The sequence below is a fragment of the Agathobacter ruminis genome (assembly GCF_002735305.1).
GTDB classification, from domain to species: domain Bacteria; phylum Bacillota; class Clostridia; order Lachnospirales; family Lachnospiraceae; genus Roseburia; species Roseburia ruminis.
Genome location: NZ_PDYG01000123.1, coordinates 1 through 57,671 on the forward strand (window position 1 = coordinate 1; position 57,671 = coordinate 57,671).

50 protein-coding genes, 6 tRNA genes and 3 other annotated features (1 of these 59 running past the window's edge) are annotated in these 57,671 nt (G+C 44.2%); of the genes, 55 read left to right on the top strand and 1 reads right to left on the bottom strand.

Annotated elements, in window-relative coordinates:
• Positions 1-214 precede the first annotated feature (214 nt).
• From CSX02_RS11155 to CSX02_RS11420, 54 genes are all read left to right on the top strand, one after another.
• Positions 215-287, top strand: a tRNA-Thr gene (locus CSX02_RS11155).
• Positions 288-399: 112 nt separating this feature from the next.
• Positions 400-471: transfer RNA gene (locus tag CSX02_RS11160), tRNA-Glu, on the top strand.
• 28 nt (positions 472-499) lie between these two features.
• A tRNA-Ile gene (locus CSX02_RS11165) sits at positions 500-573 on the top strand.
• Between the two features lie 15 nt (positions 574-588).
• Positions 589-662, top strand: a tRNA-Asp gene (locus tag CSX02_RS11170).
• 103 nt (positions 663-765) lie between these two features.
• Positions 766-839: transfer RNA gene (locus CSX02_RS11175), tRNA-Met, on the top strand.
• Positions 840-844: 5 nt separating this feature from the next.
• Positions 845-917, top strand: a tRNA-Phe gene (locus CSX02_RS11180).
• A gap of 59 nt (positions 918-976) precedes the next feature.
• Positions 977-1,702, top strand: a complete 726-nt coding sequence (locus CSX02_RS11185; protein WP_099386734.1) for a YesL family protein — start codon at positions 977-979, stop codon at positions 1,700-1,702.
• Between the two features lie 200 nt (positions 1,703-1,902).
• Positions 1,903-3,207 carry a flagellar filament capping protein FliD gene (gene fliD, locus CSX02_RS11190; protein WP_099386735.1) on the top strand — a complete coding sequence of 435 codons (1,305 nt, stop codon included), beginning with the start codon at positions 1,903-1,905 and terminating at the stop codon, positions 3,205-3,207.
• Positions 3,208-3,418: 211 nt separating this feature from the next.
• Positions 3,419-3,568, top strand: a complete 150-nt coding sequence (gene rpmG, locus CSX02_RS11195; protein ID WP_031542419.1) for a 50S ribosomal protein L33 — start codon at positions 3,419-3,421, stop codon at positions 3,566-3,568.
• Between the two features lie 26 nt (positions 3,569-3,594).
• Positions 3,595-3,804 carry a preprotein translocase subunit SecE gene (gene secE / locus CSX02_RS11200; protein WP_031542420.1) on the top strand — a complete coding sequence of 70 codons (210 nt, stop codon included), beginning with the start codon at positions 3,595-3,597 and terminating at the stop codon, positions 3,802-3,804.
• Positions 3,805-3,822: 18 nt separating this feature from the next.
• Positions 3,823-4,341, top strand: a complete 519-nt coding sequence (gene nusG, locus CSX02_RS11205; RefSeq protein ID WP_031542422.1) for a transcription termination/antitermination protein NusG — start codon at positions 3,823-3,825, stop codon at positions 4,339-4,341.
• A gap of 13 nt (positions 4,342-4,354) precedes the next feature.
• On the top strand, positions 4,355-4,780 hold the full coding sequence (rplK, locus tag CSX02_RS11210) for a 50S ribosomal protein L11 (protein ID WP_031542424.1): 426 nt from the start codon (positions 4,355-4,357) through the stop codon (positions 4,778-4,780).
• Between the two features lie 67 nt (positions 4,781-4,847).
• Positions 4,848-5,543 (top strand): 50S ribosomal protein L1, encoded by a 696-nt coding sequence (rplA, locus tag CSX02_RS11215; RefSeq protein ID WP_031542429.1) that lies wholly within the window; start codon positions 4,848-4,850, stop codon positions 5,541-5,543.
• A gap of 69 nt (positions 5,544-5,612) precedes the next feature.
• Positions 5,613-5,757 (top strand) — a sequence feature (ribosomal protein L10 leader region).
• Positions 5,758-5,801: 44 nt separating this feature from the next.
• Positions 5,802-6,362, top strand: coding sequence for a 50S ribosomal protein L10 (rplJ, locus tag CSX02_RS11220; protein ID WP_099386736.1), 561 nt, complete (start codon positions 5,802-5,804; stop codon positions 6,360-6,362).
• Positions 6,363-6,409: 47 nt separating this feature from the next.
• Complete coding sequence (gene rplL, locus CSX02_RS11225; RefSeq protein ID WP_099386737.1) at positions 6,410-6,787, top strand: 50S ribosomal protein L7/L12; 378 nt, start codon at positions 6,410-6,412, stop codon at positions 6,785-6,787.
• A gap of 278 nt (positions 6,788-7,065) precedes the next feature.
• A complete protein-coding gene (rpoB, locus tag CSX02_RS11230; protein ID WP_031542437.1) occupies positions 7,066-11,145 on the top strand; it encodes a DNA-directed RNA polymerase subunit beta in 4,080 nt (1,359 codons plus the stop codon).
• A gap of 18 nt (positions 11,146-11,163) precedes the next feature.
• Positions 11,164-15,090, top strand: a complete 3,927-nt coding sequence (gene rpoC / locus CSX02_RS11235) for a DNA-directed RNA polymerase subunit beta' (RefSeq protein ID WP_099386738.1) — start codon at positions 11,164-11,166, stop codon at positions 15,088-15,090.
• Between the two features lie 138 nt (positions 15,091-15,228).
• Positions 15,229-15,648 (top strand): 30S ribosomal protein S12, encoded by a 420-nt coding sequence (gene rpsL, locus CSX02_RS11240; RefSeq protein ID WP_031542440.1) that lies wholly within the window; start codon positions 15,229-15,231, stop codon positions 15,646-15,648.
• 152 nt (positions 15,649-15,800) lie between these two features.
• Complete coding sequence (gene rpsG / locus CSX02_RS11245) at positions 15,801-16,271, top strand: 30S ribosomal protein S7 (protein ID WP_031542442.1); 471 nt, start codon at positions 15,801-15,803, stop codon at positions 16,269-16,271.
• A gap of 21 nt (positions 16,272-16,292) precedes the next feature.
• A complete protein-coding gene (fusA, locus tag CSX02_RS11250; protein ID WP_031542444.1) occupies positions 16,293-18,410 on the top strand; it encodes an elongation factor G in 2,118 nt (705 codons plus the stop codon).
• Between the two features lie 120 nt (positions 18,411-18,530).
• Positions 18,531-19,718: an elongation factor Tu gene (gene tuf, locus CSX02_RS11255; protein ID WP_031542447.1), complete on the top strand. Its 1,188-nt coding sequence runs from the start codon at positions 18,531-18,533 to the stop codon at positions 19,716-19,718.
• 392 nt (positions 19,719-20,110) lie between these two features.
• Positions 20,111-20,518, top strand: coding sequence for a hypothetical protein (locus CSX02_RS11260; protein ID WP_099386739.1), 408 nt, complete (start codon positions 20,111-20,113; stop codon positions 20,516-20,518).
• A 54-nt stretch (positions 20,519-20,572) separates the two neighbouring features.
• Positions 20,573-21,397 (top strand): hypothetical protein, encoded by an 825-nt coding sequence (locus CSX02_RS11265; RefSeq protein ID WP_031544040.1) that lies wholly within the window; start codon positions 20,573-20,575, stop codon positions 21,395-21,397.
• 70 nt (positions 21,398-21,467) lie between these two features.
• Entirely contained in the window at positions 21,468-22,076 is a 609-nt protein-coding gene (locus CSX02_RS11270; protein WP_143248187.1) for a hypothetical protein, read from the top strand.
• A 487-nt stretch (positions 22,077-22,563) separates the two neighbouring features.
• On the top strand, positions 22,564-22,782 hold the full coding sequence (locus tag CSX02_RS13425) for a hypothetical protein (protein WP_143248188.1): 219 nt from the start codon (positions 22,564-22,566) through the stop codon (positions 22,780-22,782).
• 22 nt (positions 22,783-22,804) lie between these two features.
• On the top strand, positions 22,805-23,452 hold the full coding sequence (locus CSX02_RS11280; RefSeq protein ID WP_099386742.1) for an ABC transporter ATP-binding protein: 648 nt from the start codon (positions 22,805-22,807) through the stop codon (positions 23,450-23,452).
• Between the two features lie 5 nt (positions 23,453-23,457).
• Complete coding sequence (locus CSX02_RS11285; RefSeq protein WP_099386743.1) at positions 23,458-24,153, top strand: hypothetical protein; 696 nt, start codon at positions 23,458-23,460, stop codon at positions 24,151-24,153.
• Positions 24,154-24,235: 82 nt separating this feature from the next.
• Entirely contained in the window at positions 24,236-24,562 is a 327-nt protein-coding gene (locus tag CSX02_RS11290; protein WP_031544047.1) for a hypothetical protein, read from the top strand.
• A gap of 61 nt (positions 24,563-24,623) precedes the next feature.
• Positions 24,624-24,796, top strand: a binding site (T-box leader).
• Between the two features lie 70 nt (positions 24,797-24,866).
• Positions 24,867-26,594, top strand: coding sequence for a proline--tRNA ligase (locus tag CSX02_RS11295; RefSeq protein WP_099386744.1), 1,728 nt, complete (start codon positions 24,867-24,869; stop codon positions 26,592-26,594).
• A 19-nt stretch (positions 26,595-26,613) separates the two neighbouring features.
• Positions 26,614-27,282, top strand: coding sequence for a class I SAM-dependent methyltransferase (locus tag CSX02_RS11300; RefSeq protein ID WP_099386745.1), 669 nt, complete (start codon positions 26,614-26,616; stop codon positions 27,280-27,282).
• 6 nt (positions 27,283-27,288) lie between these two features.
• Positions 27,289-27,903, top strand: coding sequence for a manganese efflux pump MntP (locus CSX02_RS11305; RefSeq protein ID WP_099386746.1), 615 nt, complete (start codon positions 27,289-27,291; stop codon positions 27,901-27,903).
• A gap of 183 nt (positions 27,904-28,086) precedes the next feature.
• Entirely contained in the window at positions 28,087-29,082 is a 996-nt protein-coding gene (gene mreB / locus CSX02_RS11310) for a rod shape-determining protein (RefSeq protein ID WP_031544051.1), read from the top strand.
• A gap of 251 nt (positions 29,083-29,333) precedes the next feature.
• A complete protein-coding gene (flgM, locus tag CSX02_RS11315) occupies positions 29,334-29,627 on the top strand; it encodes a flagellar biosynthesis anti-sigma factor FlgM (RefSeq protein WP_031544053.1) in 294 nt (97 codons plus the stop codon).
• Between the two features lie 17 nt (positions 29,628-29,644).
• Complete coding sequence (locus CSX02_RS11320) at positions 29,645-30,157, top strand: flagellar protein FlgN (protein ID WP_031544054.1); 513 nt, start codon at positions 29,645-29,647, stop codon at positions 30,155-30,157.
• Positions 30,158-30,176: 19 nt separating this feature from the next.
• Positions 30,177-32,003, top strand: a complete 1,827-nt coding sequence (locus tag CSX02_RS11325; protein WP_099386802.1) for a flagellar hook-associated protein FlgK — start codon at positions 30,177-30,179, stop codon at positions 32,001-32,003.
• 62 nt (positions 32,004-32,065) lie between these two features.
• A complete protein-coding gene (flgK, locus tag CSX02_RS11330) occupies positions 32,066-33,919 on the top strand; it encodes a flagellar hook-associated protein FlgK (RefSeq protein WP_099386747.1) in 1,854 nt (617 codons plus the stop codon).
• A 23-nt stretch (positions 33,920-33,942) separates the two neighbouring features.
• Positions 33,943-35,439 (top strand): flagellar hook-associated protein FlgL, encoded by a 1,497-nt coding sequence (flgL, locus tag CSX02_RS11335; protein WP_031544058.1) that lies wholly within the window; start codon positions 33,943-33,945, stop codon positions 35,437-35,439.
• A gap of 40 nt (positions 35,440-35,479) precedes the next feature.
• On the top strand, positions 35,480-35,947 hold the full coding sequence (locus CSX02_RS11340) for a flagellar assembly protein FliW (RefSeq protein ID WP_031544059.1): 468 nt from the start codon (positions 35,480-35,482) through the stop codon (positions 35,945-35,947).
• Between the two features lies 1 nt (position 35,948).
• A complete protein-coding gene (gene csrA, locus CSX02_RS11345; protein ID WP_031544060.1) occupies positions 35,949-36,170 on the top strand; it encodes a carbon storage regulator CsrA in 222 nt (73 codons plus the stop codon).
• A gap of 157 nt (positions 36,171-36,327) precedes the next feature.
• Positions 36,328-36,756, top strand: a complete 429-nt coding sequence (locus CSX02_RS11350) for a flagellar protein FlaG (RefSeq protein WP_031544062.1) — start codon at positions 36,328-36,330, stop codon at positions 36,754-36,756.
• A gap of 16 nt (positions 36,757-36,772) precedes the next feature.
• The gene (fliD, locus tag CSX02_RS11355) at positions 36,773-38,344 is read left to right on the top strand and encodes a flagellar filament capping protein FliD (RefSeq protein WP_031544063.1); all 1,572 of its coding nucleotides are present in this window, start codon (positions 36,773-36,775) and stop codon (positions 38,342-38,344) included.
• Between the two features lie 29 nt (positions 38,345-38,373).
• Positions 38,374-38,766 (top strand): flagellar export chaperone FliS, encoded by a 393-nt coding sequence (gene fliS, locus CSX02_RS11360; protein WP_031544064.1) that lies wholly within the window; start codon positions 38,374-38,376, stop codon positions 38,764-38,766.
• Positions 38,744-39,241: a flagellar export chaperone FlgN gene (flgN, locus tag CSX02_RS11365; RefSeq protein ID WP_099386748.1), complete on the top strand. Its 498-nt coding sequence runs from the start codon at positions 38,744-38,746 to the stop codon at positions 39,239-39,241. The genes fliS and flgN overlap by 23 nt, the downstream gene beginning before the upstream one ends.
• A gap of 276 nt (positions 39,242-39,517) precedes the next feature.
• The gene (locus tag CSX02_RS11370; RefSeq protein WP_099386749.1) at positions 39,518-40,906 is read left to right on the top strand and encodes a flagellin N-terminal helical domain-containing protein; all 1,389 of its coding nucleotides are present in this window, start codon (positions 39,518-39,520) and stop codon (positions 40,904-40,906) included.
• Between the two features lie 439 nt (positions 40,907-41,345).
• Positions 41,346-42,755 (top strand): flagellin N-terminal helical domain-containing protein, encoded by a 1,410-nt coding sequence (locus tag CSX02_RS11375; protein WP_099386750.1) that lies wholly within the window; start codon positions 41,346-41,348, stop codon positions 42,753-42,755.
• 129 nt (positions 42,756-42,884) lie between these two features.
• Complete coding sequence (locus CSX02_RS11380) at positions 42,885-44,588, top strand: hypothetical protein (RefSeq protein ID WP_099386751.1); 1,704 nt, start codon at positions 42,885-42,887, stop codon at positions 44,586-44,588.
• A gap of 276 nt (positions 44,589-44,864) precedes the next feature.
• Entirely contained in the window at positions 44,865-46,292 is a 1,428-nt protein-coding gene (locus CSX02_RS11385) for a flagellin N-terminal helical domain-containing protein (protein ID WP_099386752.1), read from the top strand.
• Positions 46,293-46,431: 139 nt separating this feature from the next.
• Complete coding sequence (locus CSX02_RS11390; RefSeq protein ID WP_031544070.1) at positions 46,432-46,869, top strand: GatB/YqeY domain-containing protein; 438 nt, start codon at positions 46,432-46,434, stop codon at positions 46,867-46,869.
• A gap of 23 nt (positions 46,870-46,892) precedes the next feature.
• Positions 46,893-48,941, top strand: coding sequence for a glycosyltransferase (locus tag CSX02_RS11395; RefSeq protein WP_099386753.1), 2,049 nt, complete (start codon positions 46,893-46,895; stop codon positions 48,939-48,941).
• Positions 48,938-50,281, top strand: a complete 1,344-nt coding sequence (locus CSX02_RS11400; RefSeq protein WP_099386754.1) for a CDP-glycerol glycerophosphotransferase family protein — start codon at positions 48,938-48,940, stop codon at positions 50,279-50,281. The genes CSX02_RS11395 and CSX02_RS11400 overlap by 4 nt, the downstream gene beginning before the upstream one ends.
• A gap of 18 nt (positions 50,282-50,299) precedes the next feature.
• Positions 50,300-50,962, top strand: a complete 663-nt coding sequence (locus CSX02_RS11405; protein ID WP_099386755.1) for a ribulose-phosphate 3-epimerase — start codon at positions 50,300-50,302, stop codon at positions 50,960-50,962.
• A 55-nt stretch (positions 50,963-51,017) separates the two neighbouring features.
• Positions 51,018-51,280: a binding site (T-box leader), on the top strand.
• Between the two features lie 41 nt (positions 51,281-51,321).
• Positions 51,322-52,296 carry an aldolase catalytic domain-containing protein gene (locus CSX02_RS11410; protein WP_099386756.1) on the top strand — a complete coding sequence of 325 codons (975 nt, stop codon included), beginning with the start codon at positions 51,322-51,324 and terminating at the stop codon, positions 52,294-52,296.
• Positions 52,297-52,333: 37 nt separating this feature from the next.
• A complete protein-coding gene (gene tyrS, locus CSX02_RS11415) occupies positions 52,334-53,557 on the top strand; it encodes a tyrosine--tRNA ligase (protein ID WP_031544076.1) in 1,224 nt (407 codons plus the stop codon).
• Positions 53,558-54,132: 575 nt separating this feature from the next.
• Positions 54,133-55,572 carry a citrate/2-methylcitrate synthase gene (locus CSX02_RS11420; RefSeq protein WP_099386803.1) on the top strand — a complete coding sequence of 480 codons (1,440 nt, stop codon included), beginning with the start codon at positions 54,133-54,135 and terminating at the stop codon, positions 55,570-55,572.
• A gap of 43 nt (positions 55,573-55,615) precedes the next feature.
• Here the strand turns inward: CSX02_RS11420 and CSX02_RS11425 are convergent, their stop codons facing one another.
• Positions 55,616-56,053: a PH domain-containing protein gene (locus CSX02_RS11425; protein ID WP_099386757.1), complete on the bottom strand. Its 438-nt coding sequence runs from the start codon at positions 56,051-56,053 to the stop codon at positions 55,616-55,618.
• 186 nt (positions 56,054-56,239) lie between these two features.
• Between CSX02_RS11425 and CSX02_RS11430 the strand changes: the two genes are divergently transcribed.
• On the top strand, positions 56,240-57,671 hold the 5' portion of the coding sequence (locus CSX02_RS11430) for a polysaccharide deacetylase family protein (RefSeq protein WP_099386758.1). Its footprint extends 374 nt past the window's final position; 1,432 of the gene's 1,806 nt are visible here — the first part of the coding sequence; it begins with the start codon at positions 56,240-56,242; its stop codon lies beyond the right edge, outside the window.

A 57,671-nucleotide genomic window follows, 5' to 3' on the forward strand; every position in this document is an offset into this window, starting at 1 on the left:
CTGGGAGAGCATCTGCCTTACAAGCAGAGGGTCACAGGTTCGAGCCCTGTAGGTCCCATTAAGTTGATGCCGATGTGGCTCAATTTAAGTGGTATTGCTGATTACAAATCAGCACATAGTAGTACGCCGATGTGGCTCAATTCACGATAATTGATGAGTGAAACGAGTCAATTATAGGCAGAGTTGCTGATTACAAATCAGCGTACAATATTATGCCGATGTGGCTCAATTGGCAGAGCAGCTGATTTGTAATCAGCAGGTTATCGGTTCGAGTCCGATCATCGGCTTTACAATTAAATAAATTAATTGTTATGGGCAGATTCCCGAGTGGCCAAAGGGGACAGACTGTAAATCTGCTGCACATTGCTTCGGTTTTACTCGTAAGAGTAATCAATATATGGCTCCATGGTCAAGCGGTTAAGACATCGCCCTTTCACGGCGGTAACACGGGTTCGATTCCCGTTGGAGTCATTTATTTTTTTGAGTAGTCGGCAAATTCGGACCATTAGCTCAGTTGGTTAGAGCACCCGGCTCATAACCGGTCGGTCCTGGGTTCGAGTCCCCGATGGTCCATTCAAAAAAGCATATGGCCTAGTGGCTCAGTTGGTTAGAGCGCCGCCCTGTCACGGCGGAGGTCACGGGTTCGAGTCCCGTCTGGGTCGTTTCAATTAAAAAGCTCTGGGATCTTAGCTCAGCTGGGAGAGCATCTGCCTTACAAGCAGAGGGTCACAGGTTCGTCTTTCTTTTGAAAGCAAAAATAAATATCGCGGGATGGAGCAGTCTGGAAGCTCGTCGGGCTCATAACCCGAAGGTCATAGGTTCAAATCCTATTCCCGCAACTCGTGCCTAGTTAGCTCAGTTGGTAGAGCGGAGGACTGAAAATCCTTATGTCTCTGGTTCGATTCCGGAACTAGGCACTTTCATTAAGCAGTACATTGCGTACTGCTTTTTTTTGAAAAATATAAGAGGTAGATTTATGGATCAGATTTTTAATGCCGACAACCGTTTTTTCAGAGGATTAAGCAAAATTATTGATTGCGTCGTGATCAGTTTTTGCTGGTTTATATGTTGTGTTCCGTCTATTACAATTGTATTTATGTGCGTATCTGCAGCGAATTATTTGTTGATGCCGCTGTTGATCCCTCTTATGGTATTGGTGGGACCGGCTTCCAGTGCACTCTATTATGTGACAGTAAAGAATATCAGACGAAGTCAGGGATATTGTTTCCGCGAATTCTGGAATGGCTTTCGCAACAGCTTTAAGCCGGCCTTTTTAGCCGGTATGGTCAGCATGGGATTCTTTTTGCTGATGCTGTTTGATACTTATGTGGTATCTGCATATCTGTATGATGCAAAAATCGGTCCTGTTAGCTGGATTTTTGTTGTAATGGCATTATTCTGTGTTATGTGGTCGATTAATTTATTTGCCTACATCGCCCGTTTTGATGACAAAGCGCGTGTGGCAATTAAGAATTCGCTGATCATTGGCATTGCGAATCTGCCAAAATCGTTTGTACAGCTGGTGATTACTGTCGCTGTTATTGTTGGCTGCTATTTGATTTGGCCGTTGACTTTTGCGGCTATGTTTATTGTGCCTGCAATCCTGACTCTTATCATCAGCATGTTGATGGAAAAGACTTTTCGTAAGTATATGTCTGAGGAAGATATTGCGTCTGAAGACGAAAAAACCAGAGTATATTAGCAAAATTACAGCCGCTTCGAGGAAAATCGATGCGGCTGTTTTTAGAAAAAACACAATATGTGGGCAATTTGTCAGACAAAATAATTTATTTAGTGGTTGCACGCCATCAGGACGTGCGTTATAATGTAAATGTATAAATGGACTTATTATAGCCCCGGTGCGGTCTGCATTATTTCAAGGAAGAAAGGAGGGGATCGAATATGGCTAAGATTGATAGTGCGTATGATTACTATGTCAGTACATACGGCACACAAAAAGCGTCGCGCTATGACTCTCATAAAAAGAGCGATCTGCGCAAAGTTTACAACCAAATCGTAAAAACCAATAAAGAATCTCCTCTGTACAAGATTTCCAATATGGATGAGGCGAAGCGCTATGCGATTGATATTAAGGAGAGTGCTAAGGCAATTCAAAATGTTGTTGCCTCTTTGACTGATGTCAATGGCGGTGTTTCTGAAGCCTTCCAAAAGAAAGTTGCAGTTTCTTCCGACGAGAAAACCGTTGAAGTTGAATATGTTGGAGATGGCACGGAAGACAATCATACGAATCAGTTTGAAATCGAAGTGGAAAGCCTGGCAACACCACAGGTAAACCGCGGTAATGCGTTGCGTGCGGATGCGTTGTCCTTTACACCGGGCTCCTATGCATTTGATCTGAATACGAATACCGCATCGTATGAATTTCAATATAATGTCTCAGCAGGTGAGACAAACGGCGAAGTATTAAACAAGCTCGCACGACTGGTGAACAGTTCCAATCTTAAGATTACGGCCGATGTAGAGGACGCCGGAGGCGGTCAGCGTGCATTGAAGCTGACATCCGTTCAAACAGGACTGCACGAATCAGAGCCATATCTGTTTGATATCGCACCGGAGGCATCACCGGAATCCATGGCAGCAATGAATTTGCTTGGAATCAATAAGGTGACGGCGCCTGCACAAAATTCAACCTTCTATTTAAATGGACGTGAAGAACACTCACTGAATAATACATTTACCATCAATAATGCTTTTGAACTGACCTTAAAGCAACAGAGTAAAGATCATGCGCAGACATTAATCAGTTTTAAGGCAAATGCGGATGCGGTTGCTGATAACATCCAGGAATTACTGGATGGCTACAATCGGGTACTTGATACCGCACAGCGCTACTCGGAAGGTCAGGCTGCTTATCAGGGACGCAAGCTTTACACAGAGATGAGTGCCGTGGCACAAAACAAGCAGGAGATTCTCGATTCCATTGGATTAATGCAGAGTGAAGACGGCAGACTGTTTGTGGATCGCGAAACTCTGGCAGAAGCAATTATGCCGGATCGCGCAGAAGAAACCTTTGGCATTCTGGCAAGCTTTCGTGATGCACTTGCAAAAGAAGCAGAAGATATGGGTGTCAACCCGATGAATTATGTAAACAAAGTTGTGGTGGAATACAAGAACCCGGGCAAGAATTTTGCAACGCCTTATATTTCATCCATCTATGCAGGAATGATGCTGGATAACAAAATATAACCTTGATGCGTAATGAAATCGTGTCGAGGTTATATTTTTGCTACTATATATAGTAGGAACAGAATCAGGAGAATACTTTTTTTGATGAAAAGACAAAAAATGTTTGACGGCTGTACAAAATCATGTTATATTGTTATGGCTTGAAACAATAGGTCTTTTTTTTATGCCCATTTTTATGGGTGACAACATGATTTAAACGGAGGTGGAAGTTGTGCGTACAAGAATTACTTTAGCTTGCACAGAATGTCAGAGAAGAAACTACAACCTGACAAAGGACAAGAAGACTCATCCGGACAGAATGGAAACCAAAAAGTATTGTAGATTCTGCAAGAAGCATACAATGCATAAGGAAACCAAATAGTTCGGCACAAGTGAAGGAGTGTTACTATGAGTGAAAAAACAGAAAAAGCTCCAAAGACTAGCTGGTTTTCCGGTCTGAAAGCTGAATTCAGCAAGATCGTATGGCCAGATCGTAAGTCGCTTGTAAGACAGACAATTGCAGTAATTGCAGTGTCGGTTGTGGTAGGACTGATTATCGCCGGACTTGACTGGGTGATCCAGTATGGCGTTAATTTCCTTGTTGGTTTAAGTTTCTAATTACGGAGGCATTATTTTATGGCAGAGGCAAATTGGTATGTTGTTCATACCTATTCAGGTTATGAAAACAAGGTCAAGGCGAACATTGAGAAGACAATTGAAAACAGACATTTGGAACAGCAGATTTTGGAGGTACGCGTCCCTCTTGAGGATGTGACCGAAATGAAGAACGGAAAGCCAAAGCTGGTTACCAAGAAAATGTTCCCGGGATATGTTCTGATTCATATGATCATGAACGATGACACCTGGTACGTTGTTCGTAACACAAGAGGTGTAACCGGATTCGTTGGACCTGGAAGCAAACCTGTTCCTCTTACCGAAGCAGAAATGAGACCGTTAGGAGTGAAGTCTGAAACCGTTGTGGTTGATTTTGCAGAAGGTGATGCAATTGTTATTCTTGCAGGACCTTGGAAAGACACCACGGGTGTTATTACCGCGATGAATCATCACAAACAGACAGTTACAATTAATGTAGAGCTGTTCGGTCGCGAAACACCGGTAGAAGTAAGTTTCGCAGATGTTAAACGAATGAATTAAGGAGGCAATTCCAATGGCAAAGAAAGTCGAAGGATATATCAAATTACAGATTCCTGCTGGAAAGGCTACACCAGCTCCTCCAGTTGGACCTGCTCTTGGACAGCATGGTGTAAACATTGTTGAGTTTACCAAGCAGTTCAACGCAAAGACAGCTGATATGGGTGATACCATCATCCCTGTAGTTATCACTGTATATGCAGATAGAAGCTTTAGCTTCATTACTAAGACACCACCGGCACCGGTTCTTATTAAGAAGGCATGCAAGATTCAGTCTGGATCAGGCGTACCAAACAAGACCAAGGTTGCTCAGATTACCAGAGCTCAGCTCGAGGAAATCGCTAACACCAAGATGGCTGATTTGAACGCAGCATCTCTTGAAGCAGCTGTAAGCATGATCGCAGGAACCTGCAGATCAATGGGTGTTGAAGTAGTAGACTAATATTTATTAATAAGTATTACGAAGTGGGAGGGTCCTCTCCCGATAAAACCACAGGAGGTTATATTCAATGAAAAGAGGAAAGAAATATCAGGACGCTGTTAAGGCATATGATAAGCAGACTCAATACGACGTTGCAGAAGCAATCGATCTCGTAAAGAAGAATGCCACAGCGAAGTTTGATGAAACAATTGAACTTCATCTTAGAACCGGCTGTGACGGACGTCACGCTGAGCAGCAGATCCGTGGTGCGGTAGTATTACCTCACGGAACAGGAAAGACAGTCAGAGTATTGGTTTTCGCTAAGGGAGCTAAGGCTGACGAGGCACAGGCAGCAGGCGCTGACTTTGTTGGTGCAGAAGATCTCATTCCGAAGATTCAGAACGACGGATGGTTAGATTTTGATGTTGTTGTAGCTACACCGGATATGATGGGTGTTGTAGGTCGTCTTGGTCGTGTACTTGGACCAAAGGGCTTAATGCCAAACCCAAAGGCCGGAACTGTTACTATGGACGTTGCAAAGGCTATCGAAGATATCAAAGCCGGTAAGATTGAGTATCGTTTGGATAAGACAAACCTTATCCATGTGCCAGTTGGAAAAGCATCTTTCACAGCAGAGCAGCTTAACGACAACTTCCAGGCTCTTATGGGAGCAATCAACAAGGCTAAGCCTTCAAGCTTAAAGGGACAGTATATTAAGAGTGCTACTCTTACATCTACAATGGGACCTGGCGTGAAGCTTAACGTTGTTAAGATTTCTCAGTAAGAATATTTGAAACTCGAGACCAAAAAATTCAAGCAAAAGACTTGTTGACAAAATTGCAACAGGTTGTTATAATAGCAAAGCATATTGCCGAAGACAGTAGGTGCTGAGAAAGCGTAACTCCAATGGATACCTACCGAGGAATATTAAGAATCATAGATTTTATGAATGCTTATCCCTCTTTGTCTAATGGCAAAGAGGGTTTTTTATTTGTATAAACTTTGCGCGATATGCTCAAAAATCTATAAGGAGGTAAAAATCGTGGCAAAAGTTGAACTGAAACAGCCAATCGTTGATGAAATTTCATCTGTAATGAAAGATGCGGCATCTGTAGTAGTTGTAGATTACCGTGGACTTACCGTTGCAGAGGATACTCAGCTTCGTAAGCAGTTAAGAGAAGCAGGCGTTTCTTACAAGGTTTACAAGAATACTTTAGTAAGCCGTGCTGTAGAAGGAACAGATTTCGAAAGCTTAAGAGATGTTTTGGAAGGACCAAGCGCATTTGCGGTTTCAACTGAGGATGCAACAGCTCCGGCAAGAGTACTTGCTGAGTTCGCTAAGAAGGCTCCTAAGTTAGAGATTAAGGCCGGTGTTGTAGAGGGAACTTACTATGACGCTGATGGAATGAAGGCAATCGCAAGCGTACCTTCAAGAGAAGTACTTCTTTCCAAGTTACTTGGAAGCTTACAGTCACCTATTGCAAACTTCGCTCGTGTTCTTAATCAGATCGCAGAGAAGGGTGGCGCAGCAGATGCAGCCGTAGAGGCAGCTCCTGCAGAGGAAGCACCGGCAGCTGAAGAAGCTCCGGCTACCGAAGAATAATCTTTTTATAAAAGAAAAACAAAATTTTTAAATGGAGGAAAATTAAAATGGCAAAGTTGACCACAGAAGAATTTATCGCAGCTATTAAAGAGCTTAGCGTATTAGAGTTAAATGACCTTGTAAAGGCATGTGAAGAAGAATTTGGCGTATCTGCAGCAGCAGGCGTTGTAGTAGCAGCAGCAGGTGCTGACGGAGCAGCAGCTGGAGAAGAGAAGACTGAGTTCGATGTAGAGCTTACTGAAGTAGGTTCTGAGAAGGTTAAGGTAATCAAGGTTGTTCGTGAGGTTACCGGTCTTGGACTTAAGGAAGCTAAGGAAGTTGTTGATGGCGCTCCTAAGATCGTTAAGGAAGCAGCTGACAAGGCTACCGCTGATGACATCAAGGCTAAGCTTGAGGAAGTTGGCGCTAAGGTTACTCTTAAGTAATTCAACTTTAAACGATTTTTCAAAACCACTCGCTTTATGCGGGTGGTTTTTTTTGAAAGTTTTACTTGCAAATGAGAACGTTTTGATGTATAGTATAGGTTGCACTATTGTGGTGCACTAGGCGATGCTATGCCCTTTTTTAGCCGGAAAGGCTTGAAAATAAAGGATTTGGCAACAATCAGTGTTCCCGATAGCACGTCGTTGATTCGATACACAAGATATAGTTATTGCGCAAAAATGAATCAACATTATCTAGAAAACGAGAGGTGAAACGTCGAATGGAGAAAAACAGAATACGTCCGGTCAAGGCTGGAAAAGGCATGCGTATGAGTTACTCAAGACAGAAGGAAGTTCTTCAGATGCCAAATCTGATCGAAGTCCAGAAGGATTCTTATCAGTGGTTCCTGGATGAAGGATTAAAAGAAGCATTTGCAGATATTTCTCCGATCGCAGATTACAGCGGTCACTTGAGCTTGGAATTTGTAGATTTTACATTATGTGAAGATGATGTGAAATACACGATTCCGGAATGCAAAGAAAGAGATGCAACATATGCAGCACCTTTGAAGGTTAAGGTCAGACTTCTTAACAATGAAACAGGCGAAATCAATGAGCACGAAATCTTTATGGGAGATCTTCCGCTCATGACTGAGACCGGAACATTCGTTATCAATGGTGCAGAGCGTGTCATTGTTAGCCAGTTGGTTCGTTCTCCTGGTATCTATTACGGAATTACTCATGACAAAGTGGGTAAGAAGCTGTATTCCTGCACTGTAATTCCTAACCGTGGTGCATGGTTAGAATACGAAACAGACTCCAACGATGTTTTCAGTGTTCGAGTAGACAGAACCAGAAAGGTTCCGATTACCGTATTGCTTCGTGCATTGGGTCTTGGAACCAACCGTGAGATCCTTGATATGTTTGGTGAAGAGCCAAAGATTCTTGCATCTTTTGCAAAGGATCCTTCTATCAATCCGGAGAAGTATCCGGAAGGAAGCTATGAAGCAGGTCTTCTCGAATTATATAAAAAGATTCGTCCGGGTGAGCCGCTTACGAGAGAAAGCGCAGAGAGCTTGATCAATGCAATGTTCTTTGACCCGCGTCGTTACGACCTTGCAAAAGTTGGTCGCTATAAATTCAACAAGAAGTTGATGCTCCGCAATCGTATTCGCGGTCATGTCCTGGCTGAGACTGTCATTGATCCGTCAACCGGAGAAGTGCTTGCGGAAGCCGGTACTACCGTAACACGCGAACTGGCTGATACCATTCAGAATGCAGCTGTTGAGGCAGTATGGATTCAGACCGAAACCAGAAATGTCAAGGTATTGTCTTCTTTGATGGTAGATGCAACCGCACAGGCAGGATTTACTTCAAAGGATTACATCAACTATCTCGATAAGGTCCTCAAAGAAGACATTATCGACAAGAGAACCCGCGATGAAATCGAGGGCTTTTTAAAGAACCTTCCTTCTGAAAAGAAGATGACCGAGCTCGATGAAATCTTATTGCGTGATTTCACATTAAAGCAGGCCGGTGTAACCGAGCTTGTATATTATCCGGTTATGAAGGATCTCTTAGAGCGTTTCACCGATAAGGTAGAGCTCTTAAGCGAAATGAAGAGAAACATCGGAGATTTGATTCCGAAGCATATTACCCGTGAGGATATTTTTGCATCCGTAAACTACAATATGCATTTGGAATGGGAAATCGGACATGATGATGATATTGACCATTTGGGTAACCGCCGTATTCGTGCCGTAGGTGAGTTGCTTCAGAACCAGTATCGCATTGGTCTTTCCCGTCTTGAGCGTGTTGTACGCGAGCGTATGACCACACAGGATATTGAAGGTATTTCTCCTCAAAGTTTGATTAATATTAAACCGGTAACTGCAGCTGTAAAAGAATTCTTCGGTTCTTCACAGTTGTCACAGTTCATGGATCAGAACAACCCGTTGTCTGAGTTGACACACAAGCGTCGTCTTTCCGCATTGGGACCTGGTGGTCTTTCAAGAGACCGTGCCGGATTCGAGGTTCGAGACGTTCACTACTCACACTATGGTCGTATGTGCCCGATTGAGACACCTGAAGGACCTAACATCGGTTTGATCAACTCTCTTGCATGCTATGCAAGAATCAACGAATATGGATTTGTGGAAGCTCCATATCGTAAGATTGACCATTCTGACCCACAGAATCCGGTTGTAACCGATATTGTAGAATACATGACTGCAGACGAAGAAGATAATTACCATGTTGCGCAGGCGAACGAAAAGCTTGATGCAGAAGGCCACTTCGTTCGTAATAATGTATCCGGTCGTTACAGAGAAGAAACTCAGGAATACGATAAGACAGCATTCGATTATATGGATGTCTCTCCTAAGATGGTATTCTCGGTAGCTACCGCATTGATTCCATTCTTGCAGAACGACGATGCGAACCGTGCGCTGATGGGATCAAACATGCAGCGTCAGGCCGTTCCGCTTTTGGTTACCGAGGCTCCTGTTATCGGAACCGGTATGGAGACCAAGGCAGCAGTAGACTCCGGTGACTGTGTCGTTGCAAAGGCCGGCGGTGTTGTTGAACTCGCTGAGTCAAGCAGAATTGTTGTACGCGAAGATGACGGCAACAAGCGTGAATATGCATTGATGAAATTCACACGAAGCAACCCGTCTAACTGCTATAACCAGAGACCTATCGTATTTAAGGGACAGCGTGTAGAAGCCGGCGAAGTAATCGCTGACGGTCCTTCTACCTCAAACGGTGAGCTTGCTCTCGGAAAGAACCCGTTGATTGGATTCATGACCTGGGAAGGCTACAACTACGAGGATGCGGTCCTTCTGAGTGAACGACTGGTAGAATATGATGTTTATACATCTGTACATATTGAGGAATACGAAGTAGAATCCCGTGATACAAAGCTTGGACCGGAAGAAATCACACGTGATGTTCCGGGTGTCGGCGATGATGCACTCAAGGATCTCGATGAGCGCGGAATCATTCGTGTCGGCGCTGAGGTTCGTGCGGGAGATATTCTTGTCGGAAAGGTAACTCCAAAGGGAGAGACCGAGCTGACTGCAGAAGAAAGACTTCTTCGTGCAATCTTCGGCGAGAAGGCCAGAGAAGTTCGTGATACTTCCCTTAAGGTTCCACACGGTGCATATGGTATCGTAGTTGATGCCAAGGTGTTCAGCAGAGATAACGGCGATGAGTTATCACCTGGAATCAACCAGTCTGTTCGTATTTATATCGCACAGAAGAGAAAGATTTCAGTCGGTGATAAGATGGCTGGTCGTCATGGTAACAAGGGTGTCGTTTCCCGCGTACTTCCGGTTGAGGATATGCCATTCCTTCCAAACGGTCGTCCGCTTGACATCGTATTGAACCCATTGGGCGTACCTTCCCGTATGAACATCGGACAGGTCCTTGAGATTCATCTTTCTCTTGCCGCAAAAGCATTGGGATTCAATATCGAAACACCTGTATTTGACGGTGCAAAGGAAATTGACATTCAGGATACGCTTGAACTTGCAAATGATTATGTAAATCTTCCATTTGACAAAGAAGAAGCAAAGAATCCTGAGTGGGCAGATACAACCGAAATCTTCTACGAGAAGTACAAAGATACTTTACTTCCGGAAGTAATGGATTACCTTTCAGAGAATCGTGCACATCGTGCACTTTGGAAGGGTGTTCCGATTTCACGTGACGGAAAAGTACAGCTTCGCGACGGTAGAACCGGTGAATGCTTCGATGGAAAGGTAACCATCGGACACATGCATTACCTGAAACTTCATCACCTGGTTGACGATAAGATCCATGCTCGTTCAACCGGTCCTTACTCACTCGTAACACAGCAGCCGCTTGGTGGTAAAGCACAATTCGGTGGACAGCGTTTCGGAGAGATGGAAGTTTGGGCGCTGGAAGCATACGGTGCCGCATATACCTTGCAGGAGATTCTGACTGTGAAGTCCGACGATGTGGTTGGTCGTGTCAAGACATACGAAGCAATCATCAAGGGTGACAATATCCCTGAACCGGGAATTCCGGAATCATTCAAGGTATTGCTCAAAGAATTACAGTCATTGGGACTTGATGTAAAGGTACTTGATGAGGATCGCAACGAAGTTGAACTCATCGAAACCAGTGAATACGGAAATACAGACTTCAATTCAGTAATCGGAAACGATAAGGATTACGCATTCGAAAGCAGCGAATCCTTCGAACAACATGGCTTCCAGAAGCAGGAGTTCGACGAGACTGGAGAGCTTGTCGCATCTGAAGACGAAGACGCATCTGATGATTTTGAATATGATGATGACGATCTTCTTGCAGAAGACAGCTACGACGATGAAGATTAAGGAAGGGAGAACCCGTAAATGCCAACTACAACTGTAAATGATCAAAATCAGGCAATGCAGTTTGACGCACTTCAGATTGGACTTGCGTCACCTGAAAAGATTCGTGAGTGGTCATATGGCGAAGTAAAGAAACCTGAGACCATCAATTACAGAACATTAAAGCCGGAAAAAGATGGTTTGTTCTGTGAGAAGATTTTCGGACCAACCAAAGATTGGGAATGTCATTGCGGAAAATACAAAAAAATTCGCTACAAGGGCGTTGTGTGTGACAAGTGTGGTGTAGAAATCACAAAGTCCAGCGTCCGCAGAGAGCGTATGGGACACATCGAGCTTGCAGCTCCTGTGTCTCACATCTGGTACTTCAAGGGAATCCCTTCCCGTATGGGATTAATCCTTGATTTGTCACCACGTATTCTCGAGAGAGTCTTATATTTTGCGTCCTATATCGTATTAGATCCGGGCGAGACCTCTTTGAGCTACAAGCAGGTATTGACTGAAGCTGAATATCAGGACGCCTGTGATACCTACGGAGCACACATGTTCCGAGTGGGAATGGGTGCAGAATCCATCCGCGAATTATTGGAGCACTTCAGTGCACCGGTAGACCGTGATGCTGATCCGGAATACACATTCCTTGACAAAGAAGCCGATGAATTAAAGGCTGAATTGGAAAACTCAACCGGACAAAAGAGAGCCCGCATCATCAAGAGACTTGAGGTGGTAGAGGCATTCCGTGAATCCGGAAACAAGCCGGAGTGGATGATTATGACCGTAATCCCGGTAATTCCACCGGATCTTCGTCCAATGGTACAGCTGGACGGTGGTCGTTTTGCTACATCTGACTTAAATGACTTATACAGAAGAATCATCAACCGTAACAACCGTCTGAGAAGACTTCTCGACCTTGGCGCACCGGACATCATCGTGCGTAACGAGAAGCGTATGCTTCAGGAAGCGGTTGACGCATTGATCGATAACGGTCGTCGTGGACGTCCGGTAACCGGACCTGGAAACAGAGCACTCAAGTCTCTGTCAGACATGTTAAAGGGTAAGGGCGGACGCTTCCGTCAGAACCTGCTCGGAAAACGTGTTGACTACTCCGGTCGTTCCGTTATCTGCGTAGAGCCAAAGCTTAAAATTTACCAGTGCGGACTTCCAAAGGAAATGGCAATCGAATTATTCAAGCCATTTGTAATGAAAGAGCTTTCCGCAAACGGAACAGCACACAACATCAAATCTGCCAAGAAGATGGTAGAGCGTCAGGAAGATGTTGTATGGGATGTACTTGAGGAGGTAATCAAGGAACACCCTGTAATGCTGAACAGAGCACCTACTCTTCACAGATTGGGTATTCAGGCATTCGAGCCAATCCTTGTAGAAGGAAAGGCAATCAAATTGCATCCGTTGGTATGTACCGCATTCAACGCCGACTTCGACGGTGACCAGATGGCGGTTCACCTTCCATTGTCTGTAGAGGCTCAGTCAGAGTGCCGCTTCATGCTGCTCTCTCCAAACAACCTTTTGAAGCCTTCCGATGGTGGTCCGGTAGCAGTACCTTCACAGGATATGGTACTTGGTGGATACTATCTGACAATGAGAAAGCTTCCAAACTATATGGATGATGCAAAGGTAGAAGCGGTCAGCGACCACATCTATCTGTCAGAAGAAGAAATCAAAAAGGATGCAGAGCCGGGCAAGAACGGCAAGGCAAAGATTAGTCTCTATGACTTTATCTGGTATCGCGATATGAGTGATATTGTCGGAACCGATGAGAATGGAGAGCCAAAAGGCCGTAAGGTATTATGTAAAGCAATTGATGTCCTCGGATATCATTACGGAAGCATGAACCAGGCACTGCTTGCACATGAGAATGGTGAGATTACACTTCACCAGAAGATTTATGTATATCGTAAAGCAATGACAACTCCGGCGGGCGATGAGCAGCCGGTTGAAGTAGAAGGCTTCGTAGAGACCACACTCGGCTTATTGCTTTACAACGAAATCATTCCTCAGGATCTTGGTTATGTAGACCGTTCTAACCCGGATGAAGTACTCAAGTATGAGATTGACTTCCAGGTTGGAAAGAAGCAGATCAAGGCAATTCTTGAGAAAGTCATCAATACCCACGGCGCAACAAAGACCGCCGAAGTATTGGATGATGTAAAGGCAATGGGATACAAGTATTCCACCATCGCGGCTATGACCGTATCTATTTCAGATATGACCGTGCCGCCACAGAAGCCGGAATTGATCGAACAGGCTCAGAAGACCGTAGACCGTATTACAGCACAGTACAAACGTGGATTCGTAACTGACGAAGAGCGTTACAAAGGTGTTGTTGAGACATGGAAAGAGACGGATGATGAGTTGACCAAGGCCCTTCTTGATGGATTGGATAAATATAATAACATCTTCATGATGGCTGACTCCGGTGCCCGTGGATCTAACCAGCAGATCAAGCAGTTGGCAGGTATGCGTGGTCTGATGGCTGATACAACAGGACGTACCATCGAGTTGCCAATCAAGTCAAACTTCCGTGAAGGTCTGGACGTACTCGAGTACTTCATGTCTGCGCATGGAGCTCGTAAGGGACTTTCAGATACCGCGCTTAGAACTGCGGACTCCGGATATTTGACACGAAGACTGGTAGACGTATCACAGCATATCATCGTTCGTGAGCGCGATTGCTGCGAAGGCACCGATCGTGAGATCCCTGGAATGGTAGTAAAGGCATTCATGGATGGAAAAGAAACCATCGAAAGCCTCAAGGATCGTATTACAGGACGATTCTCATGTGAGACCATCTGCGATGCAGACGGCAATGTGATTGTCAAGAAGAACCATATGATCACTCCAAGCCGTGCAGCAAGAATCCTTTCAAAGGGTGTTGATGCAAACGGAAATCCGATCGATCAGGTTAAGATTCGTACCATTTTGACCTGCCGTTCACATATGGGTGTTTGTGCGAAGTGTTACGGAGCAAACATGGCTACCGGACAGGCCGTACAGGTTGGTGAAGCAATCGGTATTATTGCAGCACAGTCCATCGGTGAGCCTGGTACACAGCTTACCATGAGAACATTCCATACCGGTGGTGTAGCCGGAAGCGATATTACTCAGGGTCTTCCTCGTGTCGAAGAAATTTTCGAGGCACGTAAGCCGAAGGGTCTTGCAATCATCACTGAGATTGCCGGTGTTGCAACTATTAAAGACTCCAAGAAGAAGCGTGAAGTAATTGTAACCAACAACGAGACCGGAGAGACCAAGACTTATCTGATTCCTTACGGATCAAGAATCAAGATCCTTGACGGAGCAGTACTTGAAGCCGGTGATGAAATTACCGAAGGTTCTGTAAACCCACATGACATCTTAAAGATTAAGGGTGTTCGTGCCGTTCAGGATTACATGCTTCGCGAAGTACAGCGCGTATATCGTCTGCAAGGTGTAGATATCAACGATAAACATATCGAGGTTATCGTTCGTCAGATGCTTCAGAAAGTTCGCATCGAGGAAGCTGGAGACTCCGAATTCCTTCCGGGAAGCATGGTTGACTCTCTCGACTTCATCGAAAAGAACGAAGAACTCGAGGCAGAAGGAAAGGAAATTGCAAAAGAAGAACAGATTCTTCTCGGAATCACAAAGGCTTCTCTTGCTACCAACTCATTCCTTTCAGCTGCATCCTTCCAGGAGACCACCAAGGTTCTTACCGAAGCAGCAATCAAGGGTAAGGTTGACCCATTGATTGGTATGAAGGAAAACGTAATCCTTGGTAAGCTGATTCCTGCAGGAACCGGTATGAAGCGTTACCGCAATATCAAGTTGGACAGTGATGTGGCTGCAAATGCAGTTCTCGATCTCGATACCAACTTAGAAGAAATCGACGCAGAGATGTTTGATGATCAGGACGAAATGATTACAGCAGAAGTGCTCGACGATTTTGAATAAAAAGCTTCTATAAATAAGGACACAGAATCAGCGTGATTCTGTGTCCTATTTTTTGCTTGACAATTTGGGAAAATATGATACAATATTTTAGCATGCGTAATAATATGCAAAAATATATTCTAATAGGAGGTGAAATCAATGCCAACATTCAACCAGTTAGTAAGAAAAGGTCGTCAGACTTCAGTTAAGAAATCTACTGCACCTGCACTTCAGAGAAGCTTTAACTCTCTTCAGAAGAAGGCCGTTAACACATCTTCTCCACAGAAGCGTGGTGTTTGTACAGCTGTTAAGACTGCTACACCTAAGAAGCCTAACTCAGCTCTTAGAAAGATCGCCAGAGTACGTCTTTCTAACGGAATCGAAGTAACATCTTACATTCCGGGTGAAGGTCACAACCTTCAGGAGCATAGCGTTGTTTTGATTCGCGGTGGTCGTGTTAAGGATTTACCAGGTACACGTTATCACATCATCCGTGGTACATTGGATACTGCAGGTGTTGCAAATCGTAAGCAGGCTCGCTCTAAGTACGGCGCTAAGAGACCAAAGGCTGCTAAGTAATTTACGCTTAGTGCAATGAAATGTATTTCACAAACGAAAACTAACGTAAAGTGTTGGGAATTGATTTTCAATATACCTGCACGAACACATTAGTAAGACACATGTGAGTACCGAAGATCTAACAAAAAATTTTAGTTAAGGAGGGAAGTAACGTGCCACGTAAAGGACATACTCAGAAAAGAGACGTTCTGGCAGATCCACTTTACAACGATAAGGTAGTTACCAAGCTTATCAATAACATCATGTTAGATGGTAAGAAAGGTGTAGCTCAGAAGATCGTTTACGGTGCATTCGCCAGAGTTGAAGAGAAAGCTGGAAAGCCAGCTCTCGAAGTATTTGAAGAAGCCATGAACAACGTTATGCCGGCTCTTGAAGTTAAGGCTAGACGTATCGGTGGTGCTACCTATCAGGTTCCGATCGAGGTTCGCCCGGATCGTCGCCAGGCATTAGCACTTCGTTGGCTTACCACATTTTCTCGTGCAAGAGGTGAGAAGACTCAGGAAGAGCGTCTTGCAAACGAAATCCTCGATGCTGCAAACAATACAGGAGCAGCTGTAAAGAGAAAAGAAGATATGCACAAGATGGCAGAAGCAAACAAGGCTTTTGCACACTATCGTTTCTAATAATAATAGGAGGAAAAAATCTTGGCTGGAAGAGAATATCCACTTGATAGAACAAGAAACATCGGTATTATGGCGCACATCGATGCTGGTAAGACCACATTGACCGAGCGTATTCTTTACTATACCGGTGTTAACTACAAGATTGGTGATACTCATGAAGGTACTGCTACCATGGACTGGATGGAGCAGGAGCAGGAAAGAGGTATTACCATTACTTCAGCCGCTACTACTTGTCATTGGACTCTTGAAAAAGAGACCAAGCCAATGCCGGGTGCATTAGAGCATCGTATCAACATCATTGATACCCCGGGTCACGTTGACTTTACAGTAGAAGTAGAGCGTTCACTCCGTGTACTTGACGGCGCCGTAGGTGTCTTCTGTGCAAAGGGTGGTGTTGAGCCACAGTCTGAAAATGTATGGCGTCAGGCTGATACATACAACGTACCAAGAATGGCATTCATCAATAAGATGGATATCCTTGGTGCAAACTTCTACGGAGCTGTTGAGCAGATCCGTACCCGTTTAGGAAAGAACGCAATCGTTCTTCAGCTTCCTATCGGAAAAGAAGATGACTTCAAGGGAATCATCGATTTGTTTGAGATGAAGGCATATATCTACAACGACGATAAGGGTGATGATATCACTGTTACCGACGACCTTGGAGATATGGCTGCTCAGGCAGAAGAATATCGTAACGAATTGGTAGAGAAGATCTGCGAATTAGACGATGATCTGATGATGATGTATCTTGAAGGAGAAGAACCATCTGTAGAAGAAATGAAGAAGGTTCTTCGTAAAGCAACCTGTGAGTGTACAGCAATTCCTGTATGCTGTGGTTCTGCTTACAGAAATAAGGGTGTTCAGAAGTTACTCGATGCAGTAGTTGAGTATATGCCTGCACCTACAGATATTCCTGCAATTAAGGGAACTGACCTTGAAGGAAACGAAGTTGAGAAGCACGCTTCTGATGAAGAGCCATTCGCAGCTTTGGCATTCAAGATCATGACTGACCCATTCGTAGGAAAGCTTGCATACTTCCGTGTATATTCAGGAACCTGCAAGTCCGGATCATATGTATTAAATGCAACCAAGGGCAAGAAGGAGCGTGTTGGACGTATCCTTCAGATGCATGCAAACAAGAGAGAAGAGTTAGACATTGTTTACTCCGGTGATATCGCTGCAGCAGTAGGATTTAAGCTTACTACTACCGGTGATACAATCTGTGATGAGCAGCATCCGGTAATCCTTGAGTCTATGGAATTCCCTGAGCCGGTTATCGAGCTTGCAATCGAGCCTAAGACCAAGGCTGGACAGGGTAAGATGGGTGAAGCTCTTGCCAAGTTGGCAGAAGAAGATCCTACATTCCGTGCACATACCGATCAGGAAACAGGACAGACCATCATCGCTGGTATGGGTGAGCTTCACCTTGAGATCATCGTTGACCGTCTTCTCCGTGAATTTAAGGTAGAGGCAAACGTTGGTGCTCCTCAGGTAGCATACAAGGAAACCTTCACCAAGCCTGTTGATCAGGAATACAAATATGCAAAACAGTCCGGTGGTCGTGGACAGTATGGACATTGTAAAGTTCGTTTCGAGCCGATGGATGCCAACGGAGAAGAACTCTTCAAGTTCGATTCCGAAGTTGTCGGTGGTGCTATTCCTAAGGAATACATCCCAGCAGTTGGCGAAGGTATCGAAGAGGCAACTAAGGCAGGATCCCTTGGTGGATTCCCTGTAGTTGGTATTCATGCTACCGTATACGACGGATCATATCACGAAGTCGATTCATCAGAAATGGCATTCCATATTGCCGGATCTATGTGCTTCAAGGAAGCTATGGCTAAGGCATCTCCGGTTCTTCTTGAGCCTATCATGAAGGTTGAAGTAACCATGCCGGAAGAATACATGGGTGATGTAATCGGTGATATCAACTCACGTCGTGGACGTATTGAAGGTATGGATGATCTCGGCGGCGGAAAGATCGTACGCGGTTATGTACCACTTGCTGAGATGTTTGGATATTCTACCGACCTTCGTTCTAAGACACAGGGTCGTGGTAACTACTCAATGTTCTTCGAGAAGTATGAGCCGGTACCAAAGAATGTTCAGGAAAAGATCCTTGCAAACAAGGACAAATAAATCGTTTTTATTTCGCTAAAAACTTGAAAATGCCCGACTAATCCCGTATAATCAAGGATAGTCGGGTTAAAGAAAAAAATTAACCCAAACGGGTAATTATTCTAAGGAGGAATTTTACAAATGGCAAAGGAACATTTTGACAGAACCAAACCACATTGTAACATCGGAACCATCGGTCACGTAGATCATGGTAAAACAACTTTAACTGCAGCAATCACTAAGGTTTTAGCTGAGCGCGTAGCAGGAAATGCAAAGGTAGATTTCGAGAACATCGATAAGGCTCCGGAAGAGAGAGAGCGTGGTATTACCATTTCTACCGCACACGTTGAGTATCAGACAGAGAAGAGACATTATGCACATGTTGACTGCCCGGGACATGCTGACTACGTTAAGAACATGATCACCGGTGCTGCTCAGATGGACGGCGCTATCCTTGTAGTTGCTGCTACTGACGGTGTTATGGCTCAGACAAAGGAGCACATCCTTCTTTCTCGTCAGGTAGGTGTACCTTACATCGTTGTTTTCTTAAACAAGTGCGATATGGTAGACGACGAAGAACTTATCGAGCTCGTAGAGATGGAAGTTACCGAGCAGCTTGAAGAGTACGGATTCAATGATTGCCCAATCATCAAGGGATCTGCTCTTAAGGCTCTTGAAGATCCAAACGGCGAGTGGGGCGACAAGATCATGGAACTCATGGCAACTGTTGATGAGTACATCCCAGATCCAGAGCGTGACACTGATAAGCCATTCCTTATGCCTGTAGAGGACGTATTCACCATTACCGGTCGTGGTACTGTAGCTACCGGTCGTGTAGAGCGTGGTACATTACACCTCAACGAAGAACTTGAAATCGTTGGTGTTAAGGAAGAGACTCAGAAGACCGTTGTAACCGGAATCGAGATGTTCCGTAAGATGTTAGACGAGGCTCAGGCTGGTGATAACATCGGTGCTCTTCTTCGTGGTATCAACCGTGACCAGATCGTTCGTGGACAGTGTCTCTGCAAGCCAGGTACTGTTACCTGCCACAGCAAGTTCACCGCTCAGGTTTACGTATTGACCAAGGATGAAGGTGGTCGTCATACTCCATTCTTCAATAACTATCGTCCACAGTTCTACTTCAGAACTACTGACGTTACCGGTGTTTGCAACCTTCCAGAAGGAACCGAAATGTGCATGCCTGGTGATAACATCGAAATGACTATCGAATTGATTCACCCAGTAGCTATGGAGCAGGGTCTTACTTTCGCTATCCGTGAGGGTGGTAGAACAGTAGGTTCAGGCCGTGTTGCTACTATCATCGAGTAATCTTATTCGTAAAGTAAATAAGCCAAATATATTAAAGCCTTTCAGGGAATATCCTGAAAGGCTTTAATTTTTTGTTTAGAAATTATATGTATTAAATCAGCAAATCTATGATTCAATCATAGCAATCAAAGACGGAACGATTGTGGAAAAAGGGTCATATAATGATTTGATTGAAACAAAGTGGTATGTGTGGGCGTTAACAAATATAGAGTTAAATATTACGCAAGCATAGAATATTGCCGTGATTTTCGCGAAGATATTCTAAAAGAAAATATATAAACAAAAATTATATTATGTATGAGCATAAAATATGATGAATAATAATATATAGATTGACATATAATTGACGGATATGTAGTATAAATATAAAAAGAAATATCGGGAGGGTAAAAATGAAAAGACGATTATTAAAAAGAACTTTAGGTCTAGGATTGTTATTGGCAATGAGTGTTGTAACAATATATGCAGCAGATAATTATAAAGGCTATTGGGGATATTCTTTGCCTCCGCGTAGAGGAAATAATTATACAACTCAACATGAAAAGCAGTATAATGATAATTATATTAACAATAAAGTGGTTTCATTGAAAAATACCAGTACAGTTACTTTTTGGGCTGCAGATTCAGATAAAGATCAAATATCGAATGACTATGATCAGAAGGCTGGTAGTACAGCAAAGATTAAGTTCACGGAAAAGGGATTTAATAAAGCGGGGAAAGAAGTAATGCTTGGAATGGAAAATGCTAGTTGGTATTGGCGAGAATATGCATTCGCTGATGGAAAAGTAGATTTCAGATAGTTATTTAGGCAATCAGGTTTCTCTGATTGCCTTCTTTAATATTAAGGAGATGAAATGAGAGTATTAAAAGTTCAAATGAAGGAATGTTTGAACCAAATTGAATTTAAAGTATGTTTTGCATTTTGGTGTTTGATTAGTTTTGGCGGGATTGTAATCAGTTGTATGAAATACTATGATTGCAATTATTTAAATATCAGAAGTGCAGCAGATAGTTTTTTGCTGGTATCACCAAATGCGAGTGCAGTCGCGCAGATTTTTACTTTGACATTCCCGTTGATTGCGGCCGTTATGTGTGCCGGAACCAGAAGGAATGGAGAGAAATCGGGGGGGGGATTGTTTTCGATGACGCGAATGAGTCGCAAACAATATGTTTTTGGAAATGCTTTGGTTACGGTATTATTAACCGGGGCGAGCATATTATTTACCCTTTTGGTGAATCAGCTACTATGTCTTGTTGTATTTCCGGTGGAAGGATATAGTAATCGTTTTGGTGTGGCTGAATATCTGGCGCCATTAAATTATGATTCAAACGCATTATTGGATTTTTGGCAGGTTCAAAATCCATATTTATATAATCTGATATATATGGTGCTGATATCAGTGCTTGGAGCCGGAATAGGATTCGTTTGCTATGCTGTTCAATTGCAGAAAATCTTCCAACGATATCGAACATTATATATTTCGATAGGTATCTTTTTGTTATTTATCGGACTATCGATTATGGGGCAGATTTTAGACATGCCACTGCTCTCTTTTTTGTCATATGTGGAAGTTGGTCATTATGTACGAATTTCAGATTATATTCTTTTTGTGATATTGATTTATGGTGCAGGAACCATTCTAACAATCAGAGGTGCATATCAATATGAGTATATTTAAACGAATATCATTATTTTGGTATGTGACGGCAGGATTAGAAGTGTTTTTGTGCGCCTTGACATGGCGACAAATGAATCGCGATCCTATGCTGTATCTGTTTGCACTATTTCAGGATATGTTGAATGAAATTACATTATTAGCCGTTGCGATACCAATTTTTGCTGGAATTATATTAAAAGAAACAGCGCTCAGTAATTTATGGATTTTACGATTGGGCGGACGCGGGGCATGGAAGCGTCGGATAGAAAAAAGAATCCTGATAATTAGTGGAATCTATACCATACTATTATTGTTACCATTAAGTATCGTTTGGCTGATATTCGGATACAGAGTCGATCTGGCTATGAATCTTACATATTTCGGACTGAGTCTGATGGGATACTTTTTTTCATTTAATATCATTGCGTTTGTGATTGGCATCATCAAGCTGAAATGGAATAAAGATGTATTGGCTTTTCTTGTGGTCTATGCACTATGTTTTATGCCATTCGTAGTAACTAAAATATTGGGATTTGTACCGATTGACTATTCGTCCATCGTTAATTCGTCGTTGTTGATTCATGCGAATGGATATCAATGGGTACAACATGCTATAATCTGCGGTTGGATGGCAATCGTGGCATCTCTTTGTCAGTGGGTTATTACTGTACAATCGAATCGCAAGGACATTATGATGTGAGGGAAAAATGAAAATAAACGCGTATCATATGAAATGCATTTTGATGTTCGCACTGCTGCAACTGTTCTTTTCTGCGTATTATGGATATCTGAATGTAGGTGGTTTTTGGTGGAATCATAGAGAAGCAATCACTTTTTGGGGCGGAATTACAATAGAGGACAGTACAGATTTATTGTATGTTATTCTATATTTTATACCTCAATTCCTCCTAATTACATTTGTAATCAATGATTATATAAAGGAAATGAAAAGCAATTTTATTTTCATCTTTCTTAGAACACCCAACCGAATGCATTGGCTGTATCAAATGCATATGAAACTGATTTTCAGTATCGTGTTATTTGAATTGATATGGCATATAATACCGTGGTGTTACGGATATTATGAAGGGATTTGGAATGAAACAGCGTATTTATTACTGCTTGCGTCAGTATCAAATCTATTATATTTTTTCCTGCCGGATTCGGTGAGTGTATTGGGGACAATATTGGCTATCATAACACCTGTTTTCTTGATTGGAGTGATATATGAAAATCGTGGACCATGGCAGGTGTTGATTGATCGACTGCCATGCTATTGGGGCAACTGGAATTATTTCCGACACAGTGAGATGACAATGGGATTTGCATTATGCGCAATGCTATTATTGTATGTCGTTGTTTTTTTTGTTCAAATGTGGAAATTTAAGAAGTACGAATTTGTATAAGACAAGAATTTGGAGAGTATAGATGAATATCATTGTGAAGAATATAGACAAAAATATAAAAGGAAATCAGGTCTTGGATAACATTTCTATTGAGATGTGTGCCGGAAATATTTATGGAATATACGGTCGGAATGGTTCCGGAAAAACAATGCTGATGAGAGCTCTTTTGGGATTAATTCATGTAGATTCCGGAGAAATTATGATAGATGGGCAGAAGATAGGACAGGATATTGATTTTCCTGAAAATGTAGGAGCAATCATTGAAAATCCTGGATTTTTCACACATGCAACGGGATATGAGAATCTTAGATTGCTAGCAGATATTCGAAAAAAAATATGTGATGACGAGATACGAAACGCAATGCAAATGGTTGGGTTAAATGATCGTGATAAAAGAACTGTTTCAAAATATTCGCTTGGAATGAAGCAGAAACTGGCAATCGCGCAGGCAATTATGGAAAAGCCGGATCTTTTGGTTTTGGATGAGCCGACAAATGCATTGGATGAGGAAAGTGTTAATCAATTCCGGGATATCATCAAAGAATTTGCAAAACGCGGGACATTGGTTATATTGGCAAGCCATAATAGGGATGATATAGAGACTTTATCTGATGTACAAATCAAAATGGAAGCCGGAAAAATAGTCGATGTTCAGTCAAAAGAGGGGTAAATGATATGACAGCAACAACAAAAAAATTTTTTATTGGATGTTTGTTTGCCCTGGTATTGATGTTTGGTGTTGCAATCGTTACGCGTACAAGCTATTATGGCGCGACAACATTGGATCAGCTGTCAGAAAGCGGAGAATTGGATGATTATTTGCTGGAACAATATGATGATGCGCCGGACGAGAACAGTATATCCATTCATAACATGGATGACTTAAAAGCGGCAACTGACTGTATCGTAAAAGTTAAAGTGACAAATGACAGACAACTGCGAGCCAATTCTATACTCACAAAGGTGCAGGTAGAAGCAGTATTACAGACCTCTGACGACATCTCTGCAGGAGAGGAAATCTTTATCTATGAACCGGCATCGTTTAATCAGGATTTTCAGATTTATGAAGAAAAAGTAGGTTATCAACTGATGAAAGTTGGGGAAGAGTATATCGTCTTTTTGAATCATCTGAAAGTAATTGATGGATATCAAATGAGTCAAAAGGAAAAGCGGACATATTATCCAAGCACATCATTATATTCGACATACAGATTGTCCGAGTTAAACGCGGATGTCCTGGATTCGGAAAGAGTCTATGGTGATGGAGAGCGTTATGCGTACAGAGAAATAAAGGATATGGATTTGCTTACCATTCATCAGGAGGAGCTAGACCTCTATAGGACGCTGAGAGAACAAGTATTAAAATGGTAGATTGTTCCGATTGGCAGTTTTGCCATCAATGTGGTAGAATGGATAAATCAGAGTAGAATAATTTCAAAAAACGAGGTGAACTATGGAACTTTCAAGCTTAAATAAAGAATACAAGCTGGTACGCCAGGATAGCATGGACAAATTTATCAAATTAAGTCATGTAAATCCAAAGATTGTTTTAGTTGAGGAATATTGGATTACCTCTGATCAGACAATGGGCAACAGATGCGCTTATTTTGAGTCATACACACAAGCAGAAGAATATGCATATTTGCTGGCTGCGAACCGCTCGGCATTGAATCAGAACCATGAGAAGCCGTTCTGCATTTTTATCAATGGAAAAGAAACCAAAGTAGATGGTAATCTGCAACAATTTCTGGCAGGTGAATTTCAACTGAAGCAGGGCTAGTATCCAAGCCGCTCAAACGATAGATTTTGGTTGACTTTTCAGACTTCGCGTATTACAATCAAGTCGTGCGTCGATAAGGAATAGTATACGGTGGAAAGCCTGCAGAGAGAAGTCGGATGGTGTGAGACTTTGGTGAGTAAAGCGTAGAACCGGCCTTGGAGCTATACAATTCTATAAATGAGAGCAGGTAATACCTGAATTTAGGTGGTAACGCGGATTTGATTCGTCCTAAAATACATCAGATGTGTTTTTCGGATGAATGGAATCCGCTTTTTTCATTAAAAAGAAAAGGAGCAAAAAGAAGATGAAATTAAAAGACTTAGTAGGATTACGATTCAAAGAACGCCCGGCCGACTGTGTGATTGACAGTCATGCCTTTTCTGTGCGAGGCGGTTACATCAAATATGTTTCCAATGGTATTTATTCCCTGTATACGCCGATGAAGCGTGTGACTTCCAAGATCGAAGCCATTATTCGCGATGAGATGGAAAAGGTGGATTCACAGGAAGTGATGTTCCCTGTTGTATTGCCGGGATCGCTGTGGGAAGAATCGGGACGCTATGAAAGCGTCGGCGAGGAATTGTTGCGATTCACCGACCGTAACCGTGCCAAGATGGTACTTGGAATGACACATGAAGAGGCAGCAGTACAGCTGGTGCGTGAATATGGAAGCACTTATGCAAACTATCCGTTTTCTATTTACCAGATTCAGACCAAATTCCGCGATGAGGCAAGACCTCGTGCCGGATTGATTCGCGTACGCGAATTTACCATGAAGGATGCTTATTCTTTCCATACGTCCCAGGAAGATCTGGAAGCTTACTATGACAGAATGGCAGAAGCATATTTCCGCATTTTCAAGAGAGCGGGAATCCCGGAAGTCGTATCCGTAAAATCCGATTCCGGAATGATTGGTGGAAGCGTATCGCATGAATATATGCTTTTGGTGGATGCCGGTGAAGATTCCATCGTTCTTTGCAAGGAATGTGGATACAGTGCCAATATGGAAGCTGCGGACAATACTGTTGATAACAGTGGAAGCGCACCAATCGGAGAACTTACAAAAGTGCATACACCGAATGCCAAGACCATGGATGAAGTATGCGGATTCTTACATGCAAAAGTAGAAGAATCATGCAAGGCTGTGGTATATCAGAAGAATATGACGGACGAATATGTAGTGGTATTCCTGCGCGGTGATTATGAAGTGAACGAAACCAAGCTCGTGAACCTGATTGGAGACAAGGTTCATCCGGCTGAAATCACAGATGGATGTGGCATTGTAGCCGGATTCTGCGGACCGGTCGGACTGAAGGCTGACTGTCAGGTAATCTATGACAAATCTTTGCAGGGAATTGAGAACCTCGTATGCGGAGCAAACGAAGTGGACTACCATTATACCGGCATGAATCTTGCCCGTGACTGTGAAGGCGTGGAATTTGTCGATGTGGCAAAAATCAAAGAAGGTGGCATCTGCCCATGCTGTGGCAAGAAGACCATCACCATCAGCCGCGGAATCGAAGTAGGTAATATCTTCCAGTTGGGAACCAAATATACCGAAAGCATGAATATGACTTATACAGCAGAAGACGGTAAAACCAAGACCCCTATCATGGGTTGCTACGGAATCGGAGTCGGCCGTCTGGCTGCTTCCGTATGTGAAGCAAAGCATGATGAACGTGGACCAATCTGGCCAATCACAATCGCTCCATGGCAGGTACATCTGTGCTGCATGCGTGTCGATGACAGCGCCTGCAAGGCAGAAGCCGATCGCATTTATGAGGAATTGCAGAATGCCGGTGTAGAAGTCATTTATGATGATCGTGATGTGCGCGCAGGTGCAATGTTTGCAGATGCAGATCTACTCGGCGTACCTGTTCGTATTGTCGTAGGTCCAAAGGGTCTTGCAAATGGTGAAATCGAGCTTGCAACACGCGATAAGAGCGTACAGGAGCAGGTAAAGAAGGACGAAATCGTAGCTAAGACACAGGAATTGATTCAAACTCTGACCGACAAAATTATGCAGGCTTAAGGGATTGCCTGAATTACGAATGAACAAAGACGATTATGAACTTTTGACAAAGGCGGGACTGACGCTGGAACAGCGGCCGGAAGGGCTGACTCTGTGCAAAGGTGAGCTGTCCATGTGCGGCGATTTCACACATATGATTCCCCGCTTGACGCCAAACCGCCTCAATGGGGAGATGCTGGTGCGTGCCGCAAAAATCAAAGGGATAGATCATCCGACTTTATTTGATGCGACAGCCGGAATGGGAGAAGATTCGCTTTTGCTCGCGGCTGCCGGGTTTGATGTGCAATTGTGTGAATATGATCCGATTATATTTGCACTGCTTTCGGACACGGTAGAGCGGGCAAAACAGGATCCGGACTTGATGCACGCGGTTGCACGCATGCAATTAAAGCACGGTGACAGTATTGAGATAATGCACAACATGGCACAGCCGGTCGATGTCATTTTACTCGATCCGATGTTTCCGGAGCGCAAAAAGAGCGGTCTGATTAAAAAGAAATTTCAGTTGCTGCAACAGCTTGAGCGTCCATGCGACAATGAGACGGAGCTGCTTGAAGCTGCAATTGCTGCCAATCCGAGGCGCATTGTCATCAAGCGGCCGCTAAAGGGTCCATATCTGGACGGCAGGAAACCTTCCTATTCTATGAAAGGAAAAGCAATCCGATATGATTGCATTGTTTTACACTAGGATTTTATGAGTTGGGATTTTTTATTTTTCTTAAATAGCATATTGTTGGGCATAGGGCTCGCAATGGATGCATTTTCGGTGTCCATTGTAAACGGGCTAAACGAGCCGGGCATGCGGATGCGCAAAGGTATCTGGATGGCCGGCGTATATGCGTTCTTTCAGTTTTTGATGCCGATGGTCGGCTGGACCTGTGTGCATCTGATTGCAGATCAGTTTGTGATGTTTGAACGCATGGTACCATGGATTGCACTGCTTTTGCTGCTGTATATCGGAGGCAAAATGCTGTGGGAAGGCATCCGCGAAAACTGCAAAAGCGATGAGGTTAAAGAAATCTGCCTGGCTGCAGAGGAAAAGAAGCTGACGGTTTCGGTTCTGCTGATTCAGGGCCTTGCCACCTCTATCGATGCACTCTCGGTTGGCTTTACCATCGAGAACTATCCGCCGGTAATGGCTTTTGTTGCCGCAATCATCATTGCGGTGGTCACTTTTATCATTTGTCTCGGAGGATTGAAAGTCGGCAAATTTGTCGGCATGCATTTGCTGGGCAAAGCTTCTGTTTTTGGTGGGCTGATTCTGATTGGAATCGGAATCGAGATCTTCCTCAAGGGAATTCCGGCATAAACCTTGCCGGATTCACAACAAAAGTGTTGAAAAACTGCAGAAATTGTATATAATGTTAGTGTATGTGGATTTTTGCGCCCATTTCGCGTGAAGCTGCATTTTGCGACATGAAATTTGAAAAAGATTGTTACATGACATATACGATAGATAGAAACTGAGATGACCCTCAGGAAGGAGTAGAAAATGATTGGATCAGATATCGGAATTGATTTGGGAACTGCCAGCATTCTGGTTTATATAAAAGGAAAGGGTGTTGTATTAAAGGAGCCATCAGTTGTGGCTTTTGATCGCGACACCAACAAGATTAAGGCCATCGGAGAAGAAGCGCGTCTGATGCTTGGCCGTACTCCGGGCAATATCGTAGCAGTGCGTCCGCTTCGCCAGGGCGTTATTTCGGATTATACTGTTACCGAAAAGATGATCAAATATTTCATTCAAAAAGCACTTGGCAAGAAGAGCTTCCGCAAGCCACGCATCAGCGTATGTGTACCTTCCGGTGTAACAGAAGTCGAGAAGAAGGCAGTAGAAGATGCAAGTTATGCAGCAGGTGCCCGTGAAGTGGAAATTATCGAGGAGCCGATCGCAGCAGCAATCGGAGCCGGAATTGATATTGCAAAGCCATGTGGAAACTTAATCGTGGATATCGGTGGTGGTACCTCGGATATCGCCGTAATTTCACTCGGCGGATCTGTTGTCAGCACATCCATCAAGATTGCCGGCGATGATTTTGACGAGGCAATTGTCCGTTACATGAGAAAGAAACACAATCTTTTGATTGGTGAGCGCACCGCAGAAGATATCAAGATCAAGATCGGAACCTGTTTCCCTCTTGCAACCAATGACACGATGGATGTACGCGGCCGTAACCTTGTGACCGGTCTTCCTCGTACCATTACAGTGACTTCCGAAGAAACAGAAGAAGCACTTCGTGAGCCGACTCTTCAAATTGTAGAAGCAGTACATTCCGTACTGGAGAAGACTCCTCCGGAACTTGCAGCCGATGTCGCTGACCGCGGTATTGTATTGACCGGTGGTGGAGCACTTCTTCGCGGTCTTGAAGAACTCATCGAAGACAAGACCGGAATCAATACCATGACAGCAGAGCAGCCAATGACCTGTGTTGCCATCGGAACCGGAAAATATGTCGAATTCCTTGCCGGAAAGCGCGACGAAATTTAATCAGAACGATATGGGCCCCCGCAGTTTGCGGGGGCTTTTATAAATCAGATATTGCAGAAGAATCGCATATCTGCTAGGATAAAAGTACGATATTAAAAAAAGGGGTTAAGTTCCCCGAAAATCCTCCGATATACATTTCAAGAAAACATCAGTGGCAACGAAATATTTTTAAAATCAAGGTTAAGGTTTTGGACGTTGCGTCCGATATTTTCATTAAAGAAGTTATTTCAGGGAAGAAAGGAGATGCTGTTATGCGTATAGATGCATATAATCAAATCGCCCAGGTTTACGGAACACAAGCAACAAATAAGGTGTCAAAGGCTCAATCTGCTTATGGAGTGCAGCAGGCATCTGATCAGTTGACCATTTCCCAGACCGCTCGCGATTTTCAGGTAGCTAAAGCTGCAGTGTCGGGAGCTTCAGACGTCAGGGAAGATAAGGTCGCAGAACTTAAAGCAATGGTGGATTCGGGAAAATATACTGTGAATGAAGGCGACTTCGCCAGCAAGTTACTTGCAAAGTATAACGAGAAAATTACATTCTAGGAAATGAGGAATCATTCGTGGCAAGCTTGGTCGAGGAATTAGTCGAAGTATTGCATAATGAAAAGGAGATATACGGAGAGTTAATCGAATGCGGAACAGAAAAGAAAGACATTCTGATTCGTGGTGATATCCCTGCATTAGAGGCATTGACAGAAAAAGAACAGGCTTTAAGCGATCGTCTGTTATCCGAAAGCAATCGTCAGATTGCTTTGCTCGGAGATATTGCGAACGTACTTGGCAAAGGCTCCGAGCAGATGACAGTTACGAAACTCATTGTTGCGCTTGCATCACAACCGCAGGCGGTACAACAACTCACCGATGCAAGGGATCAGCTTTTGGAAGCTGCAAATGAGATGCAGCGGATTAATGTCCAAAATGAGGCCTTATTGAATCAGGCGATTGAACTCACCGAATTTGACATTACCTTATTCAAAAGTTTGCGACAAGCACCTGAAACTGCAAACTACAACCGCAATGCCTATAACACAGGCGCTCTTTTAGGGGGTAGTGGCTTCGACGCAAAACAATAACAGATAGGAGGAATAAGGTATGGCAAACGGCTTTGGAAGCCTTTATATCGGCCAGTCCGGTTTAATGGGCGCACAGAACGCACTGAATACAACTGCCAACAACTTAGCCAATGTCAATACCACAGGCTATGTTCGGCAACAGGTTCGATTTGCGGACCAGGAATATGCAACACTTAAAATTGCGAGCAGTACTACAAATCTGCAACAGGCGGGACTCGGTGTCTCGATTGGAGATGTAGTTCATGCCCGCGATATCTTTTTAGATAAAGCATTTCGCTTGGAAACAGGAAGAGAATCTTTTTATTCTACCTGCTATGAAGTAACCACTCAGGTGGAGGATTTGCTTCAGGAGCTCGATGGCGAGCAATTCGCCAACAGCATCAAAGATCTGTATACGGCAATCGAAGAGATGGCCAAGGAACCGGAAGATTCCACCAAACAGAATCTGTTGCTGCAGAAATGTGAACTCTTTCTGAGCAGAAGTGCATCTTTGTACTCTGATTTCAAGAGTCATCAGTCCAACTTAAATGAACAGATCAAGGACTCAGTAGACACCATCAACAAAATCGGAAATCGAATCTATGAACTGAATGTCGCAATTCAGCGTGTAGAGTCTGCCGGCGTTGAGACGGCCATGACCATGCGCGATGAACGGGATCAGCTGATTGATCAGTTGTCCGGCCTGGCAAAAATCGAGGCGACAGAGGATCAGTTTGGTTTTGTAACCATCGAACTCGAAGGCGCGGAATTTGTCATCGATCGAGGCTGCATGAACATGAACGTATTGTATGATTCCGATACCGGATTTGATACACCATACTGGCCACATCTCTCCAATGACGATACAAAAACCTATATCGAAGTGTTCAATCTGACCTATGATGCAAAGACGGAGAACAATACCGACATCGGTGCGGTAAAAGCACTCCTGATTCAGCGCGGCGATCATTTCGGAACCAAAGAAGATATGGCAAGCCTGGAGAGCTTCTCCAAGATTGAGAGTTCGACCATGATGGAAGTGGAAGCGGAGCTGGATCAGATGTTCAGCAAAGTGGTCAATGTCATCAATGACCTGTTTTGCCCGAATATGAGCATAGACGATTCAAAGGCAATCCTCGATGATATGGGTCTGGCAACGACGACCGTCATGCCGGATGAAATCGGAAATCAGGACAGCGTTTACCAGCTGCATGGCAGCAAATCGGAGAGCAACAGTTACTATATTATTGGAGTACAAAACGGGAAAACGCAGATTGTCGCAACAGAGACAGCGCAGATTCTCGATGAAGATAAATGTTATTACGGAATTGATCACCAGTTGCCACCGCGCGAATTGTTCGTGCGCAACAGTGTGGACAGATACACACAGGTGCAGGCCGGCGGTCGTACCGTTTATGTATATAATGCTGAGGATGTGGAAAACTCCAACACCTGGTATCACCTCGGCACAACACGCATCAATGATGAATTGCAAAAGCAGATTACTTTGATGCCTGCATATCAAAAGGATGGAGATGTTGCATACGACCTGGGAGCAGCACTTTCGAATGCGTGGGCTTCCGCGACACTGACACTCAATCCGATGGACAAGAATGTGACAAATTTCGAAAATTACTATAATAAGATGATAAACAAGCTCGCGACAGACGGAAATATCTATTTTTCCGCATCCGAGACCTTGCAGGCGACGAAAGCATCGCTGGAAAATTCCAGACAGCAGGTCACCGGTGTATCATCCGACGAAGAATTGACCAATATGGTCAAATTCCAATCGGCCTATAACGCGTCAAGCCGTTTTATGACAGTCATCTCTCAGATGACAGAAACGATTGTTGGACTCATCTAAAGGAATTTGCCATTCGTGCCGATATCATTATCAAGACGAAAATATGATGAAAGGAGTGGCATATGGCATCCACATTTATGGGATTGAATATTGGAAGCAGTGCGTTGTCAACCTACCAGACAGCGGTTAATACCACTGCGAACAATATCGCAAATGTCAAAACCGAAGGATATACCCGCCAGACAACCGAGATTACATCGACTGCCGCTCTGCGCATCAGTGAGAGATACGGTAGTGTCGGTACCGGCGTTGAGGCAAGCAAGATTACGCAGACAAGAAGCGTTTATTATGATACAAAATATTGGGAAAACAACAGCAGCTACGGTCTGTTTGAACAGAAGCTGTACTATCTCGATCAGATTCAGGGGATTCTGAAGGATGACAGCACACAAAACGGATTCTCTACTATTTTTGCCAATATGTTTAATGCGCTGGATTCGGTGATTACAGGCGGACCGAGTGATGTCAGCGCGCGCAATCAGTTTATCAACAAGGCGCAGAGCCTCTGTACATATTTTAATGCGCTTTATACAGATTTGCAGGAACTGCAAAAAGACTGTAATGAAGAAATCAAAACTTCTCTGGATTCGGTAAATGCCATGTCTGAGAAGCTGGCACTGCTGAACAAAGAAATCTATAACCTCGAAGTCAGAGGCGGTACGGCAAACCAGTTGCGGGATGAACGCAATTCTCTGCTCGATCAGTTGTCCACAATGGTAAAAGTAGAGACCTCAGAAGTGGATGTCTACAATACCAACGGAGAAAACCTCGGGGTAAAGACCTGTCGTATTTTTATCAACGGACAGGTTTTGGTAGATGGATTTGACCATCGGACACTTGAGATTACATCCACCGATTACAAGAACAATCAATGTGATATCGATGGTTTGTATGATATTGTATGGAGCGATACCAAGATGAACTTCGCGGTATCGGGCGGAACAGCAGGCGGAACCCTTAAGGGACTGTTCCAGATGCGCGACGGCAACAATGCCGATTCCGAGCATGGAACCGTAACGATTGCAAATGCCAATACCATTCGCATTGAGGATCTGGCAATTACCGATCTGGCAGCATTTGCCGTTGCAGATCGCGGAAGCGTCACAATCGGCAATTACTCTTACCATTATGATTCATTTGAAATCGAGATGACCGAAGACGGTACCATTTCTTCTGTGACATTCCAGCTCGCAGAGGAGAACAACAATACTTCACCGGCATTGATGGATCGTCTGGTTGGAAAGAATGGCGTGGTCGGCGCGTCGGTAGATGCAATGGGTGTCCCATATTATATGGCACAGATCAACCAGTTCATTCGTACTTTTGCGAAGGCCTTCAATGACATTGAGCGAACCGGAGAGACCCTCGATGGGGAACCGATGGGAACATTCTTTACTGCAGAGAATCTGGTAGGAACCGTATTTGACTATTCAGAGCAGTATGATGCAGCTTACGATCCGGGTTCCAATGAAGCAACCTTTACAGATAAATCCAATACCTATTATCAGCTGACAGCAGGTACATTTCAGGTCAACATCAACAGCATTCGCGATCCGCGTTATTTTGCAACCACAAAGGATGTCACAAACGGAACGGATGCCTATGAGCTGATTACGGAACTCAAAAAATTACAGGCTGATGTCACGATGTTCCGCGGAGATGACGCGGAGAGCTTCCTTGAGACATTGCTCTCGGACATTTCGGTTGACACCAACAAATCAGATATCTTTTTCAAGAACTATAAGAACCTGGCAGCATCGATGGATCAGCAGAGAAAATCGGTGGCCGGAGTTGATGAAGACGAAGAAGCTCTGGATCTGATCCGCTTCCAGAATGCATATAATCTTTCTTCAAAGATGATCAGCATCATGACACAGCTCTATGACAAACTGATCAACGAGACAGGAGTAACCTAAAGCACGCGTAAGGAGATCATCATATGAGAATTACGAATAATATGATCATGGACAATACAAAGACCAACATCAATGGCAACAAGGTCAATGTAGACAAGTACAATACGCAGATGACAACCCAAAAGAAAATCAGCAAGGCATCCGAAAATCCGGTGATTGCGATTCGTTCTCTTCGCCTGGGCACTTCCATGTCACATATTACGCAGTATCTGGACAACAATATCAAGGATGCCGCTTCGTGGCTGGATGTCACCTACACGGCATTAAATAATATGAAAGACCTGCTGACGGACATCAGAACCCAGTGTGTCAACGGTTCAACCGACACGTTAACTGCAGACGATCGTCAGACAATTCTGAAAAATCTTGAAGCTTTGCAAGATCAGATATATACTGAAGGTAACGCAGACTATGCCGGACGCACGGTCTTTACAGGATATCGCACCACGGAGAATCTGACATTCAACGAAGATGCACCGGAGACTTCCTATGCGATTGAACAGAATTATACCTTTGAGGATCTCAAACAGCATCGCTTCTATTACGGAGATGCAGCAGTGCCGTCCGCAACAGATGTGGCACAGCATAAGCAGAATAATACCGAATATACCGAGAATGTTGGCCGAGAGACCAATTACAGAGTTCGCCTGGCTTATTCCGGAGCAGAACTTTCGGATACCAATGCATTTATGATTGATGGGACCGAATATACGGACATCACGGTATATGACGACGAGAAACAATGGACAGAATCTGCGGATTTCCCGCTTGCTGACGATGCAACCACCTGCATTTTCATCAAGTCAACCGGCGAGATGGTTATCCCGAAGGATATGGCGGAAGAAATCATCGAAAACAAGCAGTCCATGACAGTGAACTACAACAAGACCGGATTCGTGGAAGGAGATCTGCGTCCGGAATATTATTTCAATTGCACTCTGAATCCGGGAAAGGATGATGAGGTTGTATTTACATTGGAAGAACAGGAAATCAACTATACGATTTCTGCAAATACACAGCTGACAGTCAACACCCAGGCACGCAATGTATTCAGCCAGGACATTGACAGAGATGTGTCGGAGATGATTGACGCAGTCAAATATGCAATCGATGCGGAGACAAAAGTCGGCCGTATCGAAGAGATGATGCGTCAGGAGCAGTATGCAGATCCTGAGTCGCAGGAAGTCCTTCAGGGATATCTGGATGTGGCAAAGAAAGAGCAGGATCTCGCAAATGACAATCTGCAAAAGCTCTATGACAGCTATGTCGGCAACTTTAACAACTATCTGACAAAAGTAAATACCGCGATTACCAATGTCGGCTCCATGCAGGCGCGTCTGTCGCTGACACAGAACCGTGTTGAGAATCAGAGCACAACAGTGGAGCAGTTGAAGTCTTCCAATGAAGACCGCGAGATGTCAGATGTCATTATTGACTACTATGCTGCTTATAATGCATATACTTCATCATTGACAGCAGCTTCGAAAGTAGGAGAACAAAGCTTACTCAAGTATTTGTAAACCAATGTGCACACCCGTGGAGCGGGAGGAAGGAAAGACCATGAAGGCAAAAACAAGACTTTTCGGTGATATTGATATCGCTGATGACAAGATTATTACCATGGACAAGGGAATGATCGGTTTTCCACAGCTGAATCATTTCGCTTTGATCTTTGATGAAGAAAAAGGAGTGCGTGAGACCTCCATTATGTGGCTTCAGTCTATGGATGATCCTGATATCGCATTTCCGGTTATGAACCCGGCTGCAGTTAAGGAAGATTACAATCCAAATGTATCGGCTGAAATCATCGAACCACTTGGAAAATTAAACGAGGACAATACCTTTATCCTGGTAACCGTTACGGTTCCAAAGGAGATTAAGGATTTCTCTGTTAACTTAAAAGCACCTATCGTAATCAACAACGAAACCCAGAAGGGCGTTCAGATTATCGTCGAAGACGATCTTCCGATCAAGTACAAAGTTTACGAAGTCCTTCAGGCCAAGAAGTCAGAAAGGGCAGGTGAATAATATGTTAGCATTGACGAGAAAGAAAGGCGAAGCCCTTGTTATCAATAATAATATCGAAGTAACTGTATTAGAGATTCGCGGTGATCAGATCAAGATCGGTATCAGCGCACCAAAAGATGTTCCGATTTATCGTAAGGAAGTATTCTTACAGATTCAGAAGGAAAACGAAGAAGCTACCGCTACTCAGGAAAGCTTCGACTTGTTGAAGAATCTCATTGGATAATGTGTCAGAAAAATTTTTTTAAAAAAATTTTTATTTTGCTATAAACTTTTTTGAGGGTTAGGACGATAATGTAAGTAGACGGGCAATCTACTCTATTAGTAGACCCCTAAAATTTCACATTTTTCGTCAGGTTTAGTCACATGGAGGTGTAAAGATCATGGCAATAGAAGCAATCAGCGGAGCAGGAATGACTTATCAGGGAAGTGCGTCAACTGCAGAAGTGCGACACGAGGCACAGTCCAAAGTGGATGCATCTGAAATTCAAATCACATCAGAGAAAATCGCATCCGAAACCAGCAAGTTAAACACACAGGAAACCAATCCTGACCCGGAGGATCATCAGGGTCAGCAAATGACACCGGAGCAGCAGCAGGCTGCAATCAAAAAAGCGGTGGAAGATATCAATAAGCGCGCCAACAATTCCGAAGCAATTTTTGGAATTCATGAGGCGACCAATCGCGTTACCATTAAATTGGTAGACAAAGACACGAAGGAAGTCATCAAGGAGTTACCTCCGGAGAAAACACTTGACATGATAGCCAAGGTTTGGGAAATGGCAGGTCTGCTTGTAGACGAGAAGAGATAAGACAGGAGGGGTCGATATGCCTACAAGAGTATCAGGTCTTGTATCGGGAATGGATACTGAATCGCTCGTATCGGCAATGGTATCATCCTATACAGCAAAAGTTGACAAATACACAAAACAGCAGACCAAACTCTCCTGGACGCAGGAGGCTTGGAAAGGCTTAAATACAAAGGTATACGGATTGTATACCAGCATTTCCGGCTTGCGTTTTTCAAGTGGATATTCTCTGCAGAAAGCATCCGTATCGGATGTGACCAAGGCAAAAGTCACCGCAAACGGCAGTGCCGTAAACGGTACGCAGAAATTAAATATTATTGCTTCTGCGCAGACTGCCTACATGACATCTGCGGATTTGTCCAAGAAATATTCCGGAACCATTGACTCCAAGACAGAGTTGTCCAAGCTGGGCTATGATGTGAAGGACGAAGATGGCAAACCGGTCGCTGCCAAAATTAATATTACGACAAAGGATGAAGATGGCAATGACAAGACGACAGAATTGTCTTTATCCGGCAATTCAACAGTCAAGGATTTGCTTGATGGATTACAAAAGGCAGGCATCAATGCGAATTATGATGCAACGAATCATCGTTTTTATCTGAATTCAAAGAAGACCGGAACTGAGGGTGATTTTAGTGTGACCGCAGCACCGGGCGATGAGAATGCGGATGCACTGCTTGCTGCAATCGGATTGAATACCCAGCCGGAGGGCGCAGAGGAGAGTGACACCACCAACTATGCGACAATGGTCAAAGGTGTGGATGCAAAGATTCGTCTGAATGGTGTATTATATACCGGCAACAGCAATACATTTAATATCAATGGACTGACAATCGAAGCATTGGGTGTGACCGGAGACGGTGACGAGAATGCAATTACAGTCAATACACAGACAGATACACAGGGACTCTATGACAAGATCAAAGACTTCCTGTCTCAATACAACAGTGTGATCAATGAAATCACAAAGCTCTACAACGCAGAGTCCTCCAGCGGATATGAACCGCTGACCGATGACGAAAAAGACGCGATGAATGAGACGGAGATTGAAAAATGGGAGACCAAGATCAAGGATTCCCTTTTGCGCCGGGACAGTACACTCAGCGGCGTAATGCAATCCATGATGTCCGCAATGAGCGGTACCTTTACCGTAAACGGAACCAAGGTATCCCTGGCATCCTACGGCATCCAGACACTTGGTATTCTCAATTCTGCCAAGAATGAGCAGAATGCATATCACATTGACGGAGACGAGGAGGATGAGAATACCTCCGGCCGTAAAGATAAGCTGATGACAGCACTCAGCGCAAACCCGGATGAAGTTGTGGACTTTATGAAGCAACTCACCACCAAACTCTACGATGCAATCGGAGAGAAAATGACCGCTACGGAACTTAGTTCTGCTTATACCATCTACAATGACAAACAGATGACCAAGCAATATGGCGATTATACATCCATTATCAAGCAATGGGAAAAGAAAGTAACGGATAAAGAAGATTTTTATTATCAGAAGTTTGCAAAGATGGAAGCAAAACTGTCCGAATTACAAAGCCAGACCTCTTCTTTGACCGGAATACTTGGATAGTTCAAACACAACGGAAAGGGGACGATCCTATGTTACAGCAACAGGCATTTAATGCGTATAACAACAGCAAAATCCTCACCGCATCACCGGCAGAATTGACTCTGATGCTTTATGATGGCGCGATTAAATTCACGAACATCGCGATTCTTGCTTTGGAAAAAAAGGACATAGAGAAAGCTCACAACAATATTAGAAAGACCGAACGAATTGTGATAGAATTCCAGACTTCGTTGGATCACAAATATGAGGTGGCAAAAGACTTCGAAAAGGTATATCTGTATCTGATCAGCCGTTTAAGAGAGGCCAATATCAAGAAAGATGCAGAAATCTTAGAGGAAGTTTTGAAACATTTGCGTACTATGCGTGACACATGGAAAGAGGTAATGACAATTGCCGGAAATGGAACAAAGCGTGCAATCTAATGACAACAGTTATCTTGACATCATGGTGCAGTCTTTGACCAAAAAGCTTGCGGTACTTGATGCCATTGAAAAAGTGAACATGCAGCAAAAAGAAATCCTCGAGGACGATATGTCCTCGCCGGATGCATTTGATAAAACCGTCGACCAAAAGAGCGAGTATATTGATCAATTGGATCAGCTCGACAGTGGTTTTGACAAGCTTTTTGACCGTGTCAAAGAGCTGCTCGAGACCGACCGCGAATCATACCGGGATAAGATTATCCAAATGCAGGAGCTGATCCGACAAATCACCGACAGGAGTGTGGATTTGCAAAAGCAGGAGGCCCGCAATAAGGAGCTTATGACCAATCGATTTGCACAGGTGAAGCATCGCGCCAAATCGGTGCGTGCCAATTCGAAGGCAACGACGGAATACTATAAGACCATGATGAAAAGCGGATTGATTGATCCGCAATTCATGGACAATAAAAAGTAACAAGGGCAATACTTGTACATTGACAATTTTATAAATTTTCTGGATAGTTGTGAGTTGCAAAATCCTTGTTTTTCAAGGATTTTGCAGCTTTCGCTATAAATTTTCGGTACTTTTGGCCGAATTAGTACTTTACAAACCGTGACGAAGGTACTATAATCAAGTCACAAGTGGTGAACAATTCAACCGAAGCGTACGGTCGAGAGAAAAGGAGAGCCACATCAATTACCAAACTTACCGCAAGGACGCGGCATTTTATTTTCAAGGAGGAAAAAATTTATGGTAGTACAACACAACATGCAGGCGATGAACGCCAACAGAATGCTCAACATCACAACAGGTGCTCAGTCTAAGTCAACTGAGAAGTTATCTTCTGGTTACAAGATTAACCGTGCAGCAGATGATGCAGCTGGTCTTTCAATTTCTGAGAAGATGCGTAAGCAGATCAGAGGTCTTGATCAGGCTTCTACCAACGCAGAAGACGGTGTATCTGCAGTACAGACAGCTGAAGGTGCTTTGAACGAAGTACAGTCAATGCTTCAGAGAATGAACGAGCTGGCTACTCAGGCAGCAAACGGAACAAACTCTGAGTCTGACCGCGAAGCTATCCAGAACGAAATTTCACAGTTAACAACTGAGATTGATCGTGTTGCTGAGACAACCAAGTTCAACGAAACTTATCTTTTAAAGGGAACAAACGGAACACAGACCAACTACTTAAAGGGTCATGATGCTGGTGTCGTTGGTACCGATGCAAACAATGTTACATTCGTAGACGGATCAGACAAGGCTACATTGACTGTAGAACTTAAGGCTGGAAAGTCAGTTACCATCGCTGGTAAGGAATATAACATTACTGAAGGTAGCGCTAATACCGCTGATGATTCTATTGATACATTGAAGACCGCTTTAGATAGTGCTTCTTCTGTAGTAATCAACGGAACCACCTATACAAAGGGTGCTGACAACAAGTTCGACGCTGGTACTGGTACCTTATATTCAGCTGATGAAATTAAGGAAAAGGTAGTAGATGGCGCTAAGATTAAAGTTGGTAATGGTACTGAACATGTAGCTCGTGATTACTCCCTGACATCAAAGAACATTGATGCTGCTACTGCTAAGAGCAAGATCGAAACAGCTTTGAAGCAGGCTAACAACATCGGTGTTGATACCGGTACAGTATCTGCAACCGGTGCACAGGATGGATCTACCAATAACTATAAGTTCACTATCAACAAGGGAAAGGCTACTGTTGCTAAGGATCTTTCTTTCGCATTACATGTAGGTGCTGATGCTGATATGTCTAACAAGATTACTGTAGGCATCTCTTCTATGAGCTCTGCAAGCCTTGGTGTACAGGGACTTAATGTAAAAGATGATTCAGGTATGGCTGCTACATATGCTATCGATGCAATCGCAGACGCAGTTGCAAAGGTATCCGCTCAGAGATCTGCACTCGGTGCTATCCAGAACAGATTAGAGCACACCATCGATAACGTAGATAACGTAGTTGAGAATACCACAGCTGCTGAATCTCGTATCCGTGATACCGATATGGCTCAGGAGATGGTTAACTACAGCAAGAACAACATTCTTGCTCAGGCTGGCCAGTCAATGCTCGCTCAGGCGAACTCTTCTAACCAGGGTGTTCTTTCACTCCTCGGCTAATCGGAGTACCGAATATTTAAAAGTTAAAAAACAGTTAGAAATAACACTAGTTCAAGGAGTCGCTCGGCGACTCCTTGAATGCTCTAAAGGTATCAAACAAGCCGCACGGCTGGTTACCGTACGAGCTCCTTTAGAATTTAAATTTGGTTAATTTGGTTGAAAACATTGTTGCTGTGCAACATTACTACTACTATAAAAGAACCGCCGCAAGGCGGTTCTTTTTTTGTGTTTTTACGATATTTCTCAAAAAAGGGTAAAGTTTTAACCGGTACTTCCGATATAGAAATCAGTAGAACTTTGTCTAACCTATATTCGAAAGGAGATACAAAGCCCAAACATTTAACAGGTATTTATTTTTTCAAAGAAAAATTAAATAGAGAAAGACAAACCAAAATTACCGCAAGGAAGCGGATGTTTTATTTTCAAGGAGGAAAAAATTATGGTAGTACAACACAACTTACAGGCAATGAACGCAAACAGAATGCTCAATATTACAACAAATGCTCAGTCCAAGTCAACTGAGAAGTTGTCGTCTGGATTTAAGATTAACCGTGCAGCAGATGATGCAGCTGGTCTTTCAATTTCTGAAAAGATGAGAAAGCAGATCAGAGGTCTTGATCAGGCTTCCACCAACGCTGAAGACGGTGTATCTGCAGTACAGACCGCTGAAGGTGCTTTGAATGAAGTACAGTCAATGCTTCAGCGTATGAACGAACTGGCTGTTCAGGCCGCTAACGGAACTAACTCAGAATCTGACCGTGAAGCGATCCAGAACGAAATCGCACAGTTGACCACAGAAATCGATCGTGTTGCTGAGACAACCAAGTTCAATGAGACCTATCTTTTGAAAGGTACCAACGGAACTCAGGAGAATTACCTGAAAGGACACGATGCCGGTATTGCAGGAACTGACCCGAACAATGTAACATTTGTAGACGGTGCCGATAAGGCAACTCTGACCGTCGAATTGAAGGCCGGAAAGTCAGTTACCATCGCTGGTAAGGAATACAACATTACCAAGGATGAAAAGGCAAATGCAGATACCGCAGCGGACGGACTGAAAGTGTTAAAGGATGCAATCGGAGCAATCAATGCGGCAGGTGAGACTGTAGTAATCAACGGAACCACCTATACCTCATCTCTTGATAACGGTACAGTAAAATTTGATGCAGGAACAGGAACCATCTATTCTGCAGGAGAATTACAGGAGAAGGTTGTAGACGGTGCAAAGATTAAGGTTGGAAGCGGCAATGAAGAGGTCGCTCGTGATTACACACTTGCAAGCAACATCACAGCTGACCAAGCAAAGGAGAAAATCCAGACTGCTTTGGTTCAGGCAAATAACATTGGTGTTGACACCGGAACTGTTTCAGCTACGGGAACCATTGACGGTGACAAGTGCACATTCGTAATCGAAAAGGGAAAGGCAACCGTTGCCAAGAATCTTTCATTTGCATTACATGTAGGCGCTGATGCCGATATGTCAAACAAGATTACCGTTGATATCGCAGCAATGAGCGCAGCAGGACTTGGAGTTCAGGATCTCAATGTCAAAGACGACTCCGGAATGGCTGCAACTTATGCGATTGATGCAATTGCCGATGCTGTTGCAAAGGTATCCGCTCAGAGATCTGCACTCGGTGCAATCCAGAACAGATTAGAGCATACCATCGACAACGTAGATAACGTAGTTGAGAATACAACAGCTGCTGAGAGCCGTATCCGTGATACCGATATGGCAAAAGAAATGGTTACCTACAGCAAGAACAACATTCTTGCACAGGCTGGCCAGTCAATGCTTGCTCAGGCAAATCAATCAACACAGGGTGTACTTTCTCTTCTCGGATAATCGGGCAAAAGACAAAGCTATACAGTGTAAAAGGGACGCGAAACGCGTCCCTTTTTGTTTGCCCTTTGCTTGACAGATATGGGGAGATTTGAGACACTGTATACACAAATCATGGAAAGGAGAAGTGAAATGAAGGGAAATAAAGGAATCAGAATCGCAATCCTGATTGTGATTTATCTACTTTGGCTGGGATGCACTTATTATGTATTGCTTCCGGCACTGAATCCGCATTCGATCGGATTCTGGCTGTACCTGGCTTTGGTCGTTTTGTTGCCGCCGGCCCTGGTATCGCTGTTTCACACATCGGATGTGAAGGTGACCAAAAAGGGTGTCAAAATGATAAAGACGGTCGCCAACAAACCGGCAAAAATATTATTTGGCGCAATCGGTGCCTGCATTATCATCATTTTGATCGGAGATATCGCAGGTGCGAAGCTGTTTCATGCAAAGGGATATGCCTCTATTTTGAAGACAGAGGATTATGAATTCTCGGAGGACATCAATCAGCAGACGGCATTGTCGATGATTGCTTTGATGGATACCAACAGTGCCATCCGACTGGGCAACCGCGAAATCGGAAGCTTAAGTGATCTCGTCAGTCAGTATGATGTGTCGGATGACTATTCACAGATTGACAGAAATGGTGCACCACAGAAGGTGTCAGCATTGCGTTATGCAGGATTTTTCAAATGGTGGGGCAACCGTGACAAGGGTGTCCCGGGATATGTTGCTGTTGACCCGGTTGAGCAGAATGCAGATTATGTAAAGCTTGAAAAGGGCATGCGCTATGTACCGTCGGCATATTTCAATACCGACCTTGAGCGCAATATCCGCTTCCACTATCCGACAGCAATTTTCGGAAATACCCACTTCGAAGTGGATGAAGAAGGCAATCCGTATTACGTTGCAAGCGTATATACCTACAAGATTGGATTGTTCGGTGGCGATACTGTAAAGGGTGCAATCATCTGTGATCCGACCAACGGAGACTGTGATTATTATGACGTTGCAGAAATTCCGACCTGGGTCGATGATGTCTTTGACGGAGAATTGCTGACGAAGCAATACAACTGGACAGGAGAACTCGGCAACGGATTCTGGAATTCACTATTTGGCAAAAAAGGTTGCAAAAAATGTACGGAAACCTACAACAGTGAAGATGAAAATTATGTGGCGGATTATGGATATGTCGCAAAGGACGGAGACATCTGGATCTATACAGGCATTACTTCCGTGAATGATGATGCATCCAACATCGGATTCATTCTCGTCAACCAGCGCACATCCGAAGCACATTATTACAGCATCGCAGGTGCAGATGAAAATTCCGCAATGTCCGCAGCCGAAGGCGAGGTACAGGAAAAGGGCTATCAGGCGAGCTTTCCGTCGCTGATCAATGTATATGACAAGCCGACCTATGTCATGGTATTGAAAGATGCCAGCGGAATCGTCAAATTATATGCAATGGTCAATGTGGAACAATACAATATTGTGACAACCGCGTCCAACCTCGATGACTGTTTCAGCAAATATAAGAAGCTGGTAAAAGCCGGTGGCGATGAAGATGCAGTTGACGATGGCGATACCAATGATGATGGCGACGAGACCAAATTGAAAGATCCTGTCGATTTGGAAGTGACCATTGCATCCATCGAGTATGTTGCAATCGGAGGCGACACCTATGTCTATCTTGAGGCGGAAGACGGAACCATTTTGCGTCAGAAATTTGCCGATAATGAATCTTTGATTTCATTGCGTATCGGAGATAAAATCAAGGTAAATGCGCAGCAAAGTGAGACCGGAACATACTATATTAATACGATTTCAAAATAATATTGGCAAAGATTCACAAAGATTTGCAATCAAAATGTTGGGCGTAATGCCCAACATTTTTTGTTGTCATGTACAAGATATAGGAAAATCAAGGGTTTACAAATGAATAGGAAAAAGGTACTAATTTTAATTTTTTTCAAATTTTCACTAAAGTATTTCAATTCGAGCCCGATATAGATTACAAGTAACAAAACATTAATCAAAAAATAACCAAACCAAACAACCAAAAAAGGAATTGCGGTTAACCACCGTAGCACATTCAAGGAGGAAAAAGTAATGGTAGTACAGCACAACATGCAGGCAGTGAATGCCAACAGAATGTTAAACATCACAACAGGCGCACAGTCAAAGTCAACTGAGAAGTTATCTTCTGGTTACAGAATCAATAGAGCAGCGGATGACGCAGCAGGACTTGCTATTTCTGAAAAGATGAGAAAGCAGCTCCGCGGACTTGATCAGGCATCTACCAACGCAGAGGACGGTGTATCTGCAGTACAGACAGCTGAAGGTGCTTTGAACGAAGTACAGGCAATGCTTCAGCGTATGAACGAGTTGGCAGTACAGGCAGCAAATGGAACAAACTCAGAATCAGATCGTGATGCGATTCAGAGCGAAATTAATCAGTTAACAACAGAAATCGATCGTGTTGCTGAGACAACCAAATTCAATGAGACCATGTTATTGAAGGGTGCAAACGGAACCAAGACTGTTCACCTTCAGGGTCATGATGCAGGTGTTGTCGGAACAGACAGTGCTTATATCTCATTCGTAGATGGACCGGAAAAGGCAACACTTACCGTTAAACTTGAAACAGGAAAGACTGTAACCGTAGCTGGTCAGCAGTACAATATCAAGATGTCTGACAGTGGTGTCAGCGCAGCAGACTCTCTGTCTCATGTACAAAGCCAGATTTCAGGCGGAACTCTTGATAAAGTTACCATCGGTGGAACCACTTATACCAAGATTAAAAACCCGACTGCAGATAACCCAGCAGAGGTATATGATGCAGGAACCGGATCAACTTATCAGTTTGCTGAATTGGCAGAAATGGTTAGCGCCGGAACAAAGGTTGCACTTGGCGAAATTACAGATACCAACAAGCCGGTTACTGTATGGGCATATGATGACAAGCAGCATACATTGACAGCTGAACAAGTAGCTGAAAAGATCAGAACTGCACTTGTACAGGCAAACAACATTGGTGCAGATGAATTCTCCACCACAGATGAAGCAGAACATGATGATGATCAGAACTGGACTTTCACCATCAACAAGGGATCAGTAAATGTAGCAAATGATCTTTCATTCAACTTACATGTTGGTTCTGATGCAGATATGTCCAACAAGATTACTGTAAACCTCAAGGCTATGAGCGCTGCAGGTCTTGGAATCAAGGGACTGAATGTATCAGATGATTCCGGTACAGCTGCTACCTATGCAATCGATGCAATCGCAGACGCACTTGGAACAGTATCTGCTCAGAGATCTGCACTCGGTGCAATCCAGAACAGATTAGAGCATACAATCGATAACTTGGATAACGTAGTAGAGAATACCACAGCTGCTGAATCTCGTATCCGCGATACAGATATGGCAGAAGAAATGGTTACCTACAGCAAGAACAACATCCTTGCACAGGCAGGACAGTCAATGCTTGCACAGGCAAACCAGTCAACACAGGGCGTTCTTTCCTTACTCCAGTAATCAGAAATTACAACCTTCAAAACAAAAACCGGATGGAATTTTCCATCCGGTTTTTTTATAAGGACAGAGATACTTTGAAAATGGGGTGGAATATAGTAGAATAAAAAGATAAAGAAATGAGATACAGGAGGATGAAAAGATGACCTTAGAGAATTTGCAGAAAGAGATGATTGCAGCTATGAAGGCAAAGGATAAGCCGAGAAAAGAAAGCATTTCAGTGCTGGTTTCGGCTGCAAAGAAGGCTGCCATTGATAGCGGTGAGCGTGAGAATCCATCGGAAGAATTGGTGAATTCTGCGATTTTGAAGGAAGTAAAGAGCGTTAAGGAACAGATTGATACCTGCCCGGCAGACCGCACGGAACTGCTGGAGGAATATCGCGCACGCCTTGCTGTATTTGAAGAATTTGCACCAAAGATGCTTTCAGCAGAAGAAGTGGAAGCAATTTTAACAGAAAAGTTTGCCGATGTATTGGCAACAAAGAATAAGGGAAATATCATGAAGCATGTCATGCCTGAATTAAAAGGCAAAGCAGACGGAAAAGTGATTAATCAGGTCGTGGCAAAATTATGCCAGTAGGATTGTGTTAAAGGAAGAAACAGATGCACGGGAAGAAACAGATTCTGCTCACGATATCGGTGATGGCATCGAATCGCAAAGAGACAACTGAAAAATGTTTTCAATCGCTGACCAGATTGCGGGAAGAGGTACCGTGCGAGCTGATCGTAACTGACACCGGATGTGATGCGCAGATGCGCAGAATGGTGGATTCGTATGCGGATAAAGTGATTGAGTTTACCTGGTGTAATGATTTTGCGAAAGCCAGACAGGTCAGCCTCGATGCCGCACAGGGCGAGTGGTATCTGTATCTGGATGACGATGAATGGTTCATTGATACGGATGAGCTGATCGAATTTTTTAAAGGAGATGGGCACAAAAAGTCTGAATTTGCGACCTATATTCAGCGGAATTACCATGACTGGGACGGCACGGAATACAGTGACGCATGGGTTGGCCGCATGATTAAAGTGGAGCCGGGTGTGCACTTTGAAGATAAGATTCATGAGCATTTGGAACCGATTGAAGGCAAGAATATTGCTGCGATTGCATCCATTGTGGAGCATTATGGCTACATTCACAAGAGCCCGGAAGAGGAGCGGCAGCATTATGAGCGCAATACATCCCTTTTGCTTGAAATGATTCAGGACGATCCGCAAAATCTGCGCCCGCGCGGACTGCTGATGCAGGAATATCATGCTGCAAAAGAATATGACAGACTGCTCCGTTGTGCACAGGAAGGGCAGGAACTGACACGCGAAAAGCTGCTTGCCAATCCGGATCATGCGTCGGAATACGGTGTGAATCTGACCGGATTTTATGCAGGAGAACTGATTGCGAATACGGCAACCGGACAGTTTGAAGCAGTCATCAAAGTGGCTGAGGAGATGATGAAGGATCCGCTCGTGACCCACAGTGGACGCGCATATGCCGCACTGTATGCGGCGCATGCATATGTGCAGACAAAGGCATATGCAAAAGCATGTGAAATGGTACAAATCTATCGAGAGCAGGATGCTTATCTGAATCAGAACCCGGCACTCAAATTCATCGAATCCTCATCGGTTTTTGTCGGAAAAGCATTTGATCAGTCGAGCCGGCAACGCATTTATTCGATTGCCCTGATCGCGGAATTAAAGCAGAATGACTGCACACATCTGGCGGAGTACAGCCGTCATCTCGGCTGGGAACAACACAGCTTATATATCTACGAAGGCCTGCTGGATACCATCGGGGAAGCGATGGCAAGACCGCTGGATCCGGTAAAAGATTCCAAAACGGCAGACATCTGGAAGCAGGCACTTACGACTTATTTTGAGAACGCATATATCTGGGACAAATTATCGGATCTGGTGATGCTCTATGATGCGTCTGAAGATCATGACGAACTGCCGCTACTGGAGAAGCTTGCGCTGGTAGACCGGTATGACTGGATTTTGTCCTATGCAAAAATGAGGACCATTGACGGTCATCAATTGGAAAAATATTTTTTGTCCATGCCGCCGGAAGTCTGGCAAAAGGAGCTGGAGGCACATTTGCAGCATCGCGGCTGGCTGGCAGTGGCACAGATGAAGGAATATTTTGCACAGATTAAGAGCTGCGAGGACCCAAGATATGATTATCTGGATCTGTTTGTACAGGAACTGACTGTGCGATATGGGCTCGAGCGCCTGACCATCGAGGAACAAAAGCAGCAGTTTCTGGCATATGCGCATGCACTCGAAGCGCGCATTGCGACAAAAATCCCGATGCAGTTGCCTTCGATTGAGCTTGCAAAGCATCTGATTTGCGCATTTGAGACGGCAGATCATATGGATCATGTCAAGGAATTGCATCATGTGGCGGTGGAATATCCGGATTTTGCCCCAAGTATCCGCGTATTTCTGGTGCGTGAAGAGGCCGAAGAAAATGACAGGAAGCGTGAGGCCCGCGCTGAGATGGAAGCATTGAAAGCACAGATCCTTGCCACGGCGGAACAGCTGCTTGCGCAGGGACAAAAGGAGCAGGCAAAAGCGATTTTGTCACAGTTGCAGATGACGACAAAAAATGACCTGGAAGTGGCAGAGATGTTGCTTCGTGCAAATATGTTATGAGTAAAACAGTACGAAAACAATTATTGAATTCAATAGAATGGATGAATCGTGCAGCACTGCAGATCGCGGAGGTCGGTGAGACAAAAAGGCCTTATTTTCTGCAGGCATTACAGGAGCATGCAGTTGCGCTTGGCACACGAATCGAGGCACTTAAGGGTCTGGACACACAGTCTGTCCCGGTGCTCGAAGAGATTTGCGAAGCAATTTACGAGACATCGATGGCGGATGCGCAGTCCTGTGGGGATGCAATCGCACATTTGTTGGCGCTGATTACCAATTTGCGCGAGGTTTTCGCGGAGGAATTTCCGGATTTGACGGAGGTCGTTTTTTTGCCTTACAATCTGGCAATGTGGGACAGTCTCGAAAGCGTATGGCGCAAATATGCGTCGGATCCGCAGGTGGAATGCCATGTGATTCCAATCCCCTATTATGAGAAGGATCCACAGGGAAATTATAAAGATGTTCATTATGACGGACCGGATTATCCGAAGGATGTGCCGGTGGAGGATTACCGCGAATATGATCTGCGATTGCATCATCCGGATATGATTTTTATCCACAATCCATATGATCAGTGCAATCATGTCACGACGGTTCCGACGGAATATTTTTCCTGCTATATCAAAGATTACACTGAGAAGTTGATCTACATTCCATACTTTGTGCTCAATGAGATTGATCCGCAGAACCAGAAAGCAATCGATGGCATGAAGCATTTTTGCTACACGCCGGGAACGATTTTTGCGGATGAAGTCTGGCTGCAATCCGAGAATATGCGCCAGATTTATATCAAAGAGTATGCGATTGCCGCAGTGATGCATGGAAGAGAAATCAATCCGCAGGAACTGTATCGACGCTTTGTCGCGTACGGTTCACCAAAATATGACAAACTGTTTGAGGCCAGGGAGCGTGCCTTGCGGGATGAACTGGAGATTCCGGATGACTGGAAGCCGGTTTTGTATCGCGAAGACGGGACGAAGCGCAAGACGGTGCTCTATAATATTTCTTTGTCGGCTATGCTTCAGCATTCGGACAAAATGCTCGACAAGATTCGGCGCGTTTTACAGACATTTTATGAGAATCGAGAGGATATTGCCCTTTTGTGGCGGCCGCATCCGCTTTATCTGCAGACGATTGAATCCATGCAGCCGGAGCTTCGGGACGGTTATCTGCAAATCGTGAACCGGTATCGGGAAGAGAAATGGGGCATCTACGATGAATCCGCAGAACTCGACCGCGCGCTGGTGGTTGCCGATGCCTATTACGGGGATCAGAGCAGTCTGGTCGCGCTTTGCAAAGAACTTAAGATTCCGATTATGCTCGAAGATATAGAAGTCTAAAAATGGAAGGAGACCAATATGGAGTTCGAATTGACTGCGTCAATGATGTGCGCTGACTTTGGACATTTGGAAAAAGAAATACGGGACCTGGAGGCGGCGGGAATCGATTCGTTTCACATTGATATCATGGACGGCCGTTATGTGCCAAACTTTGCCATGTCCTTAAACGACCTGCGCTATATTCGTTCTGCCACGGACAAGCCATTGGATGTACATTTGATGATTGAACATCCGAATACGCATATCGATCTGTTTTTGCGCAGCCTGCGCCATGGGGATACGGTCTATATTCATCCGGAAGCGGAATATCATCCGTCGACGACGCTGCAATCCATTATCAATGCCGGACTGACACCGGGAATTGCAATTAATCCGGGCACCAGTGTGGAGACGGTCATGGAGATGCTGCGGATAGTCGATCGCGTACTGGTTATGTCGGTGAATCCGGGAAATGCGGGACAGATGTATCTGCCATATGTCGGACAAAAGGTCGAACACCTGATTCGTCTCAAGGAGGAAATGGGATTTAAACTTTACTGGGACGGCGCCTGCAGTGCAGATAAGATTCTGGAATTTGCACCAAAAGGTGTGGACGGATTTGTCCTCGGTACGACGGTGCTGTTCGGAAAAGGCCGTCCGTATGCGGATATTTTGCGGGATGTGCATGCATTAAATATTTAAAAGGATGTTGACACTGACGGCAAAAAAATATATAATTGCAAACAAATTTAACATGTGAAAGGCTATGAAAGGAACAAGTACCTTTATTGTGAAACAAACAGAAAGTTGCCGGTTGATGAGAGGCGCGTGGGAAGCATATTGGGAATACATCCCGGAGCTGTGCACCAAATATCCGAGAGGATTAGTAGGCTGCAACGCAGTGGCGCGCGTGATCAACGCCAGAGTATCATAGATTGGCTATGGCACTTGCTGAGGTATTTCGTGTGAGCGAAATACAAAATAAGGTGGTAACGCGAGTAATGCCCCCTCGTCCTTATAATACAGGATGAGGGGGCTTTTTATATTAAGAAAGGGATACTATGAAAGAACTGTCAAACTTAATGAACTTCCGTCCGGACATTCGCGTGGTCGATGCAACACTTCGAGATGGCGGATTGGTAAACGATTTCTTTTTCACCGACGAATTTGTGCGTGAGCTGTACAAGACGAACGGCAAAGCCGGTGTGGATTACATGGAATTCGGTTACAAAGCCGACAAAGAAATGTTTGATGTGGATAAGTTCGGCAAGTGGAAATTTTGCAACGATGATGACATTTATGAGATTGTCGGTGACAAGGAAAACGGCGTAAAAGTAGCTGTCATGGCTGATGTCGGCAGATGTAATTTCCGCGAGGATATTCGCCCGCGTTCCGACAGCCCGATTGATCTGGTGCGTGTAGCCTGCTATGTACATCAGATTCCGGCAGCAGTGGAGATCATCGAAGATGCAAAAGCAAAGGGATACGAAGTCAGCTGTAATATTATGGCACTGTCCAACTGCCAGGAATCCGATATCCGCGTAGCGCTGGATATCATCGGCAAATCACCGGCAGATGTGATTTATTTGGTGGACAGTTTCGGTGCATTTTATCCGGAATCGCTTGCCCGTGTTTGCAGTGTCTATGAAGAATTTGCAACCAAATTCAACAAGAAGCTCGGCATCCATGCACACAACAACCAGCAACTCGCATTCGCCAATACGATTGAAGCGGTTGGAGACGGTGTGGATTATCTCGATGCAACCTACGGCGGAATGGGAAGAGGCGCAGGCAACTGTCAGATGGAATTGTTGCTTGGCTTCCTCAAGAATCCGAAGTATCGTGAGATTGAAAGTTTCAAATTCATTGAAAAATATATTGTTCCGCTGCGCGAATCCGGTGTGGTCTGGGGATATGATCTGCAATATCTGATGACAGGACTGCTCAACCAGCATCCGCGCACAGCGATTGCATTTACAAAAGAAAAAAGAACCGATTATGCAGAATTCTACAAGGAACTGACACTCCTGGATTAATCGGTTGAAAATATAAAAGGTATAAGGAGACGCAACTATGCAAATTTATGAAGAGTTAGTAGAAAGAGGATTGATCGCTCAGGTGACGGATGAGGCCGAGATCAGAGAGATGGTCAACAACGGAAAGGCTGTTTTTTACATTGGATTCGATCCGACAGCGGATTCTCTTCATGTAGGACATTTTATGGCACTTTGTCTGATGAAGAGACTGCAGATGGCCGGAAACAAGCCGGTAGTTCTAATCGGTGGAGGTACCGCGCAGATCGGTGATCCATCCGGCAGATCTGACATGCGCCAGATGATGACCACAGAGACGATCAATCATAATGTGGAATGTTTCAAGAAGCAGATGAGCAAATTCATCGACTTCTCAGATGACAAGGCAATTCTGGTCAACAATGCAGACTGGATTATGGATTTGAATTATGTGGATGTACTCCGCGAAATCGGACCGCATTTTTCCGTAAACCGTATGTTGACAGCAGAATGCTACAAGCAGCGTATGGAGAAGGGACTTTCCTTCCTCGAGTTCAACTACATGATTATGCAGTCCTTTGACTTCTATACATTATTCCAGAAATACGGCTGCAATATGCAGTTCGGAGGAGACGACCAGTGGTCCAACATGCTCGGCGGAACCGAATTGATTCGTCGTAAGCTTGGAAAGGATGCATATGCCATGACTATCAATCTGCTTCTGAATTCGGAAGGCAAGAAGATGGGCAAGACACAGTCCGGTGCAGTATGGCTTGATCCAAACAAGACTTCACCGTTCGAGTTCTTCCAGTACTGGAGAAATGTATCGGATGCCGATGTCCTCAAATGCATCCGCATGCTGACCTTCCTCCCGCTTGAGGAAATCAACAAGATGGACAGCTGGGAAGGCGCACAGCTCAACGAAGCAAAAGAAATTCTTGCATTCGAGCTGACCAAACTCGTACACAGTGAGGAAGAGGCAGTCAAGGCAAGAGAAGCCAGCCATGCACTGTTCGCAGGCGGCGGAAACCTTGCTGACATGCCGACCGTAACACTCGCCGATGAAGATTTTGCAGACGGCTCCATCGACATTTTATCCGTTCTGGTAAAATCCGGCTTATGCGAATCCCGCGCAGATGCACGCCGCAATGTACAGCAGGGCGGTGTATCGGTTGCCGACGAAAAAGTCACCGATATCGCAACACGCTATGAGCGCAGCGCATTTGAAGGCGACGGCCTTCTCGTAAAGCGCGGCAAGAAAAAATTCGCACGCGTCCAAATCTAATCCCCAAACATCGCGAAGCAGGCACTGCCTGCTTCGTTTTTTGTCGCACCCCCCTTTCACCCGGCTCCCTCGGCTCCTCCGCCACCGCTGCCCACCCTTTCTCAGCCCTCCCTCATACACGGCGCCCAAGACATGATTCTCTGCAAAGCTGTACGCATCACTTCTTCGAATGAGGTTGTTCTTTCAACTATTTGCACTTCTCCTGCACAGTCTTTTCCACGCAAACACCCAATATTCCTGATCACTTTCCTGTCCCATATAGACCGGTAGAGGAACATCGTTGGGAACGCGCTTAGTAAAACAGAAGCCGCTTTAAGCGTACGGCTTTGGAGAATCTAAGCTTTCGCGCCTAGCGTGTCCAGCGTGGGTGGCACACGGAAGGGTAGGCAGGGAATATGGGATATAACCAGGATGTATGGAACAGTTGTGTTTGATTACTTGATGGATTTTGCATAAAATGGTATTATATTATGCAAAACAATGTGTTAACAAATGGTGAAATAAGAGTTTTTAAATTGATTTTGCAATTTCGAAGAGAAAGAATTGCAAAAATCGGACGATTGAAGGGATTTCCTATGAAAGAGAATGAACAATTGATTGAATTGGCAGACTTAAATAATACGGTTGTGATTCCGGAGGATCTGGAGGACGATCCGTTTTATGTGAATCGGGAATTTGTCAAGAAAATTGCCCGTTTGCGCCGCGAGCTGGCCAACCATCCGCTGTTGGATCCGAATCTTTATCTCGAATATGATGTCAAGCGTGGACTGCGTGATGCAGCAGGTAAGGGTGTCCTGACCGGATTGACGGAAGTATCCGATGTCGTTGCATATCGGCTTGAAAAAGGAAATCAGATTCCGGATGACGGACATCTGTATTATCAGGGGGTCGAGGTCAATGATCTGATTGCCGGACTCGGAGATCGCAAATTTGGATTTGAGGAGACAAGCTTTCTGCTGATTTTCGGTCATCTGCCGAACCAGGAGGAGCTCGATGTCTTTTTGAGTGTTATGGAAGAAATGCAGCATCTGGGTGGACGCTTTGTACGAGATGTCGTAATGAAAGCTTCCAATGCAAATATCATGAATGCATTGCAAAGATGTGTATTAACATTGTATACCTATGATTCCGACCCGGACAATATTGCGCCGGACAATGTATTGCGCCAGTCGCTAGAGCTGATTAACAAGCTTCCGCTGCTTGCGGTTTACTCCTATCATGCGTATATGCATTTCCGCCAGGGAGCCACGTTGATGATCCGTAATCCGAAGAAGGGACTGTCGCTTGCAGAAAATATCCTTTTAATGTTGCGCGCGGACGGACATTACACTGCTCTCGAGGCAAAGGTTTTGGATGTTGCTTTGATTCTTCATGCAGACCACGGCGGAGGAAACAATTCTACCTTTACGACACATGTCGTATCCTCTTCCGGTACGGATACCTATTCGTCCACTGCTGCATCCATTGCTTCCCTGAAAGGACCGCGTCACGGTGGTGCCAACTTAAAGGTTCAGAATATGTTTGCCGATATCAAGGCGCATGTCAAAAACTGGGCTGACGAGAAGGAGCTGACTGCTTACCTCGAAAAGATTCTCAACAAAGAAGCATTTGATCAGAGCGGATTGATTTACGGTATGGGACATGCGGTTTATACATTGTCCGATCCGCGTGAAGTGATTCTGAAGGAATATGCCCATATGCTTGCAAAGGAAAAACATATGGAGGAGGAATTCAACCTCTATGAATCGGTAGAGCGTATTGCAGGACGTTTGATTATGGAGCGCCGTCGCGTTCATAAAAATGTCTGTGCCAATGTCGATTTTTATTCCGGCTTTGTATATACCATGCTTGGCATTCCGGAAGAATTGTTTACTCCGATTTTTGCAATTGCCCGTATTCCGGGCTGGAGTGCACATCGTCTTGAAGAGATTATGAACACTTCAAAGATTATCCGTCCGGCATACAAATATGTCGGCCATCACATTCCGTATGTGCCAATGAATGAGAGAAAATAAAAAGACCGCTTTCTCAATTTGAGAAAGCGGTTTTTGATTGAAATCAGAAATTATCCGGCATGCCATCTCCATCAAGATCGATATTGTGAGCACCGATGTCCTGTGTATGGATGGTGCGGCGCTTAATGCGTGCCTCTTCGGATGTCTTAAGAATGTAATTCTTAATCTCCTGTCCATGACGAATATGCTTTAAAACCAATTCCGGATTCGTCACATCTCCGGAGTAGCAAACAATGGTAGAAAGACCAAAGATCTTCTCCAGCAACGATCTGTTCATCTTCACATCCTGGATTTTGTACATATAGCAATCATCTTCCATCGAATTAAAGAATCCCTGGTTTAAGGTAATGAATGCCGGCTTGATGGTATATTTGGTAAATGTCCAAGGCAATCCAAGAAACAGCCATCTCTTTCTCTCCTTAAAAATCACGGTATCGTCATTTAATCCCGCTGCAAAACTGTTTTGATTCACATCTGCCATATCTGTAATTTCCTCCCCTTCTTTTAAACGAGTCATTATTACCAATAGAATACCATGAAGCATGCGCAAGTTCAAATAAATTCTTAATGTTCCATTAAGATTCTCAAAGTCCTATTGTATGTTTTGAATGGAACGATTACAATAATAACTGGTTTAAAATTAATTAAATAAGGAAGAGGAGTAATCATGAAAGACGATTTGAACAAATTGGATATCGTGGATTTCAGTGGTGACCGAAGACCTCAGACTCGTCATGGCTCCAAAGACTATACCACTGTTCGCACACGCGCTTATCCAAAGCGAAGAAGACGCAAGAAGAACCATACCGGTCTGTTGCTTTTGGCAGCGATGACGGTTGTTCTCGTTGTGGCATTTATTGCACTGCTGATTTTTGACAAAAAGACCATCAAATTCAGCATTAAGGATGGAGAAACCACCCCGATTGAATACGGAGAGGTTTTTGATCCAAAATCTGTAACTGCCAATTATACAGGACGCATTTTCGGATTCAACAAAAAAGAATGTATCGTGACCTTAATCGAAGGTGATACTGATTTCAGCGCACTGGATCTCGGGGAATATCACCTGAAATATCGTGCAACCTATTCCGATCAGACCAAGGAATGTTCACAGATTTTGAAAGTTCAGGACACCACAGGACCTGAAATCAAACTCGAAGGGGAAGGCTACGCAAGCCCTGGAACGGAATATAAGGAAGAAGGCTATACCGCAGTCGACAATTATGACGGCGATGTCACCGACAAAGTCAAGGTGGACGCCTCCAAAGACAAAATCACTTATTCTGTGACAGACAGCAACGGTAACACATCGACCGTTGAGCGTACCATCACCTATAAAGATGTATTTGCACCGGAAATCACTTTGACCGACGGCGAAAAAGTATTAATCCAGCTCAACTCCACTTACAAGGAGCCTGGATACAAAGCGGTAGACGATGTCGACGGCGATGTCACTGACAAAGTCAAAGTCGAAGGTACCGTTGATTCTTCCAAATACGGAACCAGCTATATCACTTATACGGTTTCCGATTCCAACGGAAATGAAGCAAAAGTAACCCGAATGGTTGTTGTACAGGAAAGTGATCCTCCTACACTGACCCTGAAGGGTGATACATCCATTTATTTGAATGTCGGTGACACCTTCGAAGATCCGGGATACAAAGCAGAAGATGCTGTTGACGGCGATTTGACCGAAGATGTAAAAATCGGTGGAAGTGTTGACACCTCCAAAGCCGGTGTATATCTGCTCAAATATACCGTTGCCGACCATTCCGACAATGAAGTCACAGCAGAGCGTTATGTATATGTATATCAGAAACAGGCCGATGATGTCACAAAGGATCCTGGCAAAAAGGTTGTTTATCTGACCTTTGACGACGGTCCTGGACCATATACCCAGCAGCTGCTTGATATATTGGACAAATATAATGTCAAGGCAACCTTCTTCGTAACCAATCAGTTCCCGAAATATGCGGATATGATTGGAGAAGAATACAAGCGTGGTCACACTGTTGCATTGCACAGTTACTCGCATGATTATCCGACAATCTATAAGAGCAAGGAAGCATTTTTCACGGATATCGCAAAGATGAATGAAA

Excerpts from the sequence above, each read along its gene's own strand:
- CSX02_RS11185 (WP_099386734.1), top strand. The coding sequence starts at position 977 with ATGGATCAGATTTTTAATGCCGACAACCGTTTTTTCAGAGGATTAAGC.
- fliD (WP_099386735.1), top strand. The coding sequence starts at position 1,903 with ATGGCTAAGATTGATAGTGCGTATGATTACTATGTCAGTACATACGGC.
- secE (WP_031542420.1), top strand. The coding sequence starts at position 3,595 with ATGAGTGAAAAAACAGAAAAAGCTCCAAAGACTAGCTGGTTTTCCGGT.
- nusG (WP_031542422.1), top strand. The coding sequence starts at position 3,823 with ATGGCAGAGGCAAATTGGTATGTTGTTCATACCTATTCAGGTTATGAA.
- rplK (WP_031542424.1), top strand. The coding sequence starts at position 4,355 with ATGGCAAAGAAAGTCGAAGGATATATCAAATTACAGATTCCTGCTGGA.
- rplA (WP_031542429.1), top strand. The coding sequence starts at position 4,848 with ATGAAAAGAGGAAAGAAATATCAGGACGCTGTTAAGGCATATGATAAG.
- rplL (WP_099386737.1), top strand. The coding sequence starts at position 6,410 with ATGGCAAAGTTGACCACAGAAGAATTTATCGCAGCTATTAAAGAGCTT.
- rpoB (WP_031542437.1), top strand. The coding sequence starts at position 7,066 with ATGGAGAAAAACAGAATACGTCCGGTCAAGGCTGGAAAAGGCATGCGT.
- rpoC (WP_099386738.1), top strand. The coding sequence starts at position 11,164 with ATGCCAACTACAACTGTAAATGATCAAAATCAGGCAATGCAGTTTGAC.
- rpsL (WP_031542440.1), top strand. The coding sequence starts at position 15,229 with ATGCCAACATTCAACCAGTTAGTAAGAAAAGGTCGTCAGACTTCAGTT.
- tuf (WP_031542447.1), top strand. The coding sequence starts at position 18,531 with ATGGCAAAGGAACATTTTGACAGAACCAAACCACATTGTAACATCGGA.
- CSX02_RS11260 (WP_099386739.1), top strand. The coding sequence starts at position 20,111 with ATGAAAAGACGATTATTAAAAAGAACTTTAGGTCTAGGATTGTTATTG.
- CSX02_RS11265 (WP_031544040.1), top strand. The coding sequence starts at position 20,573 with ATGAGAGTATTAAAAGTTCAAATGAAGGAATGTTTGAACCAAATTGAA.
- CSX02_RS11270 (WP_143248187.1), top strand. The coding sequence starts at position 21,468 with ATGAATCGCGATCCTATGCTGTATCTGTTTGCACTATTTCAGGATATG.
- CSX02_RS11280 (WP_099386742.1), top strand. The coding sequence starts at position 22,805 with ATGAATATCATTGTGAAGAATATAGACAAAAATATAAAAGGAAATCAG.
- CSX02_RS11285 (WP_099386743.1), top strand. The coding sequence starts at position 23,458 with ATGACAGCAACAACAAAAAAATTTTTTATTGGATGTTTGTTTGCCCTG.
- CSX02_RS11290 (WP_031544047.1), top strand. The coding sequence starts at position 24,236 with ATGGAACTTTCAAGCTTAAATAAAGAATACAAGCTGGTACGCCAGGAT.
- CSX02_RS11295 (WP_099386744.1), top strand. The coding sequence starts at position 24,867 with ATGAAATTAAAAGACTTAGTAGGATTACGATTCAAAGAACGCCCGGCC.
- CSX02_RS11300 (WP_099386745.1), top strand. The coding sequence starts at position 26,614 with ATGAACAAAGACGATTATGAACTTTTGACAAAGGCGGGACTGACGCTG.
- CSX02_RS11305 (WP_099386746.1), top strand. The coding sequence starts at position 27,289 with ATGAGTTGGGATTTTTTATTTTTCTTAAATAGCATATTGTTGGGCATA.
- mreB (WP_031544051.1), top strand. The coding sequence starts at position 28,087 with ATGATTGGATCAGATATCGGAATTGATTTGGGAACTGCCAGCATTCTG.
- flgM (WP_031544053.1), top strand. The coding sequence starts at position 29,334 with ATGCGTATAGATGCATATAATCAAATCGCCCAGGTTTACGGAACACAA.
- CSX02_RS11325 (WP_099386802.1), top strand. The coding sequence starts at position 30,177 with ATGGCAAACGGCTTTGGAAGCCTTTATATCGGCCAGTCCGGTTTAATG.
- flgK (WP_099386747.1), top strand. The coding sequence starts at position 32,066 with ATGGCATCCACATTTATGGGATTGAATATTGGAAGCAGTGCGTTGTCA.
- flgL (WP_031544058.1), top strand. The coding sequence starts at position 33,943 with ATGAGAATTACGAATAATATGATCATGGACAATACAAAGACCAACATC.
- CSX02_RS11340 (WP_031544059.1), top strand. The coding sequence starts at position 35,480 with ATGAAGGCAAAAACAAGACTTTTCGGTGATATTGATATCGCTGATGAC.
- csrA (WP_031544060.1), top strand. The coding sequence starts at position 35,949 with ATGTTAGCATTGACGAGAAAGAAAGGCGAAGCCCTTGTTATCAATAAT.
- CSX02_RS11350 (WP_031544062.1), top strand. The coding sequence starts at position 36,328 with ATGGCAATAGAAGCAATCAGCGGAGCAGGAATGACTTATCAGGGAAGT.
- fliD (WP_031544063.1), top strand. The coding sequence starts at position 36,773 with ATGCCTACAAGAGTATCAGGTCTTGTATCGGGAATGGATACTGAATCG.
- fliS (WP_031544064.1), top strand. The coding sequence starts at position 38,374 with ATGTTACAGCAACAGGCATTTAATGCGTATAACAACAGCAAAATCCTC.
- flgN (WP_099386748.1), top strand. The coding sequence starts at position 38,744 with ATGGAACAAAGCGTGCAATCTAATGACAACAGTTATCTTGACATCATG.
- CSX02_RS11370 (WP_099386749.1), top strand. The coding sequence starts at position 39,518 with ATGGTAGTACAACACAACATGCAGGCGATGAACGCCAACAGAATGCTC.
- CSX02_RS11375 (WP_099386750.1), top strand. The coding sequence starts at position 41,346 with ATGGTAGTACAACACAACTTACAGGCAATGAACGCAAACAGAATGCTC.
- CSX02_RS11380 (WP_099386751.1), top strand. The coding sequence starts at position 42,885 with ATGAAGGGAAATAAAGGAATCAGAATCGCAATCCTGATTGTGATTTAT.
- CSX02_RS11385 (WP_099386752.1), top strand. The coding sequence starts at position 44,865 with ATGGTAGTACAGCACAACATGCAGGCAGTGAATGCCAACAGAATGTTA.
- CSX02_RS11390 (WP_031544070.1), top strand. The coding sequence starts at position 46,432 with ATGACCTTAGAGAATTTGCAGAAAGAGATGATTGCAGCTATGAAGGCA.
- CSX02_RS11395 (WP_099386753.1), top strand. The coding sequence starts at position 46,893 with ATGCACGGGAAGAAACAGATTCTGCTCACGATATCGGTGATGGCATCG.
- CSX02_RS11400 (WP_099386754.1), top strand. The coding sequence starts at position 48,938 with ATGAGTAAAACAGTACGAAAACAATTATTGAATTCAATAGAATGGATG.
- CSX02_RS11405 (WP_099386755.1), top strand. The coding sequence starts at position 50,300 with ATGGAGTTCGAATTGACTGCGTCAATGATGTGCGCTGACTTTGGACAT.
- CSX02_RS11410 (WP_099386756.1), top strand. The coding sequence starts at position 51,322 with ATGAAAGAACTGTCAAACTTAATGAACTTCCGTCCGGACATTCGCGTG.
- tyrS (WP_031544076.1), top strand. The coding sequence starts at position 52,334 with ATGCAAATTTATGAAGAGTTAGTAGAAAGAGGATTGATCGCTCAGGTG.
- CSX02_RS11420 (WP_099386803.1), top strand. The coding sequence starts at position 54,133 with ATGAAAGAGAATGAACAATTGATTGAATTGGCAGACTTAAATAATACG.
- CSX02_RS11425 (WP_099386757.1), bottom strand. The coding sequence starts at position 56,053 with ATGGCAGATGTGAATCAAAACAGTTTTGCAGCGGGATTAAATGACGAT.